This is a genomic window from Chryseobacterium sp. ERMR1:04 (genome assembly GCF_001297705.1).
In the GTDB taxonomy this organism is placed as follows: domain Bacteria; phylum Bacteroidota; class Bacteroidia; order Flavobacteriales; family Weeksellaceae; genus Chryseobacterium.
In genome coordinates, this window is the sequence record NZ_LIRF01000010.1 from 120,344 (window position 1) to 178,014 (window position 57,671).

Genomic DNA, 57,671 nt, shown 5'->3' on the forward strand with positions numbered 1-57,671 from the left:
GAATCCGTTAATGAAAATTATAAAGGGTTTGGATTACAATCCATTGAATTAGAAAATCCTGTTTTACAAGGAGCAAGGTATTATGGGTATCAAGATTAACTTTATCTAAGAACACAATGAAAAGCCAGCTGTATACAGTTGGCTTTTATATTTATATTATAATTTGTTAAAAAGAGAGGTTGTTTAACTTTCTGTTAAGTTTTGAGGCTTTTTCTGTGGATAAATATTAACTAAATTATTGTTTTATTGATAAATCAACGATGATTACTCTTTAATTATTTCATTAATATTCTATTGGTGGTGAATTTTTTTTATCATAAAAAGTAATTATAGTATTTTGAAGTTTTTTTTTATTTTTAAATAAAACGTTAAAAGTAGGTGTGTAGATGTATTTTATCTCTTTTTATTATTAGAGATAAATATAAAAGTTTACTAATGATGATTGTTAATGAAAATCAGCAAGTTGTATTGGTTTGTTTTAGAGTGTTTTATGAATTGTTATTGTTAAAGCTTATTAACATATTTGCTTCTAGAAAAACACTAAATAAAAAAACATGAAAGTAAAACTACGCATTGCCACAGCGGGCGTTTTGTTTTTTACAGGGCAGTTTATAAGTGCTCAACAAAAAAATAATGACTCTTTAAAAGAAGCAAAAATAGATGAAGTAGTTGTAACGGGATACCAGAAAAAAAGTAAAGATGAAGTTACTTCTGCCATTACGGTAGTATCAGGAAAATCATTATCTAATTTTTCTTCTTCTACATTAGGAACAAATGCTTTACAAGGCAAAGCTGTGGGGGTAGATATTTCTTCTTTGAATGGGAAGCCCGGTTCCGGATCAGTCATCAATATTCGAGGATTAGGAAATATTACAACGAGTGTTGGAGCTTCTAATCCATTATTTGTCATTGACGGATTTATTGTGGGAAATGACCAAAGAGCTCAGGATGTTTTCAATGCCATCAATCCAAACGATTATGAGAGTATCTCTGTGCTGAAAGATGCCGCTGCTGCGGCTATTTATGGTTCTCAGGGGGCGAATGGAGTTATTGTCTTGAGTACTAAAAGTGGTAAATCAGGAAAACCTATCATTACGTTGAGCTCACGAATCGGATTCTCTGAAAAAATTAAAGATATCAATTTCAGAATGATGAATTCTGCAGAGAAAATTGATTATGAGAAAAAGATGTATGATTTAGGTATTGGTGGATACACAAAATGGACAGATTCAAATGTTTCAGCTGCTCTTGCTTTAGATCATAATTGGCAAAAAGATATTTTAAGAAGATCTGCCATTGAGTCTTATCAAATAGGAATAAGAGGAGGAAATGAAAAATCGAAATATACATTTTCATTAGGTTACGATTCAGACAATGGTATTGTACAAAATATCCACGCTTATAAGAGATATACAGGGAGAATGAAATATGAAGCTACCCCAACTGATAGATTGAGTTTTGGAGTTTCAACAGGAGTAAATTATAGTATGTCTCAGGAGATTAGAGATCGAAATAATGAGCAGAACCCATTTAGAGCAATGTATTCTTATAATCCCTACGAACCTGTATATAATGCTGATGGAAGCTATAATTCTACAAAGAAAGCATTTCCAATTTTAGAAGCACTAAAAAATAACCCAGAAAATATCAATTCCTTAATTTTTGACGGAAATATATTTGCTCAGTATAAAATTTTAGATGGACTAAATTTTAAGACTCAGTTAGGAGGATATTATAACAACATAAGACGAACTTCTAAGATTTTAAGAGGATCTTATCTTGATAATGTTTTAGGGCTTGGCGGAAGGGTGCTCGAACAAAATCAAAATCGTTTTAGATATACCAATTCCAATATATTAAATTATACCAAATCATTTGGAAACCATAGTATTGATCTATTAGGCTTAGTAGAATATACAGAGTTTAGGAATGATTTATTAGTGGTACAGGACAAAACTTTTCAATTCCTACTTTAAGTGAACTCAGTAATGCATCAACTCCATTTGCCATTGTAGGATACGATGAATTATATAGAACGTTTTCTTATGGAGCTTTCCTAACCTATGATTATGCTAAAAAATATATACTAACGGCTTCTGCCAGACAGGATAAAGACTCCCGATTTGGTAGGAATAATGTGAAATCTGAGCCATTTTGGTCATTAAGTGGTGCATGGAATGTTACCAATGAAGACTTTTTAAAAGATAATAACATTGTCTCTCTTTTAAAACTTAGGGCTTCTGTTGGAACAAGAGGGTACAATAATATTGGCCTCAATCTAAATAATGTACTCATGACGGGAGGCGGATATGGAAGTTTTCCTATTGCAGCTTTAAATCCTAATTATGGAAACCCGGATCTTAAATGGGAAGTTACAAAATCACAAAACTACGGAGCAGAATTTGGTTTCCTAAACAATAGAATAAAAGGTACGCTGGATTATTTTATCGATCAGAAGAAAGATTTCATATTAGCGATACCAAATCTTAGCTCAGAAGGAGGTGGGTATACAAAATATATCAATGCCGGTGATTTACAAAATAAAGGATTGGAAATTAGTATTTCGGCTGATATTATTAAAAATCAAAATTTTAAATGGAGTGTTCGTGCCAATACCAGTATGATGAGCTATAAACTCAATAAACTGAGAGATGGAGAAAAAGAAAGAATTTATGATAATAATATTTTAAGAGAGGGCTACACACCATTTTCATTTTACTTAGTAAGAAGTGCCGGAATTAATCCTGAAAATGGAAATGAACTCTATTATACAAAAGATGGAGGAACAACTGAGGTATATAATTCTAATGATGCTGTTTTAATAGAAGGCAAATCACCGCTTCCTAAATATTTTGGAGGTTTTGGTACTTCATTGTCTTATAAAGGTTTAGACCTGCAGGCAGATTTTAGCTATAAGTCAGGTAATTATGTTTATAATAGCATGGCTCGGGATATGTTGAATTATGCCAATGGAACAACCGGTAATATGAGAGCGGATGCTGCGAATTATTGGACAGCTCCCGGCCAGACCAATGTACTGCCAAGACCTAATAATACAAACAATGCACCCGGTGGCATTACCGGTCTACAACAAACCGACAGGTTTTTACAGAATGCATCTTACATTCGATTAAGAAACGTAAGCATAGGATACACCTTTGATAAGAAAACATTGGGTGAATCTTTTCCTGTTAATAGAATCAGGGTTTCTCTGACAGGGCAAAATTTAATGACCTGGACAAAATTTGAAGGAGATCCTGAAGTATCTGTTGGTTCAGGAGAAAGCCAAACAGGAGTTGGACAAACCTTCATTAGTGGAGCTTACTCATCTTACAGTTATCCTGCCGTAAAAACATATTTGTTCGGAATAGAAGTAGAATTTTAAAACACAATAGAATTATGAAAAAAATAATTAACATATCGATACTATCCTTACTGTCTTTTTTATCACTTCAATGCAGTGATGATAGATTTGATGTTCTTCCGAATGATCAGGATTCTCCTGAAAATATTTTTACTTCAGAATCAAACTTCAGAGTGGTGATGGATGGGGCTTATGATGCATTTAAGGGGCGTACTTATTACAATAGCGATACAGGAAGTTCTATTATACTTGGTGATGTGCTGGCAGATAATCTGATTTTAAATACACAAGGAAGACAAACCAATAAATCAGCATATGAATGGTCTTATACACCACAAACAAAAGATGTTACGAATTTGTATACGTCTGCATATAAAGTTATTTCCAGGGCAAATAATATTTTAGATAATATTAATAAAGTTCCGTATACCGATTATATGAAGAACATAGAGGCAGAAGCTAAAGCGGTAAGGGCAATTGCTCATTTTGATCTGGTGAGGGCATATGCCAAAATTCCTACGCAAAGCAATGATGCTCCATCTTCATTAGGGATAGCATATGTAAAAACTTTTAACCCTGAAATTAAACCGTCAAGAGATGCTTCTGTGACCATAACGTATGATAAAATTATTGCAGATTTACAAGACGCATTGGTTAATATTAATTCTAACAATAATACAGTTGGAAGATTAAATAAAACATCCGTTTTAGGATTTTTATCTCGTGTTTATTTATACAAAGGAGAGTATGATAAAGCCATACAATATGGGGAGCAGTGTATTACAGCATATCCATCGGTAGGAACAAAAGCAAATTTTGTTAACATTTGGAGAGATGCCAGTAATGATGGAAATTTGTTTACAATCTTAAATGCTAATTTAGATTATGACAACGTAAATGTTGGAGTAGCTTATAATCAGAACTCTGTAAATCCTGCTGGTATTCGTTCTGAGTATAATGTCAACTATGATTTATTTACGAAATATGGTAATGGAAATGACATTAGAAAAGAAGCTTATGTTCTTACAACCAATTTTGTAAATACTCAGTATAATCATGTTGTTAAATACAGATCAAGGGCGGGTTCAGCAGCTGCTCAGGTAGTAGATGTTAAATTCTTAAGATCTGCGGAGGTTTATCTTAATGTTGCGGAAGCTTATATGAAGTCATCAGCTCCTAATCAAATCAAAGCACTTCAATTGCTTAATACATTGAGAGCACAAAGATATGGGACTTCAACTTCTCCTTATATACCGGGAATAGAAACAGGAACCTCTTTATTAAATGCGATTTATTATGAAAGAAGATTAGAATTAGCATTTGAGAATGATAGATTCTGGACGATTAAAAGGTTAGGACAGGCAGTTGTAAGGTCAGACTATGGTTCAGCTGTAGATGGTGGGGGAACAGATGCTCCAACTGGAGCTTTAAAAACGCTACCCGCAAATAATTTTAGATTTGTATTACCAATTCCACAGGATGCCATCAACTTAAATCCAAACCTAGTACAAAATAACGGGTATTAAGATTTTAATTATCAGGAATTTGATAAATAAATATTTAAAGTGAATAACAAAAAACGAGACTATATTTTTATAGTCTCGTTTTTCATAGAGGTATTAAAGTGTAGTTTTAATTTTTCCAGAAGCCACTATTCTGAGCCCAAATCTTAAAAAGTTCGGGCCAAGCAGACACTTCACTCCCTTTTTTACCTAAGCCCCAGCCATGTCCTCCCGTTTGGAAAATATGCATTTCAACAGGAATATTTGCGTTTTTTAAAGCTTTATCCATTAGATAACTGTTATCTACAGGAGAAATAGGATCGTCCAAAGCTTGTGCTAAAAATGTAGGTGGAGTATGGGCATTCACTTGTTTTTCTACAGAAAAAGCAACTTCCTCTTGGGTTGTTGGCTGATTTCCTAGAATACTTTTTAAAGAATGGGTTTTATTATTGGGCGGAAGCATTGAAATCACGGGGTATATAAGTCCTGCAAAATCTGGCTTTGCAGATAAGGAATCAATAGCATCAACGGGTTTGTAAAAATTTTTGTCAAAAAGAGTAGAGGTGATGCCTGCTAAATGGCCTCCTGCTGAAAACCCTAAAATTCCAATTTTATGTTGATCTATACCGTAATGTTTGGCTAGATTACGAATGATTCGTATAGCACGTTGAGCGTCTTCAAAGGGCACTTTGGTGCTGCTCCAGTTTTCCTGAGGCAACCTATAAATGAGCTCAAATGCCGTTACTCCTTCAGATTGTAGCCAGTTAGCAGCTGGCGTACTTTCTTTTCCTAGTTCAATATGAGCATATCCGCCGCCGCTGATCACTAAAATTGCGGTCTCATTGGGATGTTGAGGTTGATGAACAATGAGCCTTGGGATAGAAACATTCGTTACAGACCCTTTGTCGCTAATGAGCTCTGAACTCCGATTTCCTCCCGCATTTGGCATATGAGATGGCCATAAATCAATTTGTTCTAAGTTAGTTTGAATGCTGAATTTTTGCCCCTTACCTTGTGCACTGATTGATGCGTTGGCAGAAAATAATAAAGCAGTAATGATCATAAATGCTCTCATCGTAATAAGCGGATAACTTAGGCTATCCTGGATGAGGTGCTGCAAAAAAGATGCAAATTTTGATGGTGGAGAAATGATTTGAACGCTAACAACAATCTACTCATTAAACGTAGTATTGTTTTGAAAACTTTTCGGAGTAATTCCTACCAATTGTTTAAAAACTCTGGTGAAATAATTGGTGTCTGAGAATCCTGTTTGATAGGCAGTTTCTTTAATGCTGTTCTGGCTCACCAATAGTTCTTTAGCCCTGTTTATTCTTTCCTGTAAAATAAATTCATTCGGAGAAGTCCCGAGCTCATCTTTAAACATTTTAAAGAAATTAGATTTGCTTACATAAGCCAACTTAGCAATACTGTCGATTGATAATTTCTGATGAAGATTATTTTTAATATAGTCAACGGCAAAACCAATTCTGGATTTATTTTTAGCAATATTTTTCTCAACCATACTTCTTGCTTGGGTTTGCATTAGCCTTATCAGGAGTTCTTTCAACGCAAAATCTGCCATAATATCTTTTTCAGAATTGTCATCCATGGCGATTCTCATGATATTGTTGGTCGCAGAAGCAAGAGATTTATTGTTAAAAAGAAAATATTCATCGAGTTGAATATTCCATTGTGAAGTTTCATCTACTTTTGGTAAATGATAATTTAAATGGTTTAAAGAGGTTTCAATAAAATCAGGATTAAGGCTTAAAGCAATGCATTGTGAGGGCGTTTCGTCGGCTTCAGGAAAATCAATGACCATGGTTTCTCCTGGGGCAACCAAAATACTTTCTCCCGGAAAATAGTCGAAATAATTGGTTTTATTATCCAGCTTCATATGTTTTTTACCACGGAGCATCGCTGTAAAAGCAATATTTTCAAAATGAAGTTTTACGTCAAAAGCGGTTTTATGGGTTTCATAGATACTAAATTCACAGTTGTTTAGATTGAATTTCGTTTGATTTTCAATGAGGTTTAAAAGCTGATTTTCCTTCTTTAATTCAGGAGTATTTAATAAAAATTTATTATTATTCATTTCTAAACATTTTTTGTTGCCTCTTCTTTCAAATATAGAAATTAAAATGCGATACAGTTGTTAATAAAACTATAAAATTAAGCCTCTGCACTATTGTGATGCTTTTTTATACGATTGTGCTATAGGGTTCTCAGAGGTAAGTGTAATTTGGTTGTACAGAAAAATTAAAATTATACTAATATGAGCACTATTACAGAAAAAAAATCAGGTACTATTTTAGACTGGCCTGAATTCAAAAGCAAATATGATAACTATATTGACGGAAAATTTACTGCTCCGGTTAATGGACAATATTTTAATGTAGTCTCTCCAATTGACGGAAAAAATTTCACACAGGCAGCGCACTCCTCTAAAGAAGATTTAGAATTGGCTGTAAATGCGGCCGACAAAGCTTTTCAAACGTGGAAAAACACATCTTCTACAGAAAGAAGTATTATTTTAAATAAAATCGCAGACAGAATAGAGCAAAATTTAGAATATCTGGCGACCGTTGAAACAATTGATAACGGTAAAGCGGTAAGAGAAACATTGGCGGCAGATTTACCTTTGGTGGTAGATCATTTCAGGTATTTCGCGTCTGTTATCCGTGCTGATGAAGGATCTCATAACGAGTTAGATAAAGATACCGTTTCTTTGATCGTTCATGAGCCGTTGGGAGTCATTGCTCAAATCATTCCTTGGAATTTTCCTTTATTAATGGCAGTTTGGAAACTTGCTCCGGCATTAGCAGCAGGGAATTGCGTCGTGTTGAAGCCTGCAGAAAGCACCCCGATTTCTATTATTGTTTTAATGGAAGTGATAGGAGATTTGTTGCCGGCAGGCGTTATCAATATTGTTAATGGTTTCGGTGCAGAATTGGGAAGAGCGTTGGTTACAAATCCAAAAGTGAATAAAGCAGCATTTACAGGTTCTACGGCGACAGGCCGTTTGGTAATGCAGTATGCGACAGAAAATATCATTCCGGTGACGTTGGAATTAGGGGGTAAATCTCCAAATGTTTTCTTCAGTTCAGTGATGGATGCAGACGATGCATTTTTAGATAAAGCCATTGAAGGTGCTGTTCTTTTTGCGCTAAATCAGGGTGAAATTTGTACGTGTCCGTCAAGATTATTGGTTCAGGAAGATATTGCAGATGCGTTTATTGCTAAAGTGATAGAAAGGGTAAAAGCTATTAAAGTAGGAAATCCTTTAGATAAAACAGTGATGATGGGCGCTCAGGCTTCTCAGATTCAAAAAGATAAAATCCTTTCATACATCAAATTAGGAAAAGAAGAAGGTGCAGAAGTGCTTGTGGGAGGTGATGTAAACAATGTGGGGGAAGGTTTGGAAGAGGGATACTATATCCAGCCGACAATTTTCAAAGGAAATAACAGAATGAGAATCTTTCAGGAAGAGATTTTCGGTCCTGTGTTGGCGTTTACAACGTTTAAAGATGAAGAAGAGGGAATCAAAATTGCCAACGATACCATTTATGGTCTTGGAGCCGGAGTCTGGACAAGAGATGCGCATCAGTTATACAATGTTCCTCGTAAGATCCAGGCGGGTAGAGTTTGGGTAAATCAATACCATTCTTATCCTGCTGGAGCGCCTTTCGGAGGATATAAACAGTCTGGAATTGGTAGAGAAAACCACAAAATGATGTTAGATCATTATCGCCAGACCAAAAACATGTTGATTTCTTACAACAAAAATAAATTAGGTTTCTTTTAATTTTAAATATTAGGGCGTGCCCGTTTGCCTCAGCTTAGGCCGAGGCAAAACGGTCGGGCTATCCAAGGCTCCACTTCGTTTCGGTGCTCCGTTTCACTTCGCACCGGCTCGTTCCTCGCCGCCCTTCCTATCCCTCACGCGAAAAAACTACTTTTTTCCCTTATCCGACATTTTTCGGGTGAGCAGGAGATTTTATGAGCCTTGACAAGGCTTCCAAGAAAAAGCAAAAAAGCAAACAAAAAACTAACTCAAAAAAATCAAAATAGTATGATTCCAAAAACAATGAAAGCTGCAGTTGTTCAAGGGTACGGACAACCGCTACAAATCCAAGAAGTTCCTGTAAAAGTACCGGGAAGATATGAAGTACTCGTAAAAGTAATTGCGTGTGGAGTTTGCCATACAGATTTACATGCAGTAGATGGCGACTGGCCGGCAAAACCCAAAATGCCATTAATTCCAGGACACGAAGGAGTCGGAATTGTCGTAGCGTGTGGACCGGAAGCCATGGTGAAAGAAGGAGATGCAGTGGGAGTTCCATGGTTATATTCTGCTTGTGGATGTTGCGACTACTGTATCACAGGCTGGGAAACATTGTGTCATGCTCAACAGAATGGCGGATATAGCGTCGATGGTGGTTTTGCAGAATATGTGATTGCAGATTCAAGATATGTGGGACATTTAAAATCGGATGTTAACTTTTTAGAAATTGCCCCAATTCTTTGTGCAGGAGTAACGGTTTATAAAGGATTAAAAGAAACAGAAACAAAACCGGGAGAATGGGTAGCCATTTCAGGAATTGGTGGATTAGGGCACGTTGCTGTACAATATGCAAAAGCAATGGGAATGCACGTTGCAGCGATTGATGTATCAGATGATAAATTGGCATTGGCTAAAAAATTAGGAGCAGATTTAGTGGTCAATGCAAAAAACACAGATCCTGGAGAATATCTACATAAGGAAGTCGGCGGAATGCACGGCGCATTGATCACAGCGGTTTCTCCTATCGCATTCAAACAGGGAATTGATGTGTTGAGAAGAAAAGGAACAATTGCTCTGAATGGACTTCCTCCCGGATCTTTTGAACTTCCAATTTTTGAAACAGTATTGAAAAGAATTACGGTAAGAGGTTCCATTGTTGGGACAAGAAAAGATCTTCAGGAAGCATTAGATTTTGCCAATGAAGGATTGGTAAAAGCAACCGTAACTTCTGCAAAACTGGAAGATATCAACGAAGTTTTCGATAAAATGAAAGCAGGACAGATCGATGGTAGAATCGTTCTTGATATTGCAGGAAGTGCAAGTTAAATTATAATGGGTTTAATGAAGTCCGGTAGAGTTTTTCTCCGGACTTTTCTTTAACTTTATATGTGGAAAATGTGACATAGGAAAATGAAGCGTTAATAAAATTAAAAATTCATCCGTTAAAAAATTTCCACTGTTTGAGTGCGGGATCAAACTTTGAACCGAAGAACAACAATTAAATCCGCACGAGTTTTGGGAATTTTAGGATTAACTTTTAATTTTTAGCGTAAGTTTCCAAGTCTTGAACTTTTGGTTCTTTTACTTCAAGGTAAAAGAACGAATAATTAATAATTATAAAAAATGCAAACCAAAATATCCAGAGTATCCGTCACAGAAAAGGCACTAGAAGTAATCTGGGAGTTAGAAAAAAAATATGGTGAACTCATGTTTTACCAAGCCGGAGGATGTTGTGAAGGTACTCAGCCTCAATGTTTCGAAAAAGGAGGTTTTTTCCCAAGAATGAACGATGCTATGATAGGAACCATCAATGGTCACGAATTCTGGATCGATCGCGATTTATTTGAATACTGGAAATACTCTCACTTTACGTTAGATGTTGTGGATGGTTTCGGACCGGGCGGGTTTTCATTAGAAACTCCTTTAGGGAAAACATTTAAAGTAGAATATAAACTTTTTACCCCTGAAGAATTCGAAAACCTAGAACCCGTAAAACGTAGTGAATAAAAGTTTGATATATTGTATTGAAGAATCTGCGTCATCTGCAAAATCTGCGAGAAAAAAAGACGATTCAAATTATTTGTGAAAACTAGTGAAAAATATTCGTGTAATTTATGTTTAATCTATAACACAATAAATTTGTGAAAATCTGCGGCTGAAAAAAACTCTCGCAGATTTGGCAGATAACGCAGATGTTTGCGTTTAAATTATTTGTGCAAATTCGTGAAAAAAGATTCGTGTCATTCGTGTTTAATCTGCGAAACAAAATCATCTATGTTTAAAAACTCTCCCGCAGATTTATAGCAGATAACGCAGATGTTTGTGTTTAACCTAAAAAAAAGGAGGTTAAAATTGTGTTTAAATAAAACATCAAGTCTTGACAAACCGATTCACAAACATCGAAGCAACAACCTGTCCAACTGCATTTAAAACGGTTGCTAAAGGATCAACCAATGTTCCGATAATCATTACAGCTGGAATCGCTTCCTGAGGTAATTTATACACAGAGATCATCAGCATTTCGCCAATATATCCACCGTTCGGAATTCCTCCTGCAACGATACTTACAAAAACGGTAATTCCTAATGCTAACAAGAGATTTGTCGGTTCAAAAAAATCTCTGCCAATAATTAAGAAGGCCACGTAAATTTTAATGATCGAAGACATAGAAGATCCATTCTTATGCAAAGTGGTCCCGATAGGAATCACAAGATTCGCAATAGAACTTGGAACACCAATTTTTGAGGCTGCCTGTAAATTAGCAGGCATTGTGGCAAAGCTGCTGCAAGTACTTAGTGCAGTTAAGCTTGGATAAATTGCATTTTTCCAGAAACTCTTGATACCATTTTGTCCGTTTGCCATAAAAGCATAGAGTGAGAAAAACACGAAGAAATAAACAATTCCTGCAATATAATATAAACCTAAAGGTTTCGCATAAAATCCAAAAAGCTGAGGTCCTAAGGTGGCTACCTGATAGGCAAAATAAGCACCCAACCCAATCGGTGCAATTTTCATAATCAATAAAAGTAATTCTTTCATTACCTCATATCCGGAGGCAAGAAAAACTCTGAAGGGCTGCCCTTGTTCACCTGCTTTTCTGGCTGCAAATCCTGTCATAAAAGCAAAAATTAAGAGCGCCAACATATTTTGTCTTGAAAAAAGCTGGGTAAATTCTCCTACGGTAAAGAAACCTACAATTCTATTTCCCCAACTGTCATTATTGGCTGCTTCTTCTACAATTTCCTTGCTTCCCGAAACTCCCGAAACAGGAAATAAATAAACAACACAGATGGTAAAAATAGCTGCCGTTAAAATGAAGAACAGGAAGGTAAAAATCATGGTCAACATTATTTTTCCAAACTTCGACTGCTGTTCCAAAGAAGCAATAGAATTAGAAACGGCAAAAAAGACTAATGGAACTACACTCACAAAAAGGAGATTAAGGAAAATATCTCCCACAGGTTTTATATAATCTACAAAATGGGGCGCAATAATTCCGATAATACTTCCTACAGTGATTCCGATGAGTAAAAATATAATTCCGGAGTAGTTTTTAAATACTTCTTTCATCCATGTTTTTTATCAAAGATAGTTTTATTTTTAACATCCTATTATTTTATTTTCAGGCATAAATTTGTTAAATTTGAGTAAATAATCGTTTTTATGGCTTATATAGATTACTATAAAATTTTAGGCGTAGATAAAAGCGCAACGCAGGATGATATCAAAAAAGCGTACCGAAAGCAGGCGAGAAAACTCCATCCTGATCTTAATCCCAACGACAAAGAAGCAGAGATAAAATTCAAAGAGCTGAATGAAGCCAATGAAGTTCTCAGTAATCCGGAAAATCGTACCAAGTATGATAAATATGGAGAACACTGGAAGCATGGCGAAGAATACGAAAAAGCACAGCAACAGCAAAGACAGCAATCTCAAAGTCAGGGCGGACATTATGGAGGCAGATCTTCGGGTGCTGACTTTGGAGAAGGTGAAGATTTTTCAGACTTTTTCCAAGATATGTTTGGTGGAGCAGGCGGTGGTTTTGGTAAGAGCTCGCGAGGAAGTGCTTCCGGAAAATTCAAAGGGCAGGATGTGCATGCAGAATTAACTTTAAATTTAAGAGATGCCGCAACAACGCACCCTCAGACTTTTGATATTAACGGCAAGAAAGTAAGAATTACCATTCCTGCGGGAGTATATGACGGACAGCAAATCAAGCTCAAAGGTCACGGAAGCCCAGGGTATAACGGAGGTCCAAATGGTGATCTGTACATTACTTTCAACATCAATTCAGATCCTGATTTTGAAAGAGTGGGAGATGATTTAAAAACTAAAGTGACCATTGATTTGTATACGGCAGTTCTTGGTGGTGATGTACAGGTAAATACATTGGATGGAAGTGTTAACCTGAAGGTAAAACCTGAAACCCAAAGCGGAGTTACGGTAAGACTGAAAGGGAAAGGTTTTCCGGTGTATAAAAAAGAAGGACAGTTTGGAGATTTATTTGTGACTTACGAAGTGAAGTTGCCAACAAATCTTACCGAGAAACAGAAAGAACTTTTCGAACAACTTAAAAACGCCTAAGTCATGGATGAAAAAATATCGCGAGAAGAACTCGTAAAAATATACAATATAGAGATCACTTTTTTTGATGAGCTGGTAGATTCTGGTTTGTTACATATTCAGACTGAAAATGAAATTCGATATCTGATGTATGAAGATCTTCCTGTTTTTGAGAAATTTGCCAACTGGCATTATGATCTGGAGATTAATCTTCCGGGGTTAGAAGTCATTCATGATATGCTTCGAAAAATGGAAGATTTAAAACGCAAAAACCGTGAATTAATGATCAAGCTTTCCGGAATAAGTGCTCATTATGAAGATATTTAGTTTTATCAAAATTTAATGCAAAAAGAAGCTACGAAGGGACGACCTAGCTGAGGATCGGATGAAAATCCTATCTTTGCAAATCGTAAAGCAAATTAAATTTTCATAAAAAATGAACGGAGATAAAATTATTAAGTTGAACGTAAACAGAAAGTATTTTGAGGAGATTTATTTCAGCGGTAATCAGGGAAGTTTATTTTTTTCACAGACCACTAAAGGAAAAACAGTGACAACCATTGTTGTAGGTTTAATTTTACTGATCTTATTTTGTTTTAAAGGTGATCTAAGCAAAGAGAAGTTTGGAATTTTATATTTCGTAAGTTTTCTATTTTTGCTTTGTACGGTTTATCTTTCTTTGAGCATAAATAAAGTTTCGAGATGGAAAAAAGATGTCAATAAATATTTAAAATCATTGGAAGATTCTAAAATCTATGAGATTAGATTCAATGATGAAATTTTTAATGTCAATCTTAATGGTCAGGAAGAATTGAGTAAATGGGAAGATTTTAAATATTTCGATAGCAATAATGAATTTATTTCTCTGGAAGGAAAATTCAACTATATGTTTCCACGAAAATCAATGAGTGAGAAAGATTACAGCGTATTAAAGCAAGTACTTAAGAAAAATATAAAGGAATAAAAAAATCAGAGTAAACATTTACTCTGATTTTTGTTTTTATGATGGAGATTGATTAATCTAGCCAACCCATTTCTTTCATCCATTCGTCGTTGTAGACTTTTCCTACATATCTTGAACCGTGATCGTGTAAAAGAACAACAATTACATCATCTTTCGTAAACTGATCTTTCATCTGAATTAAAGAAGCAATAGCGCTTCCTGCAGAATATCCACAGAAAATTCCTTCTTCTTTAGCCAGTTTTCTAGCGTAGATCGCACCGTCTTTATCCGTTACTTTCTCAAAATGATCAATGATCGACATATCATAGTTTTCAGGAATGATATCCTCACCAATTCCTTCTGTGATATACGTGTAAGCATGGTCATAATGAAGCTCACCCGTTTCGTGGAATTCTTTCAAAATAGAACCGTACGTATCTACACCAATTATTTTGATGTTCGGATTTTTCTCCTTGAAGAACATTCCGCAACCTGTAACAGTACCTCCAGTTCCGGCTCCAGCTACAAAGTGAGTTAATTGACCGTCTGTCTGTTCCCAGATTTCAGGAGCAGTAGACTCGTAATGAGCGGTTCTGTTAGATAAATTATCGTATTGGTTAACGTACCATCCGTTTTCTGTTTCAGTAGCCAATCTTTTAGAAACTGAATAATAAGAACGTGGATCTGTAGGTTTTACGTCTGTAGGACAAACGATTACCTCAGCACCTACGGCACGAAGAATATCACATTTTTCTTTAGACTGTTTAGAGTTGGTCACAAAAATACATTTGTAACCTTTGATGATTGCTGCAAGAGCCAACCCCATCCCCGTATTTCCAGAAGTCCCTTCAATAATGGTTCCTCCGGGTTTTAATCTTCCGTCTTTTTCTGCATCTTCAATCATTTTAAGAGCCATTCTGTCTTTCACCGAGTTCCCTGGGTTGAATGTCTCTACTTTTGCTAAAACTAATGCCGGGAAATCTTCTCCTAAAACTTTATTAAGCTTTACTAGTGGCGTATTTCCTATAGTTTCAAGAATGTTTTTTGCGTATTTCATAATTGGTTTTATAAGCCGTGCAAAGATACAGCTTTCAAATAATTAACAATTATGATTTGAGTATAATTAATCCGTGAATTGTCAAATGGTAATAGTGAATTTTACAAACGAACCTGGAAAACTGATAATGAAATTAATTGACAATTCTTTATTGATTATTTTTATTTTTTGAAGCTTTTTCCCGCTTTCCATTGCAATCTTTTTTTTCAAAAAAGGATTTTCATTATAATCGGGGCTAGGGTATTGGTCGTTGTCAGAGATAGTTGTCTTTGCGAGGAGCACAGCGACGAAGCAATCTCACCATTATTTGAAAGCACAACAACTATCATCCTCTTTGTCATTCCGTAGGAATCTCAACAGTTGAAAGGCTAATGCGAGTCTAGATTCCTCCGGAATGACAAACTTTATGTAGAGTAAAATTCACAATTGACTAGCGAAGCTAAATTCACAATTCACCTTTAATTATACTTAATCGCCTTCACCGGAGAAATCTTGCTAATCAAATAACTTGGAATGATCAATGCCAATCCTGAAATAATCAAAATCCCCACTGAAATTGAAATAATAGCAATCGGATTTAAATCTACAGGAACTGTGCTTACGTAATAATTTTCAGGGTTCAGTTTAATGATTCCGAAGAACTTTTGTAACAATATCAAACCAATTCCAATAACGTTTCCATATAAAAGTCCGGGCACCATGATAATCAAAGTATAATTTATAAAAGTAGCCCGTATCTGAGAATTGCTTGCTCCCAACGTTTTAAGCAAACCAATAGAATTTGTTCTTTCAATGATCAGAATTAAAAGCACCATGATGATATTAATAACCACTACAATCAGCATGATCACGATGATCAAAGCGATATTGGTATCGAAAATGCTGATCCAATCTGTTATTTGAGGGAATTTTTCCGTTGCTTTTTCTGCGTAGTTTTTATAACCTATCAGGCCTTCGATTTCAGGGAAATCACTGTCAATATCATTTACGTTTTTCAGGAAAATATCAATTCCACCTATTTCATTAGGTTTCATATCCTGAATTTTTCTCACATGATTAATTCCGCCAATGACAAACTGTTCGTCAATCATTTTAATGTCAGTCTTATAAATTCCGACCACTTCAAATTTTCTATAAATAGGCTTTTGATCTGCTTTTGAAAAAATGGTAACAATACTGTCTTTTAATTTTAAATGGAGATCATTGGCTATTTTTTGAGAAATCGTAACGCCATTATTGTATCCTACTTCTGTAATTTTTGGAGTTCTTCCGGCAACCAGGAATTTTTTAAATCGTAAACTGTCAAAATCTTTTCCAATTCCTTTAAAGATAATTCCGGCAAAATTATGCTCGTTACGCATGATTCCTGTTACCATGGCGTATTCCTGAACCGATTCTACATCGGGGAGTTCTTTTATTTTAGGAATATCTAATCCCTGATTATCAAGAACCGAAGTGTTATAAGAAGAGTTAGATCGTGTGGATTTTACCGTAATGTGTCCGTTGAAATCTGCTAGTCTCTCTTTAATCGCTTTCTTCGAACCAAAACCTGTGGAAACCGTTATCAATGAAACGATAATTCCTAAAGCCACAGAAAGTCTGCCTATGAAGATGATAACCCTCGAAAGGTTATTTTTGTTATCTTTGGAAAACGCTATTTTTCTAGAGAAATATAAAGGAAATTTCAAGCTTATGAATTTAGATTTCAAAATTAAAAATTTACTTCTTATTTGCCTAATTTTTTTAGGTGTATTCAATCAATATTATTCTCAGAAGCCAAATAATGATGGTTTTAAAACCGGAGCAGACCGCCCGGAAGTTTATTTACCCTTATTAAAGAATAAAACAGTGGGTATTGTCACCAATCAAACAGGCTTGATGAGTGATAAAACCTATCTGGTAGATTTTTTGGTTAAAAATAATATTAAAATTAAAGCCATCTTTGCTCCTGAACATGGTTTTAGAGGAGATGCTGACGCAGGTGAGAAAGTGAAAAATGGGGTAGATGTAAAAACAGGAATTCCGATTGTTTCTTTATACGCGAATAATAAAAAACCAAAGCCGGAGCAGCTAAAAGGGATTGATATCGTAATTTTTGATATTCAGGATGTTGGTGCCAGATTCTATACTTATATTTCTACTTTAACCTATTTAATGGAAGCGGGAGCAGAAAATAATGTTGAGATCATGGTTCTAGACCGTCCAAATCCGCATGATGGGTATACAGACGGACCGGTTTTAAAGAAAAAATGGTCCACTTTTGTAGGAATGCATGAAGTTCCTGTAGTCTATGGATTGACAATTGGGGAATACGGAAAAATGGTGAATGGAGAAAAGTGGCTGAAAAATGGAGTTCAGGCAAAATATACTTTGATCCAGATGCAAAATTATCATAAGAAAAAGCGTTACCCAATTCTAGATAAGCCATCACCGAATCTACCGAACGATAAATCAATTAACTTATATCCAAGTTTATGCTTTTTTGAGGGAACTCAGGTTTCGGTAGGAAGAGGAACAGATTTGCCTTTTCAAATTTACGGATCGCCTTGGACGAAAGATCTGCCTTATCAGTTTACTCCAAAACCGAATTTTGGGGCTAAAGATCCTTTCTTAAACGGTAAACTATGTTATGGTGAAAACCTTTCCAATTATTCAACAGATTTAAGAGAAATAAATTTAGAATGGGTGATTAAAGCATATAAAAACTATAAAAACCCACAACAGGATTTTTTCCTTAAGAATTTATGGTTTGATACGTTGGCAGGAACTGATGAGTTGAGAAAGCAAATCATTTCCGGAAAATCAATCAAAGAGATCAAAGAATCCTGGAAACCGGATTTAGAGAAATTCGAAAAAATAAGAACGAAATACGTTGTTTACGAAAACTAGTGTTGGTGAATTGTCAATCTGCTGCGCTAGTCAATGGTCAATTTTAAAATTCACAAGCGTAGCGGATTGACAATTTACAATTCACTTTTTTAATCAAAATCAGGCGGCGGAGTTTTGTCATCTTTACCTTTATTCAAGATGAAAAGTCCAATTGTTAAACCAATAACACCTGCAGCTGCTATCATCAAAGCACTTTGTAATTTATCAGCCTGTTCATTTCCTATAAAATTCATTAAAAACAGAATGACGAAAGTAATAACTGAAATGATAATATGGTTTTTTCCGAAAAGTTTCATTGTATTATTTTAATTTATAAGAAATCATGATACCACCTCTGTAAGGAATTAGCTCGCCGCTTTTATTCCAACCTTCTGCTCCGTCATATCTGATAAAACTATCTGGTGGAACGTTTTCGTATCCATGATAAGATCCTTGAGAAGTTCCTCCACCCAAATAAACATCAATATTCCATCTTTCTTTCCATTGAAACTGGTAACCAACAGTAGCTCCAAGCATTAGGTTAAATCCGCGTTGGAATTTATCAGTTCCACTATAATTCCATTTGGTAAGATCAAATACTCCTGCCCCGGCATTTACTCCCAAATACCAGTGTTTAAAGGCTTCTTGGAAATAATATCTTCCTTCCAAATGGGCCATATAAACTTGTGCATGTCTTCCTGCAAAAGATTTCCAGGGAGAAGCAAAAACGTCCCCTTGTAAAGTGTATTTTCTGCTTAACTGATATTCTAAGCCTAAATTCAACATTCCCACAGGAAGAAATAAAGCATTACCTTTTATATACAGGCCTTTTTCATTTTCCTGCTCCTGTGCGCTTAGATTTCCTATTAAAAATAAGGTTAGAAATCCTGTAAGAAATTTATTTTTCAACATTTGTTATTTTATTTGTTTTAATAACGCTTCTGCTAGAGTAGAATCTTTTTGTGACTGAGATGCTATTGTTTTAGACATTTCAGCGTATGTTTTTGCCATCTCATTATTTCCTGTTAAGAAATAAAGTCTGGCCAAAATATAGGTGTTTTCTGAAGTTTCACCTCTCATGACAGATTTTTCTGCCCATTCCAACCCTTTCTTTAAAGATGATGGAGTTTTGATTTGCTCAGAGAAAACCCATGCTGCTTTCAATAGCTCATTCGGTTCAAAAGAATCTGAATTTTTATAATATTCTAAAGCTGCTTTTTCGTATTCCGGAAAATTAGCGTTCTGTTCGTAGTAGCTTAATTTTGTTTGATTAAGTTTAACCTCAGCATCATATTTTCCCACCAGAGGTTCAGCTGTTTTCATGAAATACTCTTCATTGATTCTTTTGTTTTTATCATCAATGGATTGCTCAACCACTTTAGATAATATCAATTGATTATCAAATTGTTTGTAGGTATCTTCTGGAAGAAATTTAATAATGTCTGCTTTTTTAGACACAAATACTTTATAGTTCGGTTCCTCGGTAGATTTTAAAAAGAATAATAAAAATCCGATGTCATCTTTTGATAATTCATCTGTTTTCTTTTTCGTTTCAAAATATCTTTCTGAGGCTTTTCTTGCGAAATCAAAATCAGATGATGAATTCAGTTTCATAATGTTGATCAAGAATTCAGGATCTTTTTCTCCTTTTGCAAAACGCTCTTTTAGGGAACCTTTTTTATTATTGGGTGAATTTATTTCCTTGGCCATAGATACGAACATATCTCCTTCCATATAACCGGAATTTTGAGAAACCAATTCTCCATCCCCATTTAAAAATAAGTAAGTAGGATAAGAGCGAACCCCATATTTCATGGCAATTTCTCTCCCTTCTCCTTTCTCCATATCGAATCTTGCATTCACAAAACTGGAATTGTAATAATCCCCAACAGATTTTTGAGTGAATATATTTTTTTCCATCATTTTACAAGGGCCACACCAAGAAGTATACGCATCAAGAAAAATGAGTTTATTGTCTTTCTTTGCCTTTGCAATAAGATCTTTGAATGGTAGGTCCTGAAACTGTATTGCTTCCTGAGCAAACGTAATGATGGAGGTAAATAAAAATAATCCAGAGATGATCTTCTTCATTTTTTGAAATAAAATTAAAAAAGCGAATATACTTATTTTCAACGTAAATAAATGAGGAATAGTATTGAAAGTATGGCCTATTTTTATATTTTTAAATGAAATCTGACCCATAAAATGGTATAACATCTTAGTGATAAAGAGAAGAATAATCAATCTGTTTCTTTTATTGATAATTACTGACTATTTATTTTTAATCAAAAAAAAATTGAAAGTAAACTGAAAAACCGCCTTTGGGAGAGGCGGTTTCAGGATTGTGAAAAAAGATTAAAGAAGTTATTTTTTGATAACTTTTTTAATTATCGTTGGGCTGTTGAGTTGTTCAATTTTCAAAAGGTAAACCCCTTTTGTTAGATTAGAAATATCAATACTAGATTTGTTTTCTGAGCTTAAAACCAATTGTCCTGCAGTGCTGTACATTGTTACTTTAAACTGGGTAGCATTTTTACCTAATTTAATGTTGATGACATCCTGAGCCGGATTTGGGTAAATACTGATGTCATCTTTTACAATACTTGGGTTTGAAGTTCCTAAAGTAGAGAAGCTGATCACATCTTTTATAATTCCTAGGGAATTGGTTGTTAAATAAACCTCAGCAGTATTCGTATCTATAAAACGTGCTGTACCATCTAAAACAGTAGTATTAAAATAGTTGGGAGCTGTTCTTTCCTGCCAATTTGTTCCTCCGTTGTTGGTGTAAATTACTTTTGGAAGAGTATCGAAATAGGTGTTGGTGATTCCTATAATCTGTCCGTTTTGTTTAGTAGAATGTTCTACTTTATTCACCATTCCATTGTAGATTCTGGACCATGTATTTCCTGAGTCAAGTGAAGTATAGATACCATTTGAAGCGGTCATTGTGTATTGGTTTGTGTTTAATGGATTCTGAACCAAGCTTAAAGCAATATTCGGAAGTGTTAGATCTTGCAAGCCAGCCGTAATTTCTGTCCATGAAGTTCCATTGTTGGTTGTTTTAAATAGCTTATTACCTACGGTTACCAATACTTCATTAGCATTATTTTGATTGACTTTAATTCCATAAATATAATCTTCGTCATAAGGTAACGTGATGATATCATTGGTAGGGTTTCCGATATTGGTGAAATTTGATTTGATTAAAGTCGCATTCACTCCGTTGAAAGTGGCTATCCAAGCAATGTTTGGATTGGTAGGATCTGTTTCAGCAGCAGTAAAACCTGTGTCATATGTATTATATAGCGGTGTTATATTGGCTCCGTAATCATCACTTACGTTAATATTGTTTCCTCCAAAATTTGATCCAGAATAAGTATAGACTCTTCCTGCATTTTTTCGGTCTACATAAATAAGACCTATTTGGCCGCTCATTGGGCTTTCGTTAAGAGGCATTACGTTGATTGGATTTTCCTGATTATTCACAAGATTTTTAACGGTATAACCGTATTGTACTCCATAAATCAATTTGTCGGTTCCGTTGTCGTTTAGGACATTTATTTTTCCCATTCCATTAAAAAAAGGATTGGCTATTGATGTCAGTGTTACTCCTTTGTCTGAAGAAAATTTTGGAAAGCGGTTGCTGGCAATTAAAACATTATTTATATTTTTAGGATTAAATGCGGCGCTAATTCCATAATAATAAGAAGTACCATCTGCTAATCCGTCTTGTGGAGTCGTCGTCCATGTATTTCCGTCATTAATTGTTACGGCTACTCGGTCATCTGCTAAAACAAGTACATGGTTGGGATCGTAAGGGTTTATTTCAATTTTTGGAACATTTTTAAGTCCGAAGGTGCTTGTAGACCAAGTAATAGCAGTCTGTTCTGCCCATGTGCTTCCTCCGTCTGTTGATTTGTAAACCGCTTCATGCTGCGTTGGATAAGTCCAAAGTACCCCTGTTCCGACATACATGATATTAGGATTGGTAGGGTTAATAGCAATGGATTGAAGAATAAGTCCGTTCAATGTTTCTGTCCAGGTAGCTCCGGCGTCTGTTGATTTCAGTAAGCCTCCATCTATATTTCCCGGACCTCCATTACGAACAATGTAAAGTTTTTGAGGGTCTACAGGATCCATAATAGCGTCATTTAATAGAACACCTTCATAGTTAGCTCCGTCATAGACTTTAGTCCAAGTATTTCCTCCATTTGTAGTTTTGAAAAACTTATCACTGCTACCTTTTGAAAATAGGGTAGCAGTATTCATATTGCCATTATCAAGAATAGAATAATTAGATATTTTTTCAATAGCTTCATTAGAAGGGATATTATATTCCTTTAAAATACTTAAAGATTGCAGATCTAATACAATTATTTCGTTAAGCGAGCTTCCCGGTCCGAAATATATAATAAAACTCAATGCTGTGCCATTATTCGTGAGCTTCATTTGTGATATACTTGGCGCATATGCTGGGTATGGAAGGGTGTATAAGACATTCCAGGTGGTACCATTATCGTTGGATACCATAATGTGCTTATCAATATACGTGGTTGCGTAGATTTTGTTGCTAACAGTTTTGTCGTAAACAAAGTTTCTCAACTGTCCGTATTCTGGGTTTCCTGCAAAACTCACCTGAGCGAATGTCATTTGCAAAAACAGAATAAAAAATAAAGTAAGTACTGTTTTCTTCATAATATTGTTCTATTAATTAGTAGTACAAATTTATTTTTTGAAGAAAAGTTCACACTAAATGAAAAGGGAAATATTAAGACGGTCAACGGAAAAAGCGTGACTATTTTATTTAAATACTTGACAGGTAGTTGTATAAGTCGTTTGAGTTTGTCAGATTTAATTTTTTAGAAACTCTTTCTTTTCTTTTTCTGCAAGCTTCGATGGTGATATTGAAGATGGAAGAGATTTCTTTCGTAGAAAGGTTCATATAAATGTAGCTGATATATCGAATATCATTCAGGGTGAGGTCTGGATGTTTCAATTTTAGGGTATCAATAAACTTACTGTTGATTCTTTCAAAATGGGTTAAAAAATCATCGTTGCTGTCTTCTTTTGTCAGAATTAATTTTAATTGATCCAATTGCTGAGAAAGCGGATTGCTTTTAATGATCTCCGGATTCTTTTTTAATTTAAGAATATATTCTTCTATTTTATCATTTCTTTGAGCGATGTGGATGGCGTTGGCAGCTAATTTTCTGTTTCTGCTTTCCAGTTCATTCTTTAGTTTTTCTTTTTCTAGAAGAGTTTCGGTTTCTTTTTCCTTGATTTGTTGCTCAAGCAAAAGATTGTCATTTTCTTTATTTTTTAATTCTAAGGCAATAATGTGTTCATTTCGCTCGGCGATGGTTCTTTTTTGTCGGTTTTTTAAATAAAGTGTTCTAAAGAGCCAGCTTAATAAAAGAAGAAGTGAAATACAGAATGCCGCAACGTAAAACTTTAATCTTTTTTCGCTTTTAAGTTCTTTTTCCGAATCTTGAAGCTTTAATTTGATTTCACTGTTTTGATACATTGCCTGATTTTTAATCGCATTCAATGAATCTTTAACAATGATTACAGAATCTTTGTATTGCAGGGCTTTGTTGTAATCTCCTGTACTGAAATAAAGATGGGAAAACTGATTGTAAATGTCTTTTGTGTTGGTGTAATTTAAGTTTTCTTTTTGTGCCTGATGTGCATAGGAAATAGCTTTATCATTATCTTTCTTGCCTAAATAAACTTTAGAGAGTGTTAATAAAGCAGAGATTCTATGATCGATATATTCTTTGCTTTTTAGTTTGTTTAAAAGAGGTTCAAGAATGCTAAGCGCTTTGTCGTAGTCTTTTCTTTCAACGAAATTTTTAGCTTCTGCCAAATCAAGGTCAATATCAATTCTCGGGTCATTATTTTGTACCAAAGCCTGCCTTGATATTTTGATATACTCGGCAGCTTTGTCCAGTTGATGCGTAATATTGTAAAGATCTGCCAGGCTGCTTGAATAAATGGCGATACCAATATTGTCTTTATTGGTTACGGCCAAATCGTATGCTCTTTTTTGATGTTTTTCAGATTCTTTATACTTTCCCTGTTGCAGATAAACGAGAGCAATATTATTAAGTATGGTCATCTCGCGATCGCTTTTCAAATGTTTTACGGCAATGGAGTAGGCTTCTAAGTAATAATCTAAAGCCGTGCTGTAATCAGACATTTGATAATAATTCAGCCCAATACAGTTGGTGGTAATGAATTGATTCTCGTACAGATTTTTTTGTTCAGCAATTTTTTTAGCTTCAGCGAATAATTCTAAGGATGCGGGATGATCTTTTTTATACAAGGCATCAATTCCTTTTTTTATTAAAATGTCACAATATGTTGTGGAGTCGTCTTTTTGAGCGAACACATTACCAGATGAAAAAATTAATAAGAATAAGAAGATAATATGCTTCATTGTATAAAAGGTACCTGAAAAGTGTTTTAATGTAAAGATAAATATCAATTTGTGATTAAAATTACACAAAAACTAGAAAATATAGCCGAATTAGGTATAGTTTAGAATCTTTAAATTTAAAATGAAGAGATATAGACATAAAAAAACCACCTTAATTAAGGTGGTTTGTGGTTTCTCCAGGAATCGAACCAGGGACACATGGATTTTCAATCCATTGCTCTACCAACTGAGCTAAGAAACCGTATATTTTTGTTTGACTTACTTCGTTCGTTTATTGTGGTGCAAAAGTAGAGGTTTTTATAATACGGCGCAAGTTTTAGCGGAATATTTTTTTAAATAAAACATAAATAATCTTGAAATAATCGGTTTTTAGGGCGTGTTTTATTTCTATGTAATCAGTTTATATTTCTGATTGTATGGGAGTTAATTTTACTAAATGAACGTTTTTTTAATATTGTAAATTAGGTGAATATTTTTTTAATTAAATAGAAAAGAGTGAGTGATTTTATGACTAATAAGGCTGTTTTATGTAAAATTGGCTCTAATGATTTTCAACATTGGAATATGAACTGCTCTTTTTTTGCTTAAAAAATTATGTATTTTTGTCTCCTGTTTATGGGAGATGCCGATTGGGTTTCCATTTTTTTTACTCAAAACAAAGATTTAAAATGAGTTGAATAGAAACTTTATTTTAAATGAAATAACAATAAGAATCAATTGAAGATTAATTTTAAACACGCACTCACCCAAAGATCTGTTTTTATAGCGGCTTTGTCAGCTTGTTTAATTGCAGTGGTGGCATTTGCGATTCTGAGTCTTCTCATTACGCATGACAGCCGAAAAAATAATGAAGAATTTGCAAGAAAAACCTTTTTACGAAAGTATGAAACCGTAGAAAAAGAGTTTAGAAATATTGAAGATTATCAATATCTGCTTCGTGCTCTGGTTCAGAAAGACGGTCTGAAAAATTATAAAGATTACTCTTCTGTTTTAAATAATTTAAACCGCAGACGCAAACTTGTTCCTTACAGTTGGTATTACTATTATAATGGCGTTTCTGGTGAATCGCCCAACAAAGACCTTTTATCTGATGTTCTTAAAAAAGATGAAACAGTAGAGAAGTATATCAAAATAAAAAATAGAGTACCCGGTAATTTCAACAACTATTTAATTACGCATAACGACAGTATTTATTGGTTAAGTTATGATTCCTTGGTACAGTCTAACAAAAATATGCTCTATTACGGTTCTGCGGTGAGCTTGGATAATCTTCATCAATATTTTGCGACGATTGATCAGTCTCCCAATACATACACGTATGTTTTTTCAAAAGAAGGGGTTTGTATCACACACCCGATAAACAGTATTTGGGAAAGAATATTTTTGATTTTACAGATATTCAGCCCAAAGATACCTTAAGCAGTAAAACAGAACTGGGATATACCGAAAGAAATACTATTTCTGAGTATCTTGATGTGGAAGTTATCCGATTTATTAAACCTTTAAAAACAGATAATTTTGAAGGATATGCAGTGGTAAATTATGTCAGTTTCCTGATTGATGAAAGCGTGAATCAAACGAAAAGATATACCGTTTATATTTTTCTGGCCGCCTTGGTTCTTATTTTAACAGTGTTTATTTTGTTTTATAGGGCTACGAATATTGCGTATCAGGAAAAAGAAAAGATACAGTCTGAAAAGAATTTACTTCTTGTTGAGAATGAAAAAATGCACAGAGACGAAGCATTAAACCAGCTTCAGCAGCTTAAGAATAATATCAATCCGCATTTTCTGTTCAATTCACTGAATTCTCTTTATATGTTGATTGGCCTCAATAGAGAGAATGCACAGAAATTTACGATGAATCTTTCTAAGATTTATAGATATCTTATTGTTCCTCCAAGAGAAAATATTGTTCCCGTATCGCAGGAAATTAGTTTTATTAAACAGTATATGGATCTTCTGAAAAGTAGGTTTGATGAAGAAATTAGTTTTGAATTAATTATCAATAATGAAGAAAGTTTAGAAAAGCGAATTCCTTATTTATCTCTTCAGTTGGTTACTGAAAATGCAATAAAACATAATATTGCAACAATAGATAATCCTTTAGCGATTACAATTACCGTTGAGAAAGGTGGAGTTATTGTAAAGAATACATGGCAGCCGAAGACGGAAGAAGTGCAGGGAGAACGGTTCGGATTAGATTATTTAAGTCAAATATATGGGTATTTCAAGAATAATGATCTGAATATATATATAGAAGGTGGATATTTTATCTGTTTCTTACCTTTAATGGATTAAATGGCTAAAAATCCATTCACTCCGATAATTCACCCTTTCACTCCCTATTAATATAGATATAGTTTCCTAGGTTATAGTTTTGCCGATAGAAACCAAGATATCTCATATTGGGCATGAATTGTACTATTTTAATGAAGAATTACAGGCTTGTACTGTATCTAGGGCTTGCTATGGCTTCGCCGGCAGCATTTGCACAGAAAAAAGATACTGTAAAAACTGATAAAGAAAAATCTGCTAAAACAGATGTTTCCTCAAAAAAAACGAAGAAAATTGAAGAACTGATCAAGAAAGGAACTTATAAAAAAGGTCTTTTTAATACGATTAAGGTAAAAACGGATATTTATTTTGAAATTCCGGATAGTTTAATGGGGCGTCAGTTTTTGGTAGTTAATAAACTATCCCAAGTTCCGATGCAGGTGAATGAAGCGGGGTTAAATAAAGGAATGAATTATGAAAATAAAGTAATTTCTTTCCACCGTGATGCTGTAGCCAAAAAAGTTTGGGTTAAAACAGTAGTTCCACAAGTATCGTCTCCAAAAAATGATGTTATTACAAGATCTGTTAAAGACAATTTCTCAGAATCTGTAATTGAGGTTTTTGATATCGAGGCACAGAATAATGATTCTACTTCGGTAGCCATTAAAGTAAATAAAGTTTTTGACGGGAACCAAAAAAGTTTCAACGATGTTTTAGCAAATGTTGGGCTTGGTGGATCCGTAAAATCAAACCTTTCTTATATTGAAAACGTAAAGACGTTTCCTCAGAACCTTGTTGTAAAATCTCAATTAACGACAACGGTAAATGAAGGAGGGGTAGATTTACCTGTGACACTTGGTGTTACCAGCAATATCGTATTGCTTTCTAAAACTCCAATGAATTCAAGAACTGATGATCCTAGAGTTGGTTTTTTCAGTGAAAAGCATTGGTCTTTCAATGACCGTCAGCAAAGAATGGATGAAAAACGTTTCATTACAAGATGGCGTTTGGAACCCAAAGATGAAGATAGAGAAAAGTATCTGAGAGGAGAGTTGGTAGAGCCTAAGAAGCCTATCGTTTATTATATTGATCCTGCCACACCTATCCAATGGCGTGAAAAAATTATTGCAGGAGTTTACGATTGGCAGGCTGCTTTTGAAAAAGCAGGTTTTAAAAATGCCGTTATCGCAAAAATGCCGGATGACAAAGATAAAGACTTTGATATTGATGATGTAAGATATTCGGTAATTACGTATGCTGCTTCACCTAAATCAAACGCGATGGGACCTTCAGTGGTAGATCCTAGAAGTGGTGAAATTATTGAGTCAGATATTATTTGGTGGCATAACGTAATGACTTCTCTTCAGGAATGGATGAGAATTCAGACAGGGCCAATTGATCCTAAAGCCAGAGGAAATGTATTTAGTGATGAGCACATGGGCGAAGCTATTCGTTTTGTTTCATCTCATGAAGTAGGACATACGTTTGGATTAAAACATAATATGGGCTCTTCATTTGCCTTTCCGGTAGATTCATTACGTTCAAAAGAATTTACAGACAGAATGGGAGGTACCGCACCTTCAATTATGGATTATGCACGTTACAATTACGTAGCGCAGCCTGAAGATGGTGTTACGGCAATTACTCCAAAAATCGGTATTTACGATAAATATGCTATTGAATGGGGTTACCGCTGGTATCCTGATGCAGTGACTGAGAAAAAAGCACTGAAAAACTTAATAGAAAAGCACCAGGATGATCCTACCTATTTCTATGGAGAACAGCAAAGTTATTTAGAAACCATTGATCCTCGTTCACAATCTGAAGATTTAGGTGATGATGCGATGAAGGCCAGTGAATATGGAATGAAAAACTTAAAGATTGTTGTAGATAATCTTTTAAAATGGACGTATGAAGATGGGAAAAGCTATACCGATTCAGGTAAGCTGTATTTGGGAGCTATCGGACAATGGGACTTGTACACAGGTCACGTTATGGCGAATGTAGGAGGGATTTATTTAGATAATACTGTTTTTGGAAGTAAGAAAAAAGCTTACGAGCCGGTGCCTGCTGGAATTCAGAAAAGAGCGGTTGATTACTTAATCAATAATTCGATAAACCTTCCGGAATGGTTGTTTTTCAATCCAATTACTGAGAAAACGTATGCGGTTAAAAACTCTCCAATGGGTCCATTTGAACAGACTCCGTATAATCTAGCAAGAGGAATGCAGTATGGTAATTTGTATTCTTTGTTTATGGATGACCGTCTGTTGAGAATGCTTGAAAATGAATTGAAACATCAGGTTTCAGGTTCGAAGGAAGAAGTTTACACGGTAGACAATTTATTCGAACAAGTGAGAGGTTCAATTTTCAATAAGAAAGGAAGCTTAACGATTCTTGAAAAGATGACACAGAAAAATTATGTGGATGCTTTGATTGTTTCGGTTAATAAATTATTTGAAAAAACTGCTGTGAAAGGATTAAAGGTAGATCAGAACTTGAATATTCCGATGATCTGTAATTTCCAGGAAGAAGCTCAAAGTCTTAGAAATATTAATTATTCATCAATGAAAAGGGTATCTGAAGTTACTACTTATAAAAGAGCAGAACTACAGAAGGTGTTGAATGTATTGAATAGAAGTAAAAATAAAGGAGATGATGCCTCTAGGGCTCATTATGCTGACTTAATCATCCGTATTAAAGAGGCATTAAACAAATAATCGGATATGAATAAAACGTTTATACTTTTACCTCTTTTGGTTGCTAATATTGCGTTAGCTCAAGAAAAGAAAACAATCACGGGGAAGATCCAGGATGGAGATACTTCACGTATGATTGCCGGAGCATCTGTAAAGATCGAAACGCAGTCTATTTCTACCAAGACCAACCAAAAAGGAATTATCGAAAGTGTCTCGATAGGGACAGTAACAGATAAAAATGGAAAATTTATCTTAGAAGTGCCTGCAGATACAAAGTCTGTATTGGTGAGTTCTCTAGGATACGAGTCCAGAACCATTCAGATTGATGAAGGGAAGAATGACTATCATATAACATTAGTTCCTGTTTTAAGTGCTGAGCTTTCTGAAAAAAATAATATTCAGGAAGTAATCATTACGGGATATCAGAAGATTGAAAAACGTAAGCAGACTTCAGCGGTTTCAACCGTTAAGATGGATAATATTAATCAGGCTGGTGTTGCCAGTGTAGATCAAATGTTAGCAGGACAAATTGCCGGTGTAGCCGTTACACCTGAAACCGGAGCTCCCGGAAGCCCTGCAAAAATCAGAATACGTGGAACAGCTTCTCTTTCAGGGCCACAAGATCCTTTATGGGTGATTGATGGACTTCCGTTAGAAGGAAATGATGTGCCTAACTTTACCGATAAGGATAATATTGATCAGCTTCAGAATTTTTCTATCGCAGGATTAAACCCTAATGATATTGAAGATATTACCATCTTGAAAGATGCTGCGGCTACGGCTATTTATGGGGCAAGAGCAGCAAATGGGGTAATTTCTATTACAACAAAAAGAGGAAAAAAAGGAAGTTTAAAATTGAACTTCTCTGCAGATACTTTTGTTACGGCACGTCCTGATTTTGGTAAACTTAATCTTTTAAATGCATCTGAAAAAGTAGATTTAGAATTAATGCTTGCCGACCGTACCGACTTAACGTATCGTACTGATAAAGGGGAGGTGATGAGAATTTTAACCAAAAACGGTCAGCTTGATGCCTATAGAAACGGAGGTTTAGATGCGTTGAATATGTTGACGCGTCAGCAAATCGATGGGTTAAGAAACAGCAATACAGATTGGGGAAAATTATTGTACCGAAATGCAATCAATAAACAATACGGAATAAGTCTTTCCGGAGGTAGTGACCGTTCAGATTATTATTTCTCCCTAGGATATTATGATGAAGAGGGGACAACAATCGGGACAGGTTTCGAGCGTTATAACTTAACGTTGAAAAATAATTATAAGATAAGTGATAAACTTAATTTTGGAGTGTCTGTTTTCGGTACGCAAAGTGAGAGGAAATCATTTGTTACAGATGCTGATGCTTCTATTAGTCCGATTAACTATTCAAGAAATGCAAATCCTTATCTGAGTCCTTATAATGCAGATGGAAGTTACAGATATGATCAGGATATCGATGGTTTTGAAAACAGATACATCCCTTTCAACTTTTTAGAAGAAAGAGAAAATACAAGTTACACGCTGAAAAATCAGTCATTAAAAGCGATTTTCGATTTAGAATACAAAGTATCAAAAGGTCTGAAGATTACTTCACAGTTAGGACTTCAGTACGATGGGAATCAGACAGAGAAATTTGCAGCTCAGAATACCTACTTTACCAGAAAGATGAAAGAAGGAACCCGTTATTATAAAGATGGCGCGTACCGTTACTTTTTGCCGGATGGTGGGGTGAAACAAAATTGGGATAATAATTTCTTCCAATACAACTGGAAATTGCAGGGAAGCTACAGTACAAAAATTAATTCAGTACATGAGATTGATTTAATGGCTGGAACTGAACTTCGTAAAACAGAGGATAACACAACGGTTACAAGAGCGTTCGGTTATGATTCTGAGACAAGAAGAGCGACAGCAATTGTTTTCCCAAGCTCGAATTTTGCAGCGGAAAGAAAATATGAAACCTACCGCGAAATGCCTCCAATTGAGAACGCATACGCTTCTATGTTCGCAACCGCTTCCTATACCTACGATCAGAAATATACTTTCTTCGGAAGTGTGAGATATGACGGGACTAATTTATTCGGGGTTAATAAAAAATACAAATACCTTCCGATCTGGGCGGTTTCTGGTTCTTGGTTAGTAACGAAAGAAAACTTTATGAAAGATCTTTCTGTTATTTCTAACCTTAGATTAAGAGCTTCTTATGGATTACAGGGAAATATAGACCGTAACACCTCACCGTTCTTTATTGGTGAATACAGTGATGCAACTATTCTTCCTGGTGGGAAAGAAAATATTATCAATGTCATCAGTCCTCCAAACGATAAACTTCGTTGGGAAAAAACGACGAATGTGAATTTCGGATTAGATTTAGGTGTATTCCAGAATCGTATCAACCTTACCGCAGATGTTTACAGCAGAAAAGGGACCGATATGATCAGTATGAAAGAAACACCTCTTGAAACAGGTTTTGAATATACGATGATGAACTGGGGAAGCTTAACCAACAAAGGTTTTGAATTGGCGCTTTCTACCAGAAACATCAATAAAGAGAATTTCAAATGGTCTACAACCATCAATTTTGCGCATAACAAGAGTAATGTATTGAGCGAGCAACCTCGTGACAATGCCTTGCTTCCTTCCAGAGAAGGTCTTCCGGTAAACGCTGTTTTTGCATTGAAAACTGCAGGAATGGATGAGAACGGAAACCCAATGTTCTGGAAAGGAAATGAAAAAATGAAGATTGAAGATTTCTTTGCATTGTATGATGTATATGCAGATTTTCTTCCTGGCCAGTTGGTTGATTCAAAGCTGTCCAACGCAGAACTAAGAAGTCTTTTTACCTATGTTGGAGACAGAGATCCTAAGTTTACAGGAGGGATTATCAATACATTTAAAATAAAAAATTTCGACTTTACTGTTTCTGCTACTTTTAACCTGAAGCAAACCGTAATGCAAACACCTTCTTACCGTGGAATGGAATTGGACAGAGGAAGAAATTATACAAAAGATATCTACCAGGCAGGCGGTTCACTTCCGGGTATTACCAGTCCTGATATGGAAACTAACCCAGGTTGGATGGGGAATAAATGGCTTTCTGACAATCGTTCTAATGCCTACAGTCTTCTTGATATTTGGGCAAAAGAAATCAGCTATGTAAGAATTAGCAGCATTCGTTTAGGATATACGTTGCCTAAAGAATTTACAAGTCCTATGGGAATCAGTGCTTTGAGATTAAGTATTGAAGGTCGTAACCTGTTTGTATTCAGCAATGGATATAAAGGATATTTCGATCCGGAAACATACGGTAATATTTATGCACAGCCAATTACCAAGTCGGTTACAGTAGGATTTAATGTTTCTTTTTAAAATTGAAAAAAATGAGAAAAATTACAACATTCATTGCGGTTGCAGCACTAAGTTTTTCCAGTATAGGATGCGATCGTTTTTTAGATATTCAACCTGAAGGGAAAATTATTCCTATGGACGTGGAAGATTATCGTAAGGTACTGACTTCGGCATATGCAAAATATCCGATTCACAGATCTCTGGTGGCTCTTCGTACAGATGAGCTTAATGTAGACGAAAATACAAGTGACTTTATTGCGTATCGTGAAATCGCGATGTGGAAAGATACCAATAACGATCAATCAACAATAGAATTTCCTTGGGTAAGCTTTTATTCCGTGGTCTTTTATCTGAACCAGATCATCAATGAAGGAAGCAAAACTATGGCAGAATCTCCTGAAAAGCAGCAGATTTTAGCAGAAGCTTATGCGCTTCGTGCGTATGTTTATTTTGATATGGTTAATTTATACGGGAAACCTTATAATGCCGCTACAGCATCTCAGGATAGAGGAGTGCCTATTAATTTAGAAATTGATCTTGAGCAGGTTTTAAAACCTTCCAGCGTACAGGAAGTTTATAATCAGGTGCATGCAGATACTAAAAAAGCAGATGAGCTTATGGTAGAGCAGAAGCAGGTATCAGGCATCAATTATAGATTCTCTAAAGTAGCATTATTGGCTTTTGAGGCAAGAACCGCTCTTTATGAAGGAGATTGGAATAAAGCATTAGGATATGCAGACCAAGTATTGGCGATTAAAGGAGAATTAAGCAATTTAAATACATCCAATACAGCGCCTAATCATTATGCTTCGGTAGAATCTATCATGGCTCTGGACAATGCATTTAACAGTGCGGTACAGAATTTATCGTATGCTTCCTCGGATCTGATTTCAAAATATAATACAGCTACAGATAAGAGATTTGCCATTTATTTTGAAAAGAATAATAACAAATATAAAGTGATCAAAGGCGGAAGTTCAGATTTCAGAGTGTCTTTCAGAACAGCAGAATTATATTTTATAAAATCTGAAGCATTGGTTAAATTAAACAGACTTGATGAAGCTAAAGAAACCCTTCTTAAAGTGGAAAAAAACAGATACAATGCAGCTGGATATGCTTCTGTTCAAAATGACATCAATGCAATGAGCTCTACAGAATTCATGAATTTTATGATGGATGAGAGATTCAGAGAATTTGCATTGGAAGGGCAGCGTTGGTTTGATTTAAGAAGATTGAATCAGAAAAAAATAACGCATACCATTAACGGACAGGAATATACTCTTTTGCAAAATGACGTAAGGTATACCATAGAGTTCCCGAAAAGTGCTAAAAAGAATAATCCATTCTTATAAAAAATTAACATTCATATTAATAACCCTGAAACCGCTTGAACTTAATTGTTTTAGCGGTTTTTTTGTATTTTTGCAATGTTATGAAAATTGCAATCATAGAAGATGAGCTATTGGCGGTTAATTATCTGAAAGATCTTTTAGATAAACAAAGCATCGTTCCTGTTACGGAAACGGTGATTCTTCGTTCAAAAAAACAGGCTATAGATTTCTTCAAAAATGATTCTGCGGATCTTATCTTTATGGATATCCATCTTGGTGATGGCATGAGTCTGGATATTTTTGAGCAGGTGGATCTTTTTACACCGGTTATTTTTATTACCGCATTTGATGAATATGCCATGCGGGTTTTCAAACATTTTACCATAGATTATCTCTTAAAACCTTTTGAAGAGGAAGATTTACATAAAGCATTACAAAAATTTATTTCCATAAGAGGGAATTTTGATCCTGAACCTGTATTGAAGTCTATTTCTACCTTATATCAGGCAGGAAATCCCGAAAAGATGAAGCACTTTATGGTCACAGACGGAAATAAAATCAGGTCTGTAGATGAGGAAAGCACCGCTTACTTTTTTGCATCCGGCAAATACTTATTTTTAGCAACATCAGATAATCGAACCTATATTTATGATGATACAATTAAAGATATCATCCATAAATTAAATGCTCAGCTTTTTTTTAAAATCAACCGCAAGTTTATCATCAATAAAAAAGCAATTGTTGAGATCATTAAACATACAAGCCAAAAGATAGAATTAAAACTTTCTCCGGCTCCTGAAATTAATTCGGATGTGTTTATCAGCAAAAGACAGATTACTGAATTTTTACATTGGATTGCCAATTGATGTAAAATTATAAATGTATCATACTTTATGGCATACTAGCCTGTAGGTCTAAGACTGTTTATTGTGGTTTAACTAAAACCATTCGTTTTATAATACAGGTAACTGAAATTTAAAATACAAAGTAAGAGCCCCAATACGTTAATAAAAAACACTTTCCTCTGATTTTTTTTGTATCCTCTATACGCGAAAATTAGATTAAAAAGAAGATAGAACGGAGTCGTAAATATAATAGCAATAGCAACGCCTAAGGCTCTGTCTCCATGATGATTTCCTCTCAAAGGTTGGCTTACATTCCACCATAATAACCCATAGAATCCATACATTATTAGATTTAAAACAAGATGAATTAGCCAATTATATTTCATGTCTGGAGTATTCTAGGTTATCAGATTTGTGAATATACAAATAAAATTTTCAGTTGGAATTGGGATGTGGTTGTACTATTTGTTTATTTAATCTAAAGAAATTTCCCAAGGTGTATATACTAATTTAGTATGTCCAATAGGCTGGTGGCTTGCTTATTTTTATAAGAAAAGTTTAAATGACTTCGTTATCTTTTGAATATACTCCTAAACAATATAGTTCGTAAAGGATTATTCATATTATTTTAGAAAGAATCAATGGTGTCAAATTATTTACAGAATGAGCTGTAAGGCTAGTTCCAAATCCCCTCCTTATCCTTAGATAGCTTTGGGTAAAACCGAATAAAATCTGGGGAGCGAGTGTTATAAGATAATAAATTATAGTGTTATTATTTCCTGTATAGTTTCCTATATGAATGGCGGCAAATAAAATGCTGGATATAATAATAAAAATTATTTGATTTTTTTTCCAAAAATCAAATAATTTTTGATTTTCATATTTTTTCAAAAGAAAAAATAATGCTGTAAAAATTAAAATAAATAATAAAACAAAAACTAATATAAATGAAATGGTACTGAACCAATGCACTCCAAAAACTTTTGCGCTTACCCATAATAAAAAATATGTAACACTTATAGATATATTTATTTTATCATATATAAGCCATAATCTAAAAACAATCTCCTCTAATAAAGGACCTAAAAGCACCGAAAGAAATAAGGAATTTGTTAGTGCATTCATTTCTCCGTCATATTTTAGGGGTTCTAGCATGCCTTTGATTTGTAAAAGCATTCTAATTCCCGTAATTAGTAATATAAATAAATACTGTAATAGTAAAAAACAGAAAATATTAATAATTTTTGAACTAAGAGGTAAAGGAGATACCGTTTCTTTGGAGGGAAAAAAATAAAAATAGAATAAATTTTTAATATAAACCATTAGTTTTGTTTAGTAATCAATATTATATAAAAGTTCAAGAAAGAATTTTTACACTTTCTTGAATTTTAAACTTTACGTCCTATAAGAAAATTTCTTTTCCTATGGTTATGATAGCTTTCGCAATTTACCCTGTAGTAACGTGGTACTCACTGAAATCACCTTTCTCAACTTTCTGCATTACTTCTTCTGTTTTGTACTTTGTCTGCCATTTCTTTAAATGCATCTAAGCTTAATTTTGTTGTTTGTTTTTTCATCTTTTGATTTTTTAGACGATTAATATTTCTTTGCTATATAAACCTGATGTGGGCTTTTCAAGAATCAACAGTTCATATTATATTTTGTATTGTACACATACAAGAAATAAAATATTTTTGTTTTTACTTGAAGTAAACTTAGGCAAGAAATTAGTGAATATTTAAGTGAAAATTACGGTCTAAGAGCCTGTTAAAAAAAATTATAAAAAAAGAGTAAGGGTTGTTAATTGAATAAAAATGTCAATTTAGAGCTGCAAAACAAAAAAAATGATTTATCCAAAGAACTTAAACCTTACTTAGTGGCAATTTATAAAAAAAATGCTTGATTTTAATGATATAAAGCGAAAATCTGATTGACTTATTATCTGGAATGCTATTTATTATCTGGTAAAACAGGCTGTCAGTGGCGGATGCTCCTTTCAAATTTTATTATTCTAAATGGAATTTTGGAATGATAAAAAATTTAATTTTCTTTTATTTTATAAACTTGCGCATAAAGAATATAATCTATTGAATTGCTAAAGACTACTATAAATTCTTCCTTTCCATCTTTATCAATATCATATAAAAAAGCATTAGAATTACCATTTCCTAAATTCTTATTTTCTTCTGGATACTTTTTTTCAATATTAAATTTGTAAACTTTTCCTTTAGAGCAGATTTGTAATAACATCGGTTTATTCTTTAAGTCAATAAATTGATAAGTATCATGCTCTTTGGTCTTTAGTGTAGTTGCATAGCCGGAATCACAATCAATCTTTTTTTGAAGACCACAATCTAGATATGAGAAATGATCTTTATAATTATTCATGTTGTATTTAAAGAAATCTACATTTTTTATTTTTTTAGATTGTATTTTTTTATGATCTCATTACTTTGTAATGAATCATTTAAATGATATAATTTTCCTTTTTTATACATTTTATAATTGTAGTAAAAAACAGAATCATTCTCAGCAAAAGTTTCATTATGAGATTCCATACCACTCACCGAAGAATAATCGCTCCAGCTAATTTTAAAATAATCGAATAGTTCAATTTTTGTAGCTTCTCTTCTTGAACAATTTTGTAAGAAAGCAATACAAATCAAATAAAAAATAATATTGGGTATACTTCATAATTTACTAGTTATTTTAAATCTTCAAGGATATAAACTGGTGGAATTTCATTAGCGGGTGAATCTTTGGTTATTTTTAAAACTGTTTTTGATACTTTATGATCACCATTTTTAAAATTAGGTAAATCACTTGGAAATTTTTTAAAGTGAGCTAATATCTTTTTGCTGTGATAAATATACGTTGTAGAATCTCTAGCTTTTCCTCCATCTTTATTCTTATTAATTGCCGATTGATCAAATAGTGCGACTACCAATTTTTCGGTTACTTTACATTGTTTTTGTAAATGAAAGTACTGGGAAGCCATTGCCCAAATTTTTCTATCATCATGCATCCTAATGTTCATATCTCCATAATATCCTTGCCCTTCCCAATCTTTATAAAAAGATCTAGGATTTGTTATAAAAATATTTTCTTCACAAAATTTTTTAAATCCCTTTACTTGTTCAAAATTAGCATATTCCACAGACTGTTTTTCAACCGTTATTTTTCTGTATGGCCATGTATTATCATCTCCAGCTGTTTTATCCTTATTTTCCTTCCCAAAACCTAAATGATATAGATGTGACATGTATACAAATCCTTTTTCCGAATAAGCAGAAGATTTAGTTAAACCTCCTATCCCATAAGTTCCTACAATGTTTAGATAAATATATGCAATATCCCATAAATTTTTTTTTCCATTAGAACTTTCCACTAAAACGGTCGCCATAAACTTAGCTTTTTCTTCTGGTGATAAATCATCAATAGATTTTACATTTTCTTTTTGTAATTCAGTTTGGCAGTCCCCAATTCTTATCCCTCCACAGAAAACATGAGATGCGCCTCCATCAAAATATAAGTCATCATCATCTGCATAGAATTTGATAATGCTTATTTTAAAGCTATCTATCTCTATTTCAAAGGTACTTCCATAGGAGGTGTTTATTTTCTTTGACTCTATTTTTTGATTTGCGGTATTATAAATATCTGCTACTATTATACCCGTATTATCATCTGCTGTTTTATTTCCTTTCTCTACTTTAAATTTTAATTTAACTTTTGTCTTAGTAGAAACTAATCTTACCCTCTGCATCTGTGGAGATCTTTTATTGTTATCAATTCTAATATCCAATCTCCAGTAACCTTCTTTGTCTTTAAACTCATAGTCTTTTCCATTTGAAACAATAGAGACGATAGGTATAAAAGCATTACCAAAATCTATATCTTCTGGATCATTATAAGTTAGCCCTTTGTCAACGCCCTCTGCTTCAAATAAATTACAATTATATTTTATATTCGAATTAGACAATATTGTGTAATCTCCTTCGATTTTTTCTATAAGTTTACCACCAATGTACGTTTCTTTGCCCATAATTAATGATTTTGAGATTTTTCACCGCTATTAATTTTCACCTCTTCTTGTGCTTGTTTAATAATTGTTCCGTTACTATTAACTATTACTCCTTTTTCATTATTAATTATAGTAGCTCCCTTTTTAACTTCACTTTCTTTATCTCCCTGAATGACTTCTTTTACTTTACCCACAACATTGGTTACAAAATCTTTTCCAACGGTCAATATATTCATCATTCCCACATTTAAAGATTTATTGGTTCCTATAGTTTCATTGGAATTCATTTCAACTGTGGTTGTCATATTCTGTCCCACATTGATCTCTAAATTCTCTCCTGCATTAAGCGTCATATTTTTTGGAGCAGTCAGGATAATATTCCCCTGTCCATCCATCAAATATGTATTTCCGCTTGGGTCAATAATATTCACGCTGCCTTCATCATCATTCAAGAGAATTTTTATTCCGCTTTTGGTTTGTATGGATCTCAGTCGATTATTTATGCCACCTCCTAAACCTGTGCCTCCATGAAACATTCCCCCCATTACGAAAGGTCTGTCTGGATGTCCGTGTTGAAAATTAACCATTACCTGATCGCCTACTTCAGGAATCGCAACATAGCCACGGTTCTGATTGATTTGACCTGTTCCTCCCGCATCGGGGCTCATCACTCGGATGAAATCGGTGGTGTCATTCAACTGCCAATCGAATCGTACGCTCACTCTTCCTTGTCCGTTAGGATCAGTATTAGAGATAACCGTTGCAATTTGGGGTTGAGCAGCGGGAATTACAAAATCTGGGGTGGGCATGAAACCTGTTCCTTCCGCAATTCCTTCAAATGTTCCCGTATAATATCCTCTGGCGTCTACTTCGTGCGTAGCTTCGGTAATCATTAAAGTGGTAAAATGCTCTGTTTTATTGGAGTCTGGTATTCGTATTTCAATATCGGCAACACATCCAGGATAAAGAAAAGGTTCTGTAGTGGAACCTGAAGTCGTAAATACATCTACGCCTTTACTTCCCGCAGCACTTTTCTGAGAGTATTCTACATCAAGATGGGTAGCTGCTTTTAAAGGAGCGATTTTTAAAGCCGGAGTTTTATAGATGTTATCATTATTTTCATAGGCTGTTCTGGCCAGATCTCCCAAATGTTTTACAGGAGTATCCCCTGAGGTCAGTTTTTCATTCCTACTGCTGTTATAGCCATAGAATCGAGGCTTAGTATGCACTGCTTTGAGTTCTGTTCTCAACTCGGTAGTATTGCTGCCGTAGATTAATTTAATTGGTGGATTGGGTTGAGGAAGTTTCCCAAAATGCAGAACATAGCCGTCATAAAAGAACTGTTCTCCATAAGCCTCAGCCATTCTTGCCAAATAATTATAATGGGTTTCGTCATATTGACTGCTGTATAGAATTTGTGAACTGTCATTGGTGTTAATGCTGAAATCAAAGTCGTTATTAAGTCCCTGCTTAATCACATCATTGGCGATAATACCCATATTTACGGGGAGATTTCCTCCGAAGCTTTGGGTATGTGGTGCACCATCTAATAAAATGGTTGGACTGTATCCTTTAAGAACAATATTTCCCAAGCTCATCCTTTCCTGACTGAAACCCACCGAAGTAATCACGCCTACAAAAGATCGGTCCGGACTTTTATCCACTCCTTTATATTTGAACGTTGCGGTAAAGCGTTTTCCTAATAGCTTTTTAACCTCTTTTAGATGATGGGTTTGATGCCCCTCCAGACTGTCATGTGCTAGAATAATTTCAAATTCATGATGCTTGACCGCACTTTGGGTTAATTTAAAGTGTTTGAAATATTTAACAGGTTTTCCGTCGGCAAGCACTTCCAGTTCTACCATTCGGTTGATTCCTGCAATGTGATTTTCAGAAATTGCCTTCGTATTATTGTCAGGAATAAATGAAGGTCTTTTTAATGTTGAATAGCCTTCATTAGAAGGGATTTCATTTTCGTTTTTTTTCATTTTAGTGTTTTTTTGTGTTCTGGTATCGAATGTAATTTTTACTACTTCATAAAATAAAATGAGTGTTTAAATTTTGATTGTCTGCTTTTACTAATGATTTTAAGCTTAAAAGGCTATCATAAATGACAGCCTTTTATGAATCTTTCTCTATGGAATGATGGTGCTTAAGAACTTGGCCACAGCCCTTCGTAAGCAGAATTACCATAATTGATTTGTTCTGCACTGATCACGAAACTGATGAGCATAGAGTTCTGATCTACTGCGTCGAAATCTACTTCATGTTGGATTACATAACCATTTTCCCAGTTCAGGGTAATTAATGTTCCTTCTTCATGAGATTTATTGAAAGTAACTTCTCCGCTTGTTGGTTTGTATTTACCGTTTAGTAAACTTTCGAGAATATCAGATTTCTCTGTAGCTTCGATGGTTAACTTAATAATTGCATTTGATGGGTCTGATGCTACTCGTCCTGAAACGTCTGTAGATCTAGCGACACTGTAATTAAGTTTTAATAACTTTTGACCCTCGCTTCCGTTGAATTTTAAAATTCCTCTTGAATTTTTTTCCGCCATAATTTCTAAATTTTAATTATTAACACTGTGTTTTTCAATGTTTTGTTATAGCAAATATAGATACCACATTTTAATTCAAAAAATTTTTATCGCATTATTTCATATTTTGTAGTAGTTCTACTACTGACAAACGTTAGGTAGGGAAGTGGTAATTTGAGTAATTTATCGCAATTATTTCATATTTTGTAGTAGTTCTACTACTGACAAACGTTAGGTAGGGAAGTGGTTAATTTGAGTAATAGTTATCTGAAAATAATACTCAATGTAAAGAAAATGTAGTAAGAGTAGGGATTTGGAGATCGTAGAATGTTTTTTGAAACTATTTAAAAGGTTGAGTGTTTTTCTTATTTAGGTTATCTAAACTTTTTGCGTAGTTCCCAACTTTTGCACCTGATCCGAGTCTTTCAATGCCAAAATAAAAAACTTCAGATTACAACTTAGAGGTGTGCGAGATAAATCGTTTTTCCTATTTAGATTATCTAAGCTTTTTGCATAGTCCCCAAGTTTTGGTATTGATCCAACTTTTTGCGTAGTCCAATTGATCCAAAATATTGATAGAATTTCAGAATAACTCATATAAAATAAAAATCCCTTAAATCGTAAAATTTAAGGGATTTTAGAAATCAAATAATTTCTTGTGGTTTCTCCAGGAATCGAACCAGGGACACATGGATTTTCAATCCATTGCTCTACCAACTGAGCTAAGAAACCATTTTATTTTGTTTGACTTACTTCGTTGTTTTAAAGTGATGCAAAAGTACTAAGTTTTCATATATGAAGCAAGTATTAATCATACTTTTTTCTAATAAAAATAAAAACTTACTGATTCTCAGGAGAGTTATTTTCCTGTTCCTTTCTTATTTGCTCACTCATTTCTTCTAACACAGGTTTTATCGTACTTTCGGGAAGGTCGCTTATCCTAATATACATCAATCCGTCAATCGCATCATTAAAGTTGGGATCTACATTAAATGCAATAACTTTTGCATTTTGCTTGATGTATTTTTTGATCAAAACAGGCAATCTTAACTCTGGTTCTAGATCGTCAATGATCTTATCTAATTTATTTAGATCAGATTCCATTTCATCAAAGAATAAGCTTTTATCTCTTTCTCTAAGCCTTACTTTATATTCGTTTCTAGGAGTGATGTATTGAGCAACTGCAGAATCATAATAATTAGAACGCATAAACTCAATCATTAATGATTTAGAGAACTCTGAAAACTTATTAGAGATACTCACACCTCCCATTAGGAATTTATGGTCAGGATTTCTTAAACAAACATGCACAATTCCTCTCCATAAAAGGAAAAGAGGAAGGGGTTTCTGTTGATATTCCTGGCAGATATAGGCTCTTCCCATCTCAATTACTTTTCTAAAGAAAGGATGGATGTCTTGTTCAAATTCAAATAAAGAACTGGTGTAGAAACCTTTTATACCAGATTTCTTCATCACTTCCTTACCTAAAGCCATTCTGTAGGCTCCAACCAGCTTTTCCTCCGCATTATCCCAAAGAAAAAGATGATGATAGTGCTTATCATATTCATCAAGGTCAAAAGGCATGTTACTTCCTTCTCCTACGGCACGGAATGTAAGCTCTCTTTGGCGCCCAATTTCCCTCATTACAGAAGGTATTTCTTCGTAGGCGGTGAAATAGATCTCATAATTACCGTTACTAAAAAGCATTTTGTCGGTACCTTTCAGCTTGCTGATGTCTTTAATGATATCTTCTTTCGGAGTTTCATCAATGATATTCTGAACAATATTCTCTTCTCTGAGCAAAGGAAACTTTACATATAGATTTTGAAGATTAATAGCCTGAGCCAGAGATTTTCTCTTTTCGTAGTAAGATTTCATCATATAAACCTTACGCTTGAGGAACTCTCCTAATTCTTCCATGGTTTCCATCTCATCCATTGCTTTTACACTGATGGTCTTTCCAATCCTGATACGAATAGGTTTCTCCCTGTCATTCATCATTTCAGCAGGAAGCATCAAGGTCTGTAAATTCGGATGAAGTTTGGCTACCTGATAAAAAAGGCGGCTGTTCTTTGCATGGAAATACATAGGAACTACCGGCACTTTTGCCATTTTAATAAGCTTAAGAGCCGGTTTTTCCCATTCTTTATCTAAAATTTCTCCGTAAGGATTGTTCTTGTTAGAAACTTCTCCAGCCGGGAAAATACCTACACAGCCTCCGTTTTGCAAATGCTTTAATGTTTCGCGCATCCCGGAAGAGCTGCTGTAAGCTCCTTTTTTGTTTTCAAAAGGGTTTACAGAAATCACGAAAGGTTCCATCGGTTTGATTTTTTCCAAAAGGAAATTACCCATCACCTTGAAATCCGGACGTACTTCTGTTAAAATTTTGCACATTAAAATCCCGTCAATCGCTCCTAGTGGATGATTGGATACCAAAATAAATGGTCCTGTTTTTGGGATTTTTGCGAGATCTTCTTCAAAAGCAACATAGCTTAAGTTTCTTTCTCTCACAAATGAGTCGAAAAAGTCTTTACCTTCCTTATCTTTTAGTTTATCGTATAGTCTGTTTACTTCATTTATTTTAGCAATGCTCATCACAGCAGATGCTATTGGATTCTTTAAAAATCCTATTTTACTTAAGCCGGAAGCTTGAATTAAATCGTTTTTCGAAATTAAACTCATGTGTGTTTAGTCGCAATTAATTTTATTGTGTTACCATTTGAAGCGTATTCTTGGAAATCTGTTCCAATAATACACTTTTTTCTTGGTAAAATTTATCTATGTTCTCCATCTTCGCATTTCTCACGGTAAATAAAGATACATTTTTTACTACTTCAGTCTTAAAAATTTTCTGAAGTTCTTCATTTAGCTCATCTATTTTGTCAAATTTATCTTCCAGACATAAAGCTAATGAAATTGCAGAGTTCTGCATCAAAGAAACTTTGATTTTATATTTTGATAAATAACCAAAAACCAAACTCATGTGATCTTCTGCAACAAATGAAAAGTCTCTTGTAGATATTTTTAAGAGATTTTGATTTTCTTTTAAAATATAAGATTCCTGATATTCGTTTTTATCAGAAGCACCTACTTTTGTTCCTTCTTTAGTAGGATCTAAGAAAGATTTTACGTAAAAAGGAATACTCTTTTGTTGTAAAGGCTGTAATGTTTTAGGATGGATGACACTTGCTCCATAATATGCCATCTCAATCGCTTCTTCATAAGAAATATACGAAAGAAGGGTTACATCCTTGAATTTTCTTGGATCTCCCGTCATTACTCCCGGAACATCTTTCCAGATTGTCATCGCTTCTGCATTTAAACAATAAGCAAAGATCGCTGCAGAATAATCTGAACCTTCTCTTCCTAAAGTTACTGTAAAGTTATTGTCATCAGAACCAATGAAACCTTGCGTTACATAGCAGATTTCAGGATTTAGAGTAGACATAAATTCTTCAGTCTTTTTCCAGTCTACATTACCATCTCTGTAAGAATTGTCAGTTTTTATATAATCTCTGGCATCTAGCCATTGATTGGTAAACTGTATCTCATTCAGATATTCGCTTACAATTTTAGTTGAGATCATTTCTCCGCAGCTTACAACCTGGTCGTAAACAAAATTGTAGTTTGGAGATTTATTTCTTCGTAAAAAAGAATCAATATCATCAAAAAACAAATTGATTTCTGCAAAAACAGCATGATTTTCCTGGAAAAGCCCCTTGGCTATTTCAATGTGTTTCTGTTTAATGTTCTTGATCTCAGCTTGATAGTTGTCTTTCTTGAAATAAAGCTCTACCACTTTTTCCAATTCATTAGTCGTCTTGCCCATGGCTGAAATTACCAGCACACATTTAGCAAATCCTTGGCTTTCTAATACCATGGATACATTTTTTACACTTTCAGCATCTTTTACCGATGCTCCACCAAACTTGAAAATTTTCATTAAATTGTTAAAAATAAAATTGTTAGATAAAATTTAATTGAGTTTTTTACGGAGGTCAAAATTATAAATTTACAACGAGATATGAAAGAGGCGAGTGGTACTAAGAATTAAGATTTTATTAAAATTATTGATATATTCTAAATATCTGAATTTTCTTTCCTTCGCAGGATGAATTGGTGATTAATTTTAAGGATTAAATAATAGCTAATAACGGTTAATCGTATTGTAGGGTTCTGATATACAGTGTTTAATGTATTTTGAAAGAAAATTCTTTATATTGTTCCAAATTTTACGAAATTTGAGCAAAACGTAAAAAGAAAAATATGTCAGATCAACCATTACAGACTTTAGGAGAATTTCTTATTGATAAACAGGACGACTTCCAGTATTCTACGGGTGAATTTTCACGTCTTCTGAGTGCAATAAGATTAGCTTCGAAAGTGGTAAACAGGGAAGTAAACAAGGCCGGAATTGCAGATATCATTGGAAAAGCAGGGAAAGAAAATATTCAGGGAGAAGAGCAGCAGAAGCTTGATGTGATTGCCAATGAGATTTTTATTACAGCGTTATCCCAAAGAGAAGTGGTTTGTGGTATTGCTTCTGAAGAAAATGATGATTTTATTGACATTAAATGTGGCGAAAATGGTCATTTAAGCAAATATGTTGTATTGATTGACCCGTTAGATGGTTCTTCAAATATTGATGTAAATGTTTCTGTAGGAACTATTTTCTCTATTTACAGAAGAGTAAGCGAACCAGGTACGCCTGTTCAGTTGGAAGATTTCTTACAGAAAGGAGTAAATCAAATTGCTGCAGGATATGTTATTTACGGTTCATCTACCATGATTGTTTATACAACAGGAAACGGTGTGAACGGATTTACACTGGATCCTTCTTTGGGTACTTATTATCTTTCTCACCCGAATATGACATTTCCAAAAACGGGTAAAATTTATTCTATCAATGAAGGAAATTATATCAAGTTTCCTCAAGGCGTTAAAAATTACCTTAAATATTGTCAGATGGAAGAAGGCGACAGACCTTATACATCAAGATATATTGGTTCTTTAGTAGCAGATTTTCATAGAAATATGTTGAAAGGGGGAATTTACATTTATCCTTCTTATTCTCAGTCTCCAACTGGTAAATTAAGATTGTTATATGAATGTAATCCTATGGCATTCTTGGCAGAACAGGCCGGAGGAAAAGCAACAGACGGATTCAGAAGGATTTTGGAAATTGAACCAACAGAACTTCATCAAAGAATTCCGTTTTTCTGTGGAAGCGTAAATATGGTGGAGAAAGCAGAAGAGTTTATGCGAATAGACAGTGTAAAATAAATGAAAGCAAAATATTCTAGATATTTATTAGAATTCAAACGCCCGAGTGGAACATCTCGTGGCGTTTTGTATGAAAAGGAAACTTTTATTCTCGAAATTTCAGAAAATGATAAAAAGGGAATAGGAGAGTGTGCTATTTTCAGAGGACTGAGTTTTGATGACCGACCAGATTATGAAGAAAAGCTACAATGGCTTTGTGATCATATTGAAAAGGATTCTGAATTTTTAAAAGAAGAATTAAAAGAATTTCCTTCCATCTGGTTTGGATACGAACAGGCCATTTTAAATTTAAAACATGGAGATAACTTATATTTCCCAAGTGAATTTACAGAAGGAAAAGCTTCAATCGTTATCAATGGTTTGATCTGGATGGGTGACATTCATTATATGGAAGAACAGATTCAGGATAAACTGAATAATGGCTTCCATTGCATTAAATTAAAAATTGGGGTCGATTGGAAATCTGAATATGAAGTACTTCAAAAGCTAAGACAGAAATTCTCCAAAGAAAAACTAGAATTGCGTGTTGATGCTAACGGTGGTTTTAGCAAAGAAGAGGCGAAAGTTGTACTGCAACAATTAGCAGATTTGGATATTCATTCTATCGAGCAGCCCATTAAAGCTGGAAATTGGGATGATATGGCAGAATTGTGTGCCGAAACGCCAACTCCGATTGCTTTAGATGAAGAATTAATAGGAATTATTAATTACGACGAAAAGAAGAAACTGTTAGAAGCCATCAAACCTCAATATATTATTTTAAAACCAGCTTTGGTAGGTGGTTTTTCTGGTTCTGATGAATGGATTTCGCTTGCAGAACAACAAAATATGGCTTGGTGGATTACCTCTGCACTTGAAAGTAATATTGGACTCAACGCGATTGCTCAATATACATTTACCAAAAAAAATCCGATGCCACAAGGGTTGGGCACCGGAGCTTTATTTGTCAATAATTTTGAATCCGATTTGGAACTCAGAAATGAGCTGTTATGGTTCAAAATATAATTGAGAAAAATTAACTAGCATGCTGGAGCAGGTGAATCTGGACAGGTAGTATTACCGCAGTAATCGGGAGCCCATGATCTGCAACACATTGTACTTGGATTCCAGTTGTTACATCCAAGAGGAGGTCTTCCTCCTTTGATTGTTTTTAATTTTTCTCTTTTGATTTTTTCTAGATTTTTCATAATAAAGATTTAATTGATTTGTAAAGTAAAGATCAATTTATTTTTTAGAATAAGCAATGTTTTTAACTTTAATTAACTAAGTGGTGAAATATAATTTAAATTTTACTACTTAGTTAATTAAAACATAAAAGCTGAAAACAAGAAATATCTAATAAACTTTAAAAAGCTTATTAGATATAAAATTGAATTGGTTGTATAGATAATGTAATTTTACGGTCGGATAATTAGTCTTTTTTTTTGTTGGTATTCAATTGATTAAATCACGTCTTTTACAAAAATCGCTTTCTTAATTTTTTTCAATAAATAAGAAAACTTACTTTTAACTTTCTTCATGATATAAAATTTATATTTCTCTGTTTAATGAATTCACAATCTTTATGCCACTTTTAGTTCCTATGCCAACTTTAACACATGAGCCTATTTATTATATTTTTTTTAATGAGTTGTTAAGAAATAATTGTGAAGATATTTTCGTTGTCCTTTATTCTATGGGTGATAAGGTTACGATCTACTCCGTATAAATTTTGAAAAATATCTTTCTGAACCTGCGAGCTGGAGAGATATCCCCAATGATTTCCGATTTCAAATTTCAAGCTGTTCTTCAAATCATTTTCAATAAAAGTACAATCGATAATAGAAACGATGTCTTTGAGTTTTTCAATATCGCTGGGTCCGTTTTTACCCAATCTTGGGGTTAGAATATTTTTTGTGAATTGTGAAATTCCAAGAATGGTATCTTTTCGATTTAAATAAATGGAGATTCTGTTGGCCAATAAAGGAAGCTTATTAAAGGAGTCTTCCGATTCATCAAAAACTTTATACGTAACATCAGAGTTCAATAGCAAAACCTGATCGATAACTCTTAATATATTCTCTTTTTTCAAGCTATACAACATACTTTGAAGGACTCTGTTTCCCATGGAATGGGCCATTAAATGAATTCTTTGGTTGCAGGGAGCAAGATCTCGATTGGAGAAGATATCTTTTAAAAATTGGGTGTAAAAATAAAACAGTCTTAGTAAAGAAGTCCCTGAATTGATACTTGACGCTTTATCGTCAAAATAAGTCAGGGGAACAATACTGCTCGAAGCCGGCCAGCTTACAAATAAAATATGCTCAACGGGAGATTCTGGGTTGTCTATGAATATCTTTTTAAGATCAATCATTGCTTTCAGTTCATCATCAAAATCATAAGCATATCCATGAATAAATATCAAAACATCACTTCTTTCTTTGCTGGAAGACATTTCTTTATACAATTCGTAAAACATTCTTTGGCTTCCTCCCAGATTATTTGCGGTAAGGGTGGGTTTTTTGATTCCCTTTTCACTGAGTAAGACATCCAGAACTTCTTGATATCCTTGTTTCTCGGGTTCTGAAAAGAGTTTATAGTCTAAGATGTTTCGATTGGTATAGCTTTTCTTCTTTTTGGCTTGTGCTGTAGGTTCTTTGTAGTTTTCGAAATCACATTTTGCAATTCTAAAATTAGGAATTGAATATTCATCATTAGAAAATGAATCTAATTTTTCACCTTGATGGCGCACAATTTTCCTGTTACTTAAGATAAAGACAGACATGAGTGTTAGTTTTAGTGAATTTAAGCATTTTTCTGCATATTTTAAAAGAAAATCATAATTTTTTAACTTGTTATTTTTAGGATTTTACATTTTCATAAACCCGTGAAATTTCCTAAATTTGCAAATTGTCACAAAATGTGATATTTAAAAGCTGACTTAATGGAAGAAGAAAAAAAATCTCTCAATTTTATTGAGCAAATTATAGAAGATGATTTAGCAAACGGTTTAAACAGAGATCAAATCCGTTTCCGTTTTCCTCCTGAACCGAATGGATATTTACATGTTGGGCACACAAAAGCCATCTGTATCAATTTTGGTTTGGGTGAAAAATACAATGCTCCCGTAAACCTTCGTTTTGACGATACAAATCCTGAAAAAGAAGAACAGGAATTTGTAGATTCTATTAAAAAAGACGTCGAATGGCTAGGTTTCAAATGGGATAAAGAATTGTATGCATCAGACTACTTCCAGCAGCTTTATGATTGGGCTGTTAAGTTGATCAAAGAGCAGAAAGCTTATGTTGATGAGCAGCCATCTCAAACGATAACAGAACAAAGAAAAAATCCTACAGAACCGGGTGTTGAATCTCCGTTCAGAAATCGTCCTGTTGATGAATCTTTAGATTTATTCGAAAGGATGAAAAATGGGGAGTTTGAAGAAGGTTCAATGTCTCTTCGTGCAAAAATTGATATGGTTTCGCCTAATATGAATATGCGTGACCCTGTTATGTACAGAATTTTAAAAAGACCTCACCACAGAACAGGTACAGAATGGAAAATTTATCCAATGTACGACTGGGCTCATGGGGAGTCTGATTATTTAGAGCAAGTATCCCATTCATTATGTTCGTTAGAATTTGAAAATCACAGACCGCTTTATAATTGGTATTTGGAGCAGGTGTATGATGAATCTAAAGTAGCGCCTAAGCAAAGAGAATTTGCAAGGATGAATGTTTCTTATATGATCACTTCCAAAAGGAAGCTGCAAAGGCTTGTTGCTGAAAATGCAGTGACAGGATGGGATGATCCGAGGATGCCTACAATTTCAGGAATGAGGAGGAAAGGTTTTACCCCTACTTCTATCAAGAATTTTATTGAGAAAGTGGGAGTTGCCAAAAGAGAAAATCTTATTGAGATTCAATTATTGGATTTTTGCGTCCGTGAAGACTTGAATAAAGTGGCTAAACGTTTGATGGCAGTGGTAGATCCTGTAAAATTGGTGATTGAAAACTATCCTGAAGGAAATGAAGAGTGGTTAGACACTGAAAATAATACTGAGCAGGAAAATGCCGGAACAAGGCAAGTTCCTTTCTCTAGAGAATTATATATTGAGCGTGAAGACTTTAAAGAAGAAGCGAACAATAAATTCTTTAGATTAAAATTAGGTGGAGAAGTTCGTTTAAAATCTGCTTACATCATCAAAGCTGAAAGAGTGGAGAAAGATGAAAACGGAGAGATTACAACCATTTACGCTTCTTATGACGAGAAAAGTAAGTCGGGGAGTGGAACTGAGGAAAGTTTAAGAAAAGTAAAAGGGACATTACATTGGGTGTCTGCAAAACATGCCCTTCCTGTAGATGTAAGAATTTACAATAACTTATTCACTGTGGAACAGCCTGATGCTGAAAAAGATGTAGATTTCTTGGATTTTATTAATCCTGAATCGGTCTCTACAATTCAAGGTTTTGCTGAACCTAGTTTAAAAGATGTTGCTATTGGAGAACCTCTTCAATTCCAAAGAATTGGATATTTTACGAAAGATCAGGATTCTACGGATGCTAAATTGGTATTTAACCGTACGGTAACATTAAAAGACTCTTATAAGCCGGAGTAAAAATCTATTTATACTAATATAAAGAGAACAGGGCTTATTGTATAGGCCCTGTTCTTTTGTTTTAAAATTAAAAAATTGTGAAATTAATAAGCGTATATACCAACTCGTTTAAGGGACTTTCTCAGGAAAGTTGGATGTTGGCCTTGGTAATGCTCATCAACCGTGCAGGTTCTATGGTACTTCCGTTTTTAGGAGTATACATGACCGATCATTTACATTTCAGTATAGAGAATACCGGAGTTGTTCTGAGTTTTTTCGGAATTGGTTCTGTATTGGGCTCTTGGTTGGGTGGGATGATTACCGATAAAATTGGAGAATATAAAGTACAGTATTTAAGTTTATTACTGAGTGTACCTTTATTTTGTTTAATTCCGATCTTTAATACAGAAGTTGGAGTGGCGGGAATTATTCTAGCGCAAAGTATTGTGAGCGAAACGTTCAGACCTGCCAACTCGGTAGCGATCACGAAGTATGCAAGACCTGAAAATATCACAAGAGCATTTTCACTCAACCGTATGGCTGTGAATTTGGGATTCTCTATCGGTCCTGCTTTGGGCGGAATTTTATCTGCAATTTCTTACGAATTTTTATTTTTCAGTAATGCATTTGCTGCTTTGACAGCCGGATTAATGTATATCTGGTTCTTTGGGAAACGAAATAAATTAGCCAAATTAAGAGCCAAAAAAGTAAAAGAAGCAATCATTATCAAAAAAGAGAACTCACCGTATAAAGACCGTAAGTTCCTTGTGTACTGTTTCTTTTGTATGTTGTTTTCAATATGCTTTTTCCAGTTATTCAGCACGTTGACGATCTTCTATAAAGATACAGCGCATTTAAGCCAGCAGAGTATAGGATATATTTTAGGATATAGCGGATTCTTAATTGTCTTGCTTGAAATGGGGTTTGTACAAATTGCCGAAAAGTATTTCAGTTTAGCAATAACAATGCTTTTAGGAACTTTCATTTGCGGATTTTCTTATGCCATGATAGCGTTTGATTACAGTATGATTACGTTGATTATTTCCATGACATTACTTTGTATTGGGGAGATTTGGACACTCCCTTTTATGTCTACAATCACCGCAATGCGTTCAGGAAAAAACAACAAAGGAGCCTACATGGGATTGAATGGAATTTCGTTTTCAATAGCATTTATTATTACTCCATACATCGGAACAATGCTTGCTCAAAAATTCGGATTCAATGCCTTGTGGATTGGGACCGGAGTCTTGGCGACAGGTATTGCAATTGCATTTTATTTTGTGGTTCCATGGATGCTGAAAGATAGAGAAACAGAGGATAAAGAAATGAGTTAAAATCTATAAATTGGATTTTTGCTAACACATCAAATAATGAAAAAGAGTTACCTTATAAAGTAACTCTTTTCATTTATATATAATAAGTTGTTTAATGAATAACTGGAGTGGCCTCATTCATTTCAAGCTCTTTTACATAGATCTGAGCCTCTGTATTAAATCCATATCTAACAGTAGCACGTTGTAATGTTTTATCTCTTTGAAGAAAAGAAGCTGCATAATTGGTGTAAGCATCACCTTTTTTCGTAATCACTGCACCAGGATAGGTGATTGGAATTTTATAGGTAATAGAACCTTGCTGTACTTTTTGCACAATATATACAAATAACTTTTTATTAGGTGGAACAATAGGATTTATTGTTTCGGTGATAGTATTGGATACCTGCTTAACGACAGAGCTTGATGCTGTTGCGCTTAAGGTTGCTTCTATTGAAGCTTCTGCGGTTCCTGATATAAACGGAAGAGGTATACTTACGCCTTGAGGTAATCCTAAGCTTCCTTGGGGAGAACTTAGGGTAATTGATATCTTTGCACCTACCGTAAGACCTGCTGCTAAGGTAATGGTATTCGTCATTGAAGTCAAATTACTATAGCTAATCGTTTTATTATAGGTCATAGGATTCGAGGTTGCATTATAAATACTTGTACCGCTAAATACTACTTGGCTTTGATCTGGGTCTCCAACAAAACTTTCTATCACAGGAAGTTCTGTTTTCACATAAGCCCTTGCATTGTTGTTTGCAGGACGTGTTAAGCTAGCATTTGTTTTATAGTCATTTACAATAACTCCTGTTATGTCATTGCCAAATTTATTTTTATAAATGTTGAGAATACTTTGGTTATTGAGACCTAATTGTTGAAGGTTTTCGGGGGTTATAAGTGTCTGAATGGTTGGTGACCCTTCTTTTGATGCTGGACTGGTTTTCATTAGTTGGCGCAATATTAATTGTTCCAATAAGTTTTAATCCATTGTCAGCTATAAACTTTTTTTGAACTTCATCACTGATCATACGTCCAGTTTGTTGGTTGTCGGTAGGAGTGATTTGATCATTTCCAATTTCCGTACTTTCTTGTCTGCAAGAGTTTGCTAATAGCGTTACTAGAACAACGCCAAAGATTTGGGTTTTTCTTGAATTTTTCATCATTTTATGTATTTGTGTTGCTTGAATAAATGTACGATATTTATTCAAGTAATAATGAAATAATTCAAGTAATTGTAGTATTTAGTGTATTATCAATTAGATAAATTCAAACAAAGTATTTATTTATTATTTTTAATGTTGATGGTTAAAATTATCAATAGAAATAATTTTACTATTGATAGCATATTGAATATTTACATTCCTTAGAATTGATGAAAAAGCTGTTTATTTTACTTAATGATATTTTTTATGATCATTTCTGCATGAATTCTTGAATTCTCAATAAACCAAAGATGGGTGTCTTTTCCACCACAAACAACGCCAGCCAAATAAAGGTTTTTGATATTTGTTTCCATTGTTTCGGGATGGTAAATAGGATTTAAACAGTCTCCCTGGAGATCAATTCCTGAATTGAGTAAGAAATCAAAATCAGGAAGATAGCCTGTCATCGCCAATACAAAATCATTTTCAATTTCGTTGATTTTTCCATTTTCATCTTTAAAAATAACAGCGTTTTCCTTTATTTCAATAATCTCAGAATTGAAGTGAGCGGCAATACTTCCTTCAGCTATCCTGTTTTCAATATCAGGTTTTACCCAATATTTTACATTTTTTGATATTTCAGAATGGCGAACAATCATGGTGACTTCAGCTCCTTTTCGATACGTTTCCAGCGCTGCATCTACAGATGAATTGCTGGAACCCACGACTACAATTTTCTGCTTTGCATAAGGGTAAGGTTCGGTGTAATAATGCTTTACTTTGGGTAGATTTTCTCCTGGAAGATTCATCAAATTAGGGATATCATAGAATCCTGTAGAGATAATTACATTTTTGGCGTAGTATGTTGCTTTTGAAGTTTTAATTTCAAAAATAGCTTCGTTTTTAGCAACATTGAGTACTCTTTCATACAGATTAATATGAATGTTTTTCTGTCTGGCAATTCCCTGATAATATTCTAATGCTTCTTGTCTTCCTGGTTTTGGAGCAGCTGAAATGAAGGGGATCTCATCTATTTCTAATTTTTCTGCGGTCGAGAAAAATCGCATATATAAAGGATAGTTGTATAACGAATTTACAATGGTTCCTTTTTCTATAATTAAATAAGTCAGATTATTTTTTTTAGCTTCAAGCGCACAATTAAGACCAATTGGCCCTGCTCCGACAATAAGAATATCTAAAACTTCCATCATGCGAAGATATTGAAAAACTTTCTTACCTTTAATTGAATTCATGAATATCCAAGAATGAAATATTATATTGCTGTTGCATCAAAAGATCATATTGAAAGAGGAGTACAGGGCGGGTTTATGCAGTCTAATCATGGGAAATCTACTTCTTTAAAAAGACTCAGGAAAGGAGATAGTATCATTTATTATTCTCCGAAGCTCTACTTTGAAAAAGAGGAAAAATGCCAGTGTTTTACTGCGATAGGAGAGATTAAAGATGAAGAGCTTTATCAGGGGGTAATGTCTTCTGCAGATTTCCAGCCGTTTCGTAGAAATGTAGATTTTTATGAGAGCAAAGATGTGTCAATTCTTCCTTTAATTGACGACTTAGATTTTATTGCAGATAAGAAGAAATGGGGTTTCTATTTTCGGTTTGGATTTTTAGAGATTTCAGAAAAAGATTTTCTATTGATTAAAAATAAGATGGTGTCATTCTAACTATTTAATATGATTTAAAATACTTTAGAAGCTGGCATTAGTTTTGGTATCTATTCTGCCTAACATAAAAAAATGAAAAAATTATTACTACCCGTATTATTGATAAGTTTGGTAGCTTGTAAAAAGGAAATTAATAAACCTGTAGATAACAAAGTAGATTCTACGGCACAAGTGAAAACAGATAGTACAAATGCTACTAGCCAAATTACAGCTAATAAAGCTGAAGTGTTGAAAAAATCGAATGATGAAATTTTACAGGCTTTAAAAAGTAAAAACTACAAAGCATTCGCTGAATATATTCATCCTGAGAAGGGCATCACTTTTTCTATGTATGCCTTTATCAATCCTAAGGAAGATAAACACTTTTCTAAATCTGAATTTGAAAAATTACAGCCCACAAAAACTATTTTTACCTGGGGAGCTCATGATGGTTCTGGAGATTTGTACAAAGCAACGATCAATGATTATTTAGACAAATGGGTCTTTTCAAAAGACTTTACTGCGGCTCAATTTTCTTTAGATAAAGCTCAGGGTACAGGAAATTCTCTGAATAATTTAGAAAAGATATATCCTAAACATAGCTTCACAGAAAACTATACCAAAGGCACCGAAAAAAATAGCGAAATGGATTGGAAAACGCTTCGTTTTGTGTTTGAGGAATTTCAAGGAAAGTATTATTTAGTAGCCGTTGTTAATGACCAATGGACTATTTAATCTAAAATATCAACCAATTTTTTGGTAAGATTCTTTCTTGAAAACTGTTCAATATTTTGATTGTTTTCAAGAAGGTTTCCATTTTTCCACAATTCAAATTTTTCTAAGATAAAATGCTTTATTGTCTCAGAATCCTTGTAGCTGAAATGTTTTCCTGCATGCGTCTCATTTAATATTTTTGAAACATCTGCTTGGTCAGGACCAAAAGAAATGATTTGTTTACCTGTTGCTAAATATTCAAATATTTTACCCGGAATAATTCCTTTTGAAGATTCATTAGGGAAATTAGTGATCAGCAGCATATCCGAACTTTGCATTTCCTGAATGGCCTTATCATGGGAAATATACCCTAAATTAAGAATGTGATTTTTTAAACCTGAATTTTCAATCGAGTGTAAAATTTTATCATCAATTCTTCCTACCAATTTTAATGAAAAACTTTCAGCAAAATTGGAATGAGTTGCTACTAAATCATCAAGTACTTTCCAAAGATTCTCAGGATTTCTAAGCTGTTCTAATACGCCAATATAACTTAAGGTAAATTTTAGTTTGAGGGTTGGAGGGTTTGAGAGTTTGAGAGTTGGGGGATTATTCTGTTGATTTTCCTCTGTCTTACTTAGCAGAGTCGTAGCATCAGATTCATCAAAACCATTTGTAATACAAACTGCATTCGCTCCATTTTTACGGAAATTCTCAGCGTCGGTATAGCTTGTTGCTAAGGTGATATCAGCATTTTTGAAAACATCACTTTCTAATTGTCGATGTTTTTTGTCTGAACTTTTAGTTAGTTTTAAATGTTTATAATAAGAAATCTCCGTCCAGGGATCACGAAAATCTGCAATCCATTTTAGATCTGGAAATTTCTTTTTAAGGTTTAAACCAATTAAATGTAAAGAATGTGGCGGCCCCGAAGTGACCACAACATCTATTTTATTTTCTTTTAAATACTGTTCTAAAAATGTAACGGAAGGTTTTACCCAAAAAACTCTGGCGTCAGGAATGAAAAAATTTCCTCGTATCCAAATCGAAAGTTTAGATTTCCAGCTTTGGTTTTTACCGACATCGAACTGTCCGGCTTTAAACTTTTTATTGCTTTTATTAAGCTTTTCGGCGAGTTGATAAGGTTCCCAGATCTTGGTTTTAACGATTTCAATATTCTCAGGAATATCTTTCATTAAACTTTCATCCAACAACGGATAACTCGGATTTTCGGGCGTAAAAATTACGGGCTTCCATCCAAACTCAGGTAAATATTTTGCAAACTTCAACCATCTTTGAACACCAGGACCTCCCGCAGGAGGCCAGTAATAAGTGATGATTAATATTTTCTTTTGTTCCATTTATATGTACTTTAACCGCAAAAGAGGCAA

At 34.2% G+C, this 57,671-nt stretch carries 46 protein-coding genes, 2 tRNA genes and 1 pseudogene (1 of these 49 cut by a window edge); 24 read left to right on the forward strand and 25 right to left on the reverse strand.

Annotated features, from left to right (window positions below):
• The 4 genes from AMQ68_RS24030 to AMQ68_RS24045 all read left to right on the forward strand — a co-directional run.
• Positions 1–99 carry the final stretch of a hydroxymethylglutaryl-CoA synthase family protein gene (locus tag AMQ68_RS24030; protein ID WP_054513145.1) on the forward strand. The gene continues 1,230 nt to the left of window position 1, outside the view, so only the last 99 of its 1,329 coding nucleotides appear in the window; the start codon falls outside the window, past its left edge; its stop codon occupies positions 97–99.
• A 455-nt stretch (positions 100–554) separates the two neighbouring features.
• Positions 555–1,976 carry a TonB-dependent receptor plug domain-containing protein gene (locus tag AMQ68_RS24035; RefSeq protein ID WP_054513146.1) on the forward strand — a complete coding sequence of 474 codons (1,422 nt, stop codon included), beginning with the start codon at positions 555–557 and terminating at the stop codon, positions 1,974–1,976.
• Positions 1,964–3,385 (forward strand): TonB-dependent receptor, encoded by a 1,422-nt coding sequence (locus AMQ68_RS24040; RefSeq protein WP_369678657.1) that lies wholly within the window; start codon positions 1,964–1,966, stop codon positions 3,383–3,385. The genes AMQ68_RS24035 and AMQ68_RS24040 overlap by 13 nt, the downstream gene beginning before the upstream one ends.
• 14 nt (positions 3,386–3,399) lie before the next feature.
• Positions 3,400–4,890, forward strand: coding sequence for a RagB/SusD family nutrient uptake outer membrane protein (locus AMQ68_RS24045; protein WP_054513148.1), 1,491 nt, complete (start codon positions 3,400–3,402; stop codon positions 4,888–4,890).
• 106 nt (positions 4,891–4,996) lie between these two features.
• On the opposite strand, the gene AMQ68_RS24050 is transcribed toward AMQ68_RS24045, so the two are convergent.
• Positions 4,997–5,986: an alpha/beta hydrolase gene (locus AMQ68_RS24050; protein WP_198408900.1), complete on the reverse strand. Its 990-nt coding sequence runs from the start codon at positions 5,984–5,986 to the stop codon at positions 4,997–4,999.
• 51 nt (positions 5,987–6,037) lie between these two features.
• Positions 6,038–6,961: a helix-turn-helix domain-containing protein gene (locus AMQ68_RS24055; RefSeq protein ID WP_054513149.1), complete on the reverse strand. Its 924-nt coding sequence runs from the start codon at positions 6,959–6,961 to the stop codon at positions 6,038–6,040.
• A 180-nt stretch (positions 6,962–7,141) separates the two neighbouring features.
• Here AMQ68_RS24055 and AMQ68_RS24060 point away from each other — a divergent pair, with 180 nt between their 5' ends.
• The 3 genes from AMQ68_RS24060 (at position 7,142) to AMQ68_RS24070 (ending at position 10,657) form a co-directional block, all read left to right on the forward strand.
• Positions 7,142–8,671 (forward strand): aldehyde dehydrogenase family protein, encoded by a 1,530-nt coding sequence (locus AMQ68_RS24060; RefSeq protein ID WP_054513150.1) that lies wholly within the window; start codon positions 7,142–7,144, stop codon positions 8,669–8,671.
• A 267-nt stretch (positions 8,672–8,938) separates the two neighbouring features.
• Complete coding sequence (gene adhP / locus AMQ68_RS24065) at positions 8,939–9,976, forward strand: alcohol dehydrogenase AdhP (RefSeq protein WP_054513267.1); 1,038 nt, start codon at positions 8,939–8,941, stop codon at positions 9,974–9,976.
• A gap of 297 nt (positions 9,977–10,273) precedes the next feature.
• Positions 10,274–10,657, forward strand: a complete 384-nt coding sequence (locus AMQ68_RS24070; protein WP_054513151.1) for a DUF779 domain-containing protein — start codon at positions 10,274–10,276, stop codon at positions 10,655–10,657.
• A 363-nt stretch (positions 10,658–11,020) separates the two neighbouring features.
• Here the strand turns inward: AMQ68_RS24070 and AMQ68_RS24075 are convergent, their stop codons facing one another.
• On the reverse strand, positions 11,021–12,220 hold the full coding sequence (locus tag AMQ68_RS24075; protein WP_054513152.1) for a dicarboxylate/amino acid:cation symporter: 1,200 nt from the start codon (positions 12,218–12,220) through the stop codon (positions 11,021–11,023).
• Between the two features lie 93 nt (positions 12,221–12,313).
• Between AMQ68_RS24075 and AMQ68_RS24080 the strand changes: the two genes are divergently transcribed.
• From AMQ68_RS24080 to AMQ68_RS24090, 3 genes are all read left to right on the forward strand, one after another.
• Positions 12,314–13,234 (forward strand): DnaJ C-terminal domain-containing protein, encoded by a 921-nt coding sequence (locus AMQ68_RS24080; RefSeq protein ID WP_054513153.1) that lies wholly within the window; start codon positions 12,314–12,316, stop codon positions 13,232–13,234.
• Between the two features lie 3 nt (positions 13,235–13,237).
• Positions 13,238–13,540, forward strand: a complete 303-nt coding sequence (locus tag AMQ68_RS24085; protein WP_054513154.1) for a chaperone modulator CbpM — start codon at positions 13,238–13,240, stop codon at positions 13,538–13,540.
• A gap of 109 nt (positions 13,541–13,649) precedes the next feature.
• Positions 13,650–14,177, forward strand: a complete 528-nt coding sequence (locus tag AMQ68_RS24090) for a hypothetical protein (RefSeq protein WP_054513155.1) — start codon at positions 13,650–13,652, stop codon at positions 14,175–14,177.
• A 52-nt stretch (positions 14,178–14,229) separates the two neighbouring features.
• On the opposite strand, the gene AMQ68_RS24095 is transcribed toward AMQ68_RS24090, so the two are convergent.
• Together AMQ68_RS24095 and AMQ68_RS24100 are read right to left on the reverse strand one after the other, a co-directional pair.
• On the reverse strand, positions 14,230–15,213 hold the full coding sequence (locus tag AMQ68_RS24095) for a PLP-dependent cysteine synthase family protein (RefSeq protein WP_054513156.1): 984 nt from the start codon (positions 15,211–15,213) through the stop codon (positions 14,230–14,232).
• A gap of 458 nt (positions 15,214–15,671) precedes the next feature.
• Positions 15,672–16,901, reverse strand: coding sequence for an FtsX-like permease family protein (locus tag AMQ68_RS24100; protein ID WP_054513157.1), 1,230 nt, complete (start codon positions 16,899–16,901; stop codon positions 15,672–15,674).
• Positions 16,902–16,905: 4 nt separating this feature from the next.
• On the opposite strand from AMQ68_RS24100, the gene AMQ68_RS24105 reads away from it, so the two are divergent.
• Positions 16,906–18,102, forward strand: coding sequence for an exo-beta-N-acetylmuramidase NamZ domain-containing protein (locus AMQ68_RS24105; protein ID WP_054513268.1), 1,197 nt, complete (start codon positions 16,906–16,908; stop codon positions 18,100–18,102).
• Positions 18,103–18,191: 89 nt separating this feature from the next.
• Here the strand turns inward: AMQ68_RS24105 and AMQ68_RS24110 are convergent, their stop codons facing one another.
• The 6 genes from AMQ68_RS24110 to AMQ68_RS24135 all read right to left on the reverse strand — a co-directional run bounded on the left by AMQ68_RS24110 (position 18,192) and on the right by AMQ68_RS24135 (position 24,761).
• Complete coding sequence (locus AMQ68_RS24110) at positions 18,192–18,398, reverse strand: hypothetical protein (RefSeq protein WP_054513158.1); 207 nt, start codon at positions 18,396–18,398, stop codon at positions 18,192–18,194.
• A 4-nt stretch (positions 18,399–18,402) separates the two neighbouring features.
• Positions 18,403–18,993, reverse strand: coding sequence for a DUF3575 domain-containing protein (locus tag AMQ68_RS24115; RefSeq protein ID WP_123905781.1), 591 nt, complete (start codon positions 18,991–18,993; stop codon positions 18,403–18,405).
• Between the two features lie 3 nt (positions 18,994–18,996).
• Positions 18,997–20,172 carry a thioredoxin fold domain-containing protein gene (locus tag AMQ68_RS24120; protein WP_054513270.1) on the reverse strand — a complete coding sequence of 392 codons (1,176 nt, stop codon included), beginning with the start codon at positions 20,170–20,172 and terminating at the stop codon, positions 18,997–18,999.
• A 273-nt stretch (positions 20,173–20,445) separates the two neighbouring features.
• Entirely contained in the window at positions 20,446–22,776 is a 2,331-nt protein-coding gene (locus tag AMQ68_RS24125; protein ID WP_054513159.1) for a T9SS type A sorting domain-containing protein, read from the reverse strand.
• A gap of 109 nt (positions 22,777–22,885) precedes the next feature.
• The gene (locus tag AMQ68_RS24130; protein WP_054513160.1) at positions 22,886–24,520 is read right to left on the reverse strand and encodes a tetratricopeptide repeat protein; all 1,635 of its coding nucleotides are present in this window, start codon (positions 24,518–24,520) and stop codon (positions 22,886–22,888) included.
• A gap of 168 nt (positions 24,521–24,688) precedes the next feature.
• A tRNA-Phe gene (locus AMQ68_RS24135) sits at positions 24,689–24,761 on the reverse strand.
• A gap of 476 nt (positions 24,762–25,237) precedes the next feature.
• On the opposite strand from AMQ68_RS24135, the gene AMQ68_RS25760 reads away from it, so the two are divergent.
• The 6 genes from AMQ68_RS25760 (at position 25,238) to AMQ68_RS24160 (ending at position 35,040) form a co-directional block, all read left to right on the forward strand.
• Positions 25,238–25,939, forward strand: coding sequence for a hypothetical protein (locus AMQ68_RS25760; protein ID WP_241775204.1), 702 nt, complete (start codon positions 25,238–25,240; stop codon positions 25,937–25,939).
• Positions 25,888–26,820 (forward strand): sensor histidine kinase, encoded by a 933-nt coding sequence (locus AMQ68_RS25765; protein ID WP_241775205.1) that lies wholly within the window; start codon positions 25,888–25,890, stop codon positions 26,818–26,820. Before AMQ68_RS25760 ends, AMQ68_RS25765 begins: the two co-directional genes overlap by 52 nt.
• A gap of 131 nt (positions 26,821–26,951) precedes the next feature.
• Complete coding sequence (locus tag AMQ68_RS24145) at positions 26,952–29,516, forward strand: zinc-dependent metalloprotease (RefSeq protein WP_241775210.1); 2,565 nt, start codon at positions 26,952–26,954, stop codon at positions 29,514–29,516.
• 6 nt (positions 29,517–29,522) lie between these two features.
• A complete protein-coding gene (locus AMQ68_RS24150; protein ID WP_054513162.1) occupies positions 29,523–32,864 on the forward strand; it encodes a SusC/RagA family TonB-linked outer membrane protein in 3,342 nt (1,113 codons plus the stop codon).
• 11 nt (positions 32,865–32,875) lie between these two features.
• Positions 32,876–34,195: a RagB/SusD family nutrient uptake outer membrane protein gene (locus tag AMQ68_RS24155; protein ID WP_054513163.1), complete on the forward strand. Its 1,320-nt coding sequence runs from the start codon at positions 32,876–32,878 to the stop codon at positions 34,193–34,195.
• An 80-nt stretch (positions 34,196–34,275) separates the two neighbouring features.
• Entirely contained in the window at positions 34,276–35,040 is a 765-nt protein-coding gene (locus AMQ68_RS24160; protein ID WP_054513164.1) for a LytTR family DNA-binding domain-containing protein, read from the forward strand.
• A 68-nt stretch (positions 35,041–35,108) separates the two neighbouring features.
• On the opposite strand, the gene AMQ68_RS24165 is transcribed toward AMQ68_RS24160, so the two are convergent.
• The 6 genes from AMQ68_RS24165 to tssD all read right to left on the reverse strand — a co-directional run bounded on the left by AMQ68_RS24165 (position 35,109) and on the right by tssD (position 41,603).
• The gene (locus AMQ68_RS24165; protein ID WP_054513165.1) at positions 35,109–35,405 is read right to left on the reverse strand and encodes a hypothetical protein; all 297 of its coding nucleotides are present in this window, start codon (positions 35,403–35,405) and stop codon (positions 35,109–35,111) included.
• Between the two features lie 232 nt (positions 35,406–35,637).
• Complete coding sequence (locus tag AMQ68_RS24170) at positions 35,638–36,342, reverse strand: CPBP family glutamic-type intramembrane protease (protein WP_054513166.1); 705 nt, start codon at positions 36,340–36,342, stop codon at positions 35,638–35,640.
• A gap of 717 nt (positions 36,343–37,059) precedes the next feature.
• Positions 37,060–37,407 carry a hypothetical protein gene (locus AMQ68_RS24175; RefSeq protein ID WP_054513167.1) on the reverse strand — a complete coding sequence of 116 codons (348 nt, stop codon included), beginning with the start codon at positions 37,405–37,407 and terminating at the stop codon, positions 37,060–37,062.
• 316 nt (positions 37,408–37,723) lie between these two features.
• Positions 37,724–39,064 (reverse strand): hypothetical protein, encoded by a 1,341-nt coding sequence (locus AMQ68_RS24185; protein ID WP_054513169.1) that lies wholly within the window; start codon positions 39,062–39,064, stop codon positions 37,724–37,726.
• A gap of 2 nt (positions 39,065–39,066) precedes the next feature.
• Positions 39,067–41,031 carry a type VI secretion system Vgr family protein gene (locus AMQ68_RS24190; protein WP_054513170.1) on the reverse strand — a complete coding sequence of 655 codons (1,965 nt, stop codon included), beginning with the start codon at positions 41,029–41,031 and terminating at the stop codon, positions 39,067–39,069.
• Positions 41,032–41,195: 164 nt separating this feature from the next.
• Entirely contained in the window at positions 41,196–41,603 is a 408-nt protein-coding gene (tssD, locus tag AMQ68_RS24195) for a type VI secretion system tube protein TssD (protein WP_054513171.1), read from the reverse strand.
• Positions 41,604–41,997: 394 nt separating this feature from the next.
• Between tssD and AMQ68_RS25865 the strand changes: the two are divergent.
• Positions 41,998–42,099 (forward strand): annotated as a pseudogene (locus tag AMQ68_RS25865) (DDE transposase); the annotation flags it as partial.
• A gap of 142 nt (positions 42,100–42,241) precedes the next feature.
• Here the strand turns inward: AMQ68_RS25865 and AMQ68_RS24205 are convergent.
• From AMQ68_RS24205 to AMQ68_RS24215, 3 genes are all read right to left on the reverse strand, one after another.
• A tRNA-Phe gene (locus tag AMQ68_RS24205) sits at positions 42,242–42,314 on the reverse strand.
• Between the two features lie 108 nt (positions 42,315–42,422).
• Entirely contained in the window at positions 42,423–44,264 is a 1,842-nt protein-coding gene (locus AMQ68_RS24210; protein WP_054513173.1) for a lysophospholipid acyltransferase family protein, read from the reverse strand.
• 22 nt (positions 44,265–44,286) lie between these two features.
• Entirely contained in the window at positions 44,287–45,525 is a 1,239-nt protein-coding gene (locus AMQ68_RS24215) for an aspartate kinase (RefSeq protein WP_054513174.1), read from the reverse strand.
• 323 nt (positions 45,526–45,848) lie between these two features.
• Here AMQ68_RS24215 and fbp point away from each other — a divergent pair, with 323 nt between their 5' ends.
• Positions 45,849–46,865 (forward strand): class 1 fructose-bisphosphatase, encoded by a 1,017-nt coding sequence (gene fbp, locus AMQ68_RS24220; protein ID WP_054513175.1) that lies wholly within the window; start codon positions 45,849–45,851, stop codon positions 46,863–46,865.
• Positions 46,866–47,870 (forward strand): o-succinylbenzoate synthase, encoded by a 1,005-nt coding sequence (locus tag AMQ68_RS24225; RefSeq protein WP_054513176.1) that lies wholly within the window; start codon positions 46,866–46,868, stop codon positions 47,868–47,870.
• A gap of 14 nt (positions 47,871–47,884) precedes the next feature.
• On the opposite strand, the gene AMQ68_RS25415 is transcribed toward AMQ68_RS24225, so the two are convergent.
• Both AMQ68_RS25415 and AMQ68_RS24230 read right to left on the reverse strand, forming a co-directional pair.
• Positions 47,885–48,052 (reverse strand): hypothetical protein, encoded by a 168-nt coding sequence (locus tag AMQ68_RS25415; RefSeq protein ID WP_160318012.1) that lies wholly within the window; start codon positions 48,050–48,052, stop codon positions 47,885–47,887.
• A gap of 446 nt (positions 48,053–48,498) precedes the next feature.
• Complete coding sequence (locus AMQ68_RS24230; RefSeq protein ID WP_082384284.1) at positions 48,499–49,629, reverse strand: alpha/beta hydrolase; 1,131 nt, start codon at positions 49,627–49,629, stop codon at positions 48,499–48,501.
• A 159-nt stretch (positions 49,630–49,788) separates the two neighbouring features.
• Between AMQ68_RS24230 and AMQ68_RS24235 the strand changes: the two genes are divergently transcribed.
• Complete coding sequence (locus tag AMQ68_RS24235) at positions 49,789–51,462, forward strand: glutamine--tRNA ligase/YqeY domain fusion protein (protein WP_054513178.1); 1,674 nt, start codon at positions 49,789–49,791, stop codon at positions 51,460–51,462.
• Between the two features lie 77 nt (positions 51,463–51,539).
• A complete protein-coding gene (locus AMQ68_RS24240; protein WP_241775206.1) occupies positions 51,540–52,778 on the forward strand; it encodes an MFS transporter in 1,239 nt (412 codons plus the stop codon).
• Positions 52,779–52,869: 91 nt separating this feature from the next.
• Here the strand turns inward: AMQ68_RS24240 and AMQ68_RS24245 are convergent, their stop codons facing one another.
• Both AMQ68_RS24245 and AMQ68_RS24250 read right to left on the reverse strand, forming a co-directional pair.
• The gene (locus AMQ68_RS24245) at positions 52,870–53,706 is read right to left on the reverse strand and encodes a hypothetical protein (RefSeq protein ID WP_054513179.1); all 837 of its coding nucleotides are present in this window, start codon (positions 53,704–53,706) and stop codon (positions 52,870–52,872) included.
• 444 nt (positions 53,707–54,150) lie between these two features.
• Positions 54,151–55,110 carry a YpdA family putative bacillithiol disulfide reductase gene (locus AMQ68_RS24250; protein WP_054513180.1) on the reverse strand — a complete coding sequence of 320 codons (960 nt, stop codon included), beginning with the start codon at positions 55,108–55,110 and terminating at the stop codon, positions 54,151–54,153.
• Between the two features lie 39 nt (positions 55,111–55,149).
• On the opposite strand from AMQ68_RS24250, the gene AMQ68_RS24255 reads away from it, so the two are divergent.
• On the forward strand, positions 55,150–55,587 hold the full coding sequence (locus AMQ68_RS24255) for an EVE domain-containing protein (RefSeq protein WP_054513181.1): 438 nt from the start codon (positions 55,150–55,152) through the stop codon (positions 55,585–55,587).
• A gap of 72 nt (positions 55,588–55,659) precedes the next feature.
• Positions 55,660–56,301 carry a hypothetical protein gene (locus tag AMQ68_RS24260; protein WP_054513182.1) on the forward strand — a complete coding sequence of 214 codons (642 nt, stop codon included), beginning with the start codon at positions 55,660–55,662 and terminating at the stop codon, positions 56,299–56,301.
• Here AMQ68_RS24260 and AMQ68_RS24265 read toward each other — a convergent pair.
• Positions 56,298–57,641, reverse strand: a complete 1,344-nt coding sequence (locus tag AMQ68_RS24265) for a glycosyl transferase family 1 (protein WP_054513183.1) — start codon at positions 57,639–57,641, stop codon at positions 56,298–56,300. The two genes, AMQ68_RS24260 and AMQ68_RS24265, sit on opposite strands and share 4 nt — an antisense overlap.
• Positions 57,642–57,671: the final 30 nt, after the last annotated feature.

Excerpts from the sequence above, each read along its gene's own strand:
- AMQ68_RS24035 (WP_054513146.1), top strand. The coding sequence starts at position 555 with ATGAAAGTAAAACTACGCATTGCCACAGCGGGCGTTTTGTTTTTTACA.
- AMQ68_RS24045 (WP_054513148.1), top strand. The coding sequence starts at position 3,400 with ATGAAAAAAATAATTAACATATCGATACTATCCTTACTGTCTTTTTTA.
- AMQ68_RS24055 (WP_054513149.1), bottom strand. The coding sequence starts at position 6,961 with ATGAATAATAATAAATTTTTATTAAATACTCCTGAATTAAAGAAGGAA.
- AMQ68_RS24060 (WP_054513150.1), top strand. The coding sequence starts at position 7,142 with ATGAGCACTATTACAGAAAAAAAATCAGGTACTATTTTAGACTGGCCT.
- adhP (WP_054513267.1), top strand. The coding sequence starts at position 8,939 with ATGATTCCAAAAACAATGAAAGCTGCAGTTGTTCAAGGGTACGGACAA.
- AMQ68_RS24070 (WP_054513151.1), top strand. The coding sequence starts at position 10,274 with ATGCAAACCAAAATATCCAGAGTATCCGTCACAGAAAAGGCACTAGAA.
- AMQ68_RS24075 (WP_054513152.1), bottom strand. The coding sequence starts at position 12,220 with ATGAAAGAAGTATTTAAAAACTACTCCGGAATTATATTTTTACTCATC.
- AMQ68_RS24080 (WP_054513153.1), top strand. The coding sequence starts at position 12,314 with ATGGCTTATATAGATTACTATAAAATTTTAGGCGTAGATAAAAGCGCA.
- AMQ68_RS24085 (WP_054513154.1), top strand. The coding sequence starts at position 13,238 with ATGGATGAAAAAATATCGCGAGAAGAACTCGTAAAAATATACAATATA.
- AMQ68_RS24090 (WP_054513155.1), top strand. The coding sequence starts at position 13,650 with ATGAACGGAGATAAAATTATTAAGTTGAACGTAAACAGAAAGTATTTT.
- AMQ68_RS24095 (WP_054513156.1), bottom strand. The coding sequence starts at position 15,213 with ATGAAATACGCAAAAAACATTCTTGAAACTATAGGAAATACGCCACTA.
- AMQ68_RS24105 (WP_054513268.1), top strand. The coding sequence starts at position 16,906 with ATGAATTTAGATTTCAAAATTAAAAATTTACTTCTTATTTGCCTAATT.
- AMQ68_RS24110 (WP_054513158.1), bottom strand. The coding sequence starts at position 18,398 with ATGAAACTTTTCGGAAAAAACCATATTATCATTTCAGTTATTACTTTC.
- AMQ68_RS24115 (WP_123905781.1), bottom strand. The coding sequence starts at position 18,993 with ATGTTGAAAAATAAATTTCTTACAGGATTTCTAACCTTATTTTTAATA.
- AMQ68_RS24120 (WP_054513270.1), bottom strand. The coding sequence starts at position 20,172 with ATGAAGAAGATCATCTCTGGATTATTTTTATTTACCTCCATCATTACG.
- AMQ68_RS24125 (WP_054513159.1), bottom strand. The coding sequence starts at position 22,776 with ATGAAGAAAACAGTACTTACTTTATTTTTTATTCTGTTTTTGCAAATG.
- AMQ68_RS24130 (WP_054513160.1), bottom strand. The coding sequence starts at position 24,520 with ATGAAGCATATTATCTTCTTATTCTTATTAATTTTTTCATCTGGTAAT.
- AMQ68_RS24145 (WP_241775210.1), top strand. The coding sequence starts at position 26,952 with ATGAAGAATTACAGGCTTGTACTGTATCTAGGGCTTGCTATGGCTTCG.
- AMQ68_RS24150 (WP_054513162.1), top strand. The coding sequence starts at position 29,523 with ATGAATAAAACGTTTATACTTTTACCTCTTTTGGTTGCTAATATTGCG.
- AMQ68_RS24155 (WP_054513163.1), top strand. The coding sequence starts at position 32,876 with ATGAGAAAAATTACAACATTCATTGCGGTTGCAGCACTAAGTTTTTCC.
- AMQ68_RS24160 (WP_054513164.1), top strand. The coding sequence starts at position 34,276 with ATGAAAATTGCAATCATAGAAGATGAGCTATTGGCGGTTAATTATCTG.
- AMQ68_RS24165 (WP_054513165.1), bottom strand. The coding sequence starts at position 35,405 with ATGAAATATAATTGGCTAATTCATCTTGTTTTAAATCTAATAATGTAT.
- AMQ68_RS24170 (WP_054513166.1), bottom strand. The coding sequence starts at position 36,342 with ATGGTTTATATTAAAAATTTATTCTATTTTTATTTTTTTCCCTCCAAA.
- AMQ68_RS24175 (WP_054513167.1), bottom strand. The coding sequence starts at position 37,407 with ATGAATAATTATAAAGATCATTTCTCATATCTAGATTGTGGTCTTCAA.
- AMQ68_RS24185 (WP_054513169.1), bottom strand. The coding sequence starts at position 39,064 with ATGGGCAAAGAAACGTACATTGGTGGTAAACTTATAGAAAAAATCGAA.
- AMQ68_RS24190 (WP_054513170.1), bottom strand. The coding sequence starts at position 41,031 with ATGAAAAAAAACGAAAATGAAATCCCTTCTAATGAAGGCTATTCAACA.
- tssD (WP_054513171.1), bottom strand. The coding sequence starts at position 41,603 with ATGGCGGAAAAAAATTCAAGAGGAATTTTAAAATTCAACGGAAGCGAG.
- AMQ68_RS24210 (WP_054513173.1), bottom strand. The coding sequence starts at position 44,264 with ATGAGTTTAATTTCGAAAAACGATTTAATTCAAGCTTCCGGCTTAAGT.
- AMQ68_RS24215 (WP_054513174.1), bottom strand. The coding sequence starts at position 45,525 with ATGAAAATTTTCAAGTTTGGTGGAGCATCGGTAAAAGATGCTGAAAGT.
- fbp (WP_054513175.1), top strand. The coding sequence starts at position 45,849 with ATGTCAGATCAACCATTACAGACTTTAGGAGAATTTCTTATTGATAAA.
- AMQ68_RS24225 (WP_054513176.1), top strand. The coding sequence starts at position 46,866 with ATGAAAGCAAAATATTCTAGATATTTATTAGAATTCAAACGCCCGAGT.
- AMQ68_RS25415 (WP_160318012.1), bottom strand. The coding sequence starts at position 48,052 with ATGAAAAATCTAGAAAAAATCAAAAGAGAAAAATTAAAAACAATCAAA.
- AMQ68_RS24230 (WP_082384284.1), bottom strand. The coding sequence starts at position 49,629 with ATGTCTGTCTTTATCTTAAGTAACAGGAAAATTGTGCGCCATCAAGGT.
- AMQ68_RS24235 (WP_054513178.1), top strand. The coding sequence starts at position 49,789 with ATGGAAGAAGAAAAAAAATCTCTCAATTTTATTGAGCAAATTATAGAA.
- AMQ68_RS24245 (WP_054513179.1), bottom strand. The coding sequence starts at position 53,706 with ATGAAAACCAGTCCAGCATCAAAAGAAGGGTCACCAACCATTCAGACA.
- AMQ68_RS24250 (WP_054513180.1), bottom strand. The coding sequence starts at position 55,110 with ATGGAAGTTTTAGATATTCTTATTGTCGGAGCAGGGCCAATTGGTCTT.
- AMQ68_RS24260 (WP_054513182.1), top strand. The coding sequence starts at position 55,660 with ATGAAAAAATTATTACTACCCGTATTATTGATAAGTTTGGTAGCTTGT.
- AMQ68_RS24265 (WP_054513183.1), bottom strand. The coding sequence starts at position 57,641 with ATGGAACAAAAGAAAATATTAATCATCACTTATTACTGGCCTCCTGCG.